Source organism: Escherichia sp. MOD1-EC5990 (assembly GCF_002965285.1).
In the GTDB taxonomy this organism is placed as follows: domain Bacteria; phylum Pseudomonadota; class Gammaproteobacteria; order Enterobacterales; family Enterobacteriaceae; genus Escherichia; species Escherichia coli_F.
Genome location: NZ_PTRV01000027.1, coordinates 1 through 53,320, shown reverse-complemented (window position 1 = coordinate 53,320; position 53,320 = coordinate 1). Strand labels below are relative to the sequence as shown.

The window sequence follows — 53,320 nt, the reverse complement described above, 5'->3', positions numbered from 1 at the left end:
AGAAATTCGCGCATTTGCAGAGAAAGCCCAGCGTGCAACGTTTATCTGCGCAAGCTTTGATGAAACGCTGGCGATGCTGCAGGTGGGGGATGTGGTGTATTGCGATCCGCCGTATGACGGTACGTTTTCCGGCTATCACACTGATGGTTTCACTGAAGATGACCAGTATCACCTGGCATCCGTTCTTGAACATCGGTCATCAGAAGGACATCCGGTCATTGTTTCTAACAGTGATACATCCCTGATCCGTTCGCTGTATCGCAATTTTACTCACCACTACATCAAGGCAAAACGCAGCATCGGTGTAGCAGCTGGTGAGAGTAAATCTGCAACAGAAATCATCGCTGTTTCCGGGCCGCGCTGCTGGGTGGGATTTGATCCTTCGCGTGGCGTGGATAGTTCTGCCGTGTACGGAGTGCGTGCATGAGCCATGCTGATATGAACAACTGCAGCGGCTTTAACAAGGTCGCCGCAGCATTCTCATGGAACAGCCCGAAAAAGGCCATTAACCCTTATCTGGACCCGGCGGAAGTTGCGCCGGTTTCTGCGCTTTCAAACCTGATCACTCTGTACGCTACCGATAACGAGCAGGAACAACTGCGCCGCGAGGCACTGAGTGATCAGGTCTGGGAGCGTTATTTCTTTAATGAATCCCGTGATCCTGTCCAACGCGAAATGGAGCAGGATAAGCTCATTAGCCGGGCAAAGATGGCGCATGAGCAGCAGCGTTTTAATCCAGACATGGTCATTCTGGCTGACGTCAACGCCCAGCCTTCCCATATCAGCAAGCCGCTGATGCAACGTATTGAATATTTCAGCAGCCTGGGCAGGCCAAAGGCTTATTCCCGCTATTTGCGTGAGACGATTAAGCCATGTCTGGAACGACTGGAGCATATACGCGACAGCCAGCTATCTGCATCTTTTCGTTTTATGGCAAGCCATGAAGGGCTGGACGGTCTGCTGATCCTGCCTGAAATGAGTCAGGATCAGGTGAAACGCCTGTCTACCCTTGTCGCTGCGCATATGAGCATGTGTCTTGATGCCGCTTGTGGTGATTTGTACGCCTCCGATGATGTTAAGCCAGAAGAAATCCGCAAGACATGGGAAAAGGTGGCTGCAGAAACCCTGCGACTGGATGTCATACCGCCTGCGTTTGAGCAACTCCGCCGGAAAAGAAACCGCCGCAAACCTGTGCCTTATGAACTCATTCCGGGTTCGCTGGCGCGTATGCTGTGCGCCGACTGGTGGTATCGGAAATTATGGAAGATGCGTTGCGAATGGCGGGAAGAGCAGTTGCGTGCTGTCTGCCTGGTCAGCAAAAAAGCATCTCCCTATGTCAGCTATGAAGCCGTGATGCATAAACGTGAGCAGCGCCGTAAGTCGCTGGAGTTTTTCCGTTCTCATGAACTGGTGAACGAAGACGGCGACACGCTGAACATGGAGGATGTGGTAAACGCCAGCAGCAGCAACCCGGCGCATCGCCGCAACGAGATGATGGCCTGTGTTAAAGGCCTGGAGCTTATCGCGGAAATGCGTGGTGACTGCGCCGTTTTCTACACCATCACCTGTCCGTCACGTTTCCATTCCACGCTAAATAACGGCAGGCCAAACCCGACCTGGACCAACGCGACAGTAAGACAAAGCAGCGATTATCTGGTCGGCATGTTTGCTGCATTTCGTAAGGCTATGCACAAAGCCGGGTTGCGCTGGTATGGCGTGCGGGTGGCTGAGCCGCATCATGACGGCACAGTTCACTGGCACCTGTTGTGTTTCATGCGCAAAAAAGACCGCCGCGCCATTACTGCATTGTTGCGTAAGTTTGCCATCCGAGAAGACCGCGAGGAGCTGGGCAATAACACGGGGCCACGCTTTAAGTCTGAGCTGATAAACCCGCGCAAAGGAACGCCGACAAGCTACATTGCGAAATATATCAGTAAGAATATTGACGGGCGTGGTCTGGCTGGCGAGATCAGTAAGGAAACGGGTAAATCCCTGCGTGATAACGCTGAATACGTTAATGCCTGGGCGTCTCTGCATCGTGTTCAGCAATTCCGCTTCTTTGGCATTCCGGGGCGTCAGGCTTACCGTGAACTGCGATTGCTGGCTGGTCAGGCGGCAAGGCAACAGGGTGACAAAAAAGCAGGTGCGCCGGTACTGGATAACCCGCGCCTTGATGCCATCCTGGCTGCTGCTGATGCTGGTTGTTTTGCCACCTACATCATGAAGCAGGGCGGCGTACTGGTTCCCCGCAAATATCACCTCATCAGAACCGCTTATGAAATCAACGAAGAGCCAACCGCCTATGGCGATCACGGTATTCGTATTTATGGCATCTGGTCACCCATTGCAGAGGGCAAGATCTGCACTCATGCAGTGAAGTGGAAAATGGTTCGTAAGGCCGTTGACGTTCAGGAGGCGGCTGCCGACCAGGGCGCTTGCGCCCCTTGGACTCGTGGCAATAACTGTCCCCTTGCTGAAAATTTGAACCAACAAGGGAAAGACAAATCAGCTGATGGGGATACCAGAACGGATATCACCCGCATGGATGACAAGGAGTTGCACGATTACCTGCACAGTATGAGCAAAAAAGAACGCCGGGAACTGGCAGCAAGGTTACACCTGGTTAAACCGAAACGGCGTAAAGACTACAAACAGCGAATTACAGACCATCAGCGACAGCAGCTCGTGTATGAGCTGAAGTCCAGAGGGTTTGATGGTAGCGAGAAAGAGGTCGATTTACTCCTTCGCGGCGGCAGTATTCCGTCAGGAGCAGGCCTGCGTATCTTCTATCGGAACCAGCGTTTGCAGGAAGATGATAAGTGGCGAAACCTGTATTAATTATGATGGTTAACCATTCGTGCTCTTAATAATACCAGGCATATCAGGCTGATAAACGTAAAAAAACGTTTTACATCAGTAAGATTATTATATACTGTAATTATAAACAGTGGTTATACATACAGTATTGCGTGTGGTGTCATAGGAGGAAAGATGCAGGACTATTTTTTGGAGTCTTTGAAGCTCCAGCGCATTGATTTTTTTCTTAAGCTTGTAGCGGCCAGTGAGTGTAGTGATGAAGAGAAGGGACTGGCTCTGCAGTGGGTTTCTGAATTGACTGATGAACTCATGGCAAAAATCAGAAGCCACGAATACAACCGCTCAATGGATGTCATCAGCTGAGGTGACTTTTATGCGCATTGAAATAATGATCGATAAAGAGCAGAAGATTAGCCAGTCTACCCTGGACGCCCTTGAATCCGAGCTTTACCGTAATCTGCGCCCCCTGTATCCCAAAACGGTAATTCGTATCCGCAAAGGTAGCTCTAACGGTGTGGAACTGACCGGACTGCAACTGGACGAAGAAAGGAAGCAAGTGATGAAAATTATGCAGAAGGTGTGGGAAGACGACAGCTGGCTGCATTAAGAAACGTTGCTGGCGTCTGAACTTGTTTCTGGCGTCAGCAAGGTTGAACAACGAGCCCTTGCGAGGCGTTAGCTCTGTAGTGCATGTCTATGCCGCATGAGATCGCATGATCGTTTGAGGATCGTTTTTGCTAAGGCCCGCCAGAACTGGTGGGCTTTTGCGTAGATCATGCAGGTGCATGAAAACCACTACATAAAGCGGGCAGGCGTGGCGGGGATACGAGCGCGCGCCGCGGGTTGAAATAGTAAAATTCACTTAGCCTCAGGCCCGCTGATGGTTTTCTTCTGAAAGGGAGGGCGCGTTTTTGTGCAATCTTGTTTGAAGGGATTTAAATAAATGTTGAATGTGTTCCGGAGTTGGCTGTAGATTTAGTGTTCTGTCACAAGTTGCAGTGATAGGTAGCAAACCTTTAAAAGGTTCTGCTATTGTTTCATTAAAGATTTATAGTCTTTGTCCGAAAATGACATTAAAGTAGTCGCCTTTAATGTCGTAAGCATGAAGGACAGAGAATTGAACTTAGAGCAGATTGCCAGTCAAAGTATAAGTAACCTTCAGTTTCTCCTCGATACTTTGAAGATGCCGTTGGCTGTTGGTCCAATCAGTGATGAAGACTATGTGATCCTGACCACAGGATATGCTCAGCTAGAATGGGATTATGGTTTTTCTCGGTTTGGCAATCGAAGTGATAAGTTTGAATTTTGTTTGAAGCTCCTTGCGGGGCCACTTAGGCATATCCCTTCTGGCGCAGCTATGTGCACCTTTGACGAGGACGCTGGAGTCATAGAGATCCATTTTGTGGAATCTTTTGTGAAAGATGATGACGTAGAGCACCCTCTTTACGGCAACATGTTCATGGTTACATTGTGGGCGGTATATCTTTTTGGTAGCGCGGTTGGGTGTCAAGAGATTCGGATCCCTGAAGCCCTGAATCAAAAAGTTGCTGACCACTATAAAAAATTTGGTTTTAAAGGTGATATAAGCTTGCTTTCGGCACCTTTTGCTACAATAACTGATGTAGTAAGACGCTACATTACTTCTAAGAAACAGTAGATAAATTTTTGCGCAGTGCTACAATGCTGCGCCAAACATCCACCACCGGATGATGAGGCTTGACCTCTAAGAGGAAATCATGACTATGACGCATAGTGACAAGAAAGCTCAGAAGCATTACTCAGTATCTGATGTTTTCAGCCGTATGGGCGTCGCGATGGAAGAACTACTTCAAGCGGCCCCACATATGATGCAGGACTGCAAATTTGAAGGAAATGAGCTGCATGGTAAGCTCAAAGAAAAGCAGAAAGCTGCTTAATTCCATGAAATGCGTTTTGCATGAAGCCCGGTAATACCGGGCTTTTTTATGCTTGCTAGTCAGTATTAAGCTCATATGGATTGAATCGGACTACCTCTTCACCAAGCCATTCATTTAGCTCCAGCAATCGCTTTTGTAACGGTACTATTTCGTTTCTTGTGAAGACGCGACTGGCCTTTTCCACATCCCCAAAACCGCCGGTATTGTTGGGAATGATACCCATCATTTGCGGCGGCACACGATGCGCCGCCATCATGTCGTCCCGGCTCACGTTCTTGATATTCAGGAACTCATCCTTCGCCGCCACTTCTGACAACGGGATAATCTGAAGCCCATCCTTTTTGCCGTTAGGCGAGTACATAAACAGGTTACGGAAGTTACCAGGACCTTTGGCACTTTTCATTGCGTTGCGGAGGTTGTTCACATCCTCCTGGTTCTGCGCGGCGTCGGTCATGTACATGATGAAGCCCGCATGGCTGCCGTTGATGTAATACTTCCGGCGGAACAGCGTGGCGGACTCGTTGAGCAGGGCTGACGGAATGGCAGAAAGATAACCGGGCAGGCCGTAGATCTCCTGGTTGATGTCCGGCTCCATCAGATGAAAAATGCTGCCTTTCGTGAACTGATACGGCTGGGTTGTCATACCGTATTGCACAAACCAGTAGGTATCCAGGTCTAACCCGCGTCGGGTGTATTTTGCCAGAGCAGGCTCAAGGGCTATAACTTCACCGAAGCGGTTCGTGCGTTTCTCCAGGTAGGCGTTACCAAAAACCAGATAGTCCTGTACAAAACGCGAAAAAGCCTGCTGGCTGAGCAGCGGGTGAGGGATGTAGGTGCTGGTCAGAATGTTGCACTTTACTGCAATCGGGGAACTATGATGAACGGCAGCGCGGAAGGTGCGCGCCAGTCCGTCAAAGCTGACGGGCGGCTCATACCAGCGGTCCATCTGTACGCATTCCACATAATCCAGCAGTTCTCGGCGGTCCAGAACAGGAACGGGATCGCCGAAGCTGAATGCTTCGGCTGTAGTTTGACTTTTAAGCTGGATCTGTTTCGTCGCCGCAGCGCGGTTCTTCTTACTCTTTCCCATCAAAAAATCTCCACAATATTGCTGGTATTGGCGGATTCGCCCTGCAGCGGTTCGTTAAACAGTGCGTGCATTGTTGCCCAGGCCAGATCGGCGTGGCTGGCTTCTTCGCTGCGGCTGGCTTCATAGGTTGGGCGGTTGCCACTGGCGGTGGTGGCGCGACGGATTGCCATGAATGACTGCGCAATGTCGGTGTGCCCGGCGTCAAACTCCAGGCGGCGGTGGCTAATAATGTCGTAGGCCTTGAGTACCAGGGCGTTTTTAACGTTGGGGTTGTAGACAAACTCCCGGACGGCAGGAAAAAACGCTTTCACGTTCTCGTAAACCCCGTGACCGACGCCGGTTGAGTCGATACCGATGTATGTCACGTTGTACTGTTCGGTCAGTTTTTTGATGGCGTCAGCCTGGGCGCGGAAGTCCATCCCGCGCCACTGGTGACGCTCAAGAATGCGGAACTTACCGCCCGGCACGGCTGGCGGTGACACCACCACGCACCCGGCGCTGTCGCCGTTTTGCGTACCTTTTGCCGGGTCATAACCGATCCACACTTCGCGCCAGCCAAACGGGCGCAGGGCCAGTGCATGAAAGTCGGTCCAGACTTCCCAACTGTCCACCATGCACGCCTGCAGCTCGCTGAGCGGGAACACGGACGCGAGATCGTCCACAAACTCGCACATCAGCAGGTTCTGGTATTCGTCCGGGCTGTACTCCATACGCAACTGATCGAGGTCGAACAGGTTACATCCGCCGCGCACTGCATCTTCCACGGTGACTATCTGGCGGTATTGCCCGTCTGCACACAGCAGGCCGGGAGCCAGATTGCTGTGGGACAGGTCGATGTCCACCTTATCGGCTTTGTTGCGCCCACGGTTGAACAGCGCACCGGACCAGAACGGATAAGCACTGTGGGTCAGGCTGGATGGCGTGGAAAAATAGGTCTGTCGCCATTTCTTGTGAATAGCCATACCGGAAGCCACTTTGCGCAGCTCCTGGAATTTCGGTATCCAGAAATATTCATCCAGATACAGGTTGCCGTGATAACTCTGGGCAGTGCGGGCATTGGTGCCGAGGAAATACAGTGTGGCCCCGTTGGGAAGCACCATCGGATCGCCTTTCAGCTCCACCTCCACTTCTTTGGCAAAGTCGATGATGTACTGTTTGAAGACGTGGGCCTGTGCCTTACTGGCAGAAAGGAAAATCTGGTTACGTCCGGTAAGCAGGGCGTCAATCAGGGCTTCACGGGCAAAATAGAAGGTCGCGCCGATCTGGCGTGACTTCAGCAGGTTGCGGATGCGGTTGGTTTTTCCGGCTTCCCACCAGTGGCGCTGGTAGTTGAACATGGAGGAATGGAAAATTTCTTCCAGCTTCTCAATCTGGTCATCGGTGAAAACATTCTTTTCAGGCTGACGGCGTGGGCCTTTGTTGCGGTTGGCGACGTTAGGGTTTAAGTCGGCTTCGTTGCCGCCATTGTTAAACTTGCCGATCCGCGCGTGGCGCTCAGACTGGCGCGCCAGCAGGTCAATCTCTTTGAAATCTTTCCCTTCTTTGTGCTCCTTCATGATGAGCTGGCAGTAGCGTGCGGCGGTGGTGAGCTGCATCTGATCCAGAGGCCCATAGTCACCCCACTTGTCGCGTTTTTTCCAGCTGTGAACGGTTGCAACTTTCTCGCCCAGCATTTCAGCAATGCGGGCTACGCGGTATCCCTGAAAGTACAGCAGCATGGCCTGCCGACGGGGATCGAGATCTGCGGGTGTCAGTGTGGTGTTCATGGCACAAACCTACAGCCTTGAATGAAGGCTTTCCCCGCCTGCGGTTTGTGTGGTTGTCGGTACAAATACCGCGCATTGTTTCACTGCCCCTATCACCGCAACCATAAGGCTCCAGTAAGTTTTTTCTAACGGAGCACGGCTCATGACAGTGAAAGCAAAGCGTTTTCGCATCGGGGTGGAAGGTGCCACCACCGACGGACGCGAAATCCAGCGTGAATGGCTGGAACAGATGGCAGCCAGCTATAACCCGGCGGTGTATACCGCGCTGATTAACCTTGAGCACATCAAGTCTTATCTGCCGGACAGCACCTTTAACCGCTACGGCAAGGTGACGGCGCTGTTTGCTGAAGAAATCACGGAAGGTCCGCTGGCAGGCAAGATGGCGCTGTATGCCGACGTTGAGCCAACGGAGTCCCTGGTGGAGCTGGTGAAAAAAGGCCAGAAATTATTCACCTCTATGGAAGTCAGCCCGAAGTTCGCTGATACGGGCAAAGCCTACCTGGTCGGCCTGGCTGCCACTGATGACCCTGCCAGTCTGGGCACTGAAATGCTGACATTCAGCGCCAGTGCAGCCCATAACCCGCTGGCAAACCGCAAGCAGAATCCCGCCAATCTCTTTACCGCCGCAGAGGAAACGGTGATCGAACTGGAAGAAGTCCAGGACGACAAACCGTCCCTGTTTGCCCGCGTCACGGCGCTGTTTACCAAAAAAGAGCAGTCCGATGACGCCCGGTTCTCTGATGTGCATAAGGCCGTGGAGCTGGTCGCCACTGAGCAGCAGAACCTGAGCGCACGCACCGAAAAATCCCTGTCTGAGCAGGAAGAACGTCTGTCTGAGCTGGAGACTGCCCTGCAGGCACAGCAGACCGCCTTTAACGAACTGGTGAATAAGCTGAGTCATGTAGACAGCCGCCAGGACTACCGCCAGCGTGCAACAGGCGGTAACGCCCCCGCTGACACTCTGACCAATTGCTGATGGAGCACAAAACCCGATGAAGAAGAATACCCGCTTTGCTTTTAACGCTTACCTGCAGCAGCTGGCGCGTCTGAACGGTGTGGCAGTTGAAGAACTGTCCAGCAAATTCACTGTGGAGCCGTCTGTGCAGCAGACGCTGGAGGACCAGATCCAGCAGTCCGCCGCTTTCCTGACGCTGATTAACGTCACGCCAGTGACTGAGCAGTCCGGTCAGCTGCTGGGGCTGGGTGTTGGCAGCACCATTGCCGGAACCACTGACACCACCGCGAAAGAGCGTGAACCCGTCGATCCGACCCTGATGGTCGATGTGGAATATAAATGCGAGCAGACCAACTTTGACACGGTGCTGACCTACGCGAAGCTGGATCTGTGGGCGAAGTTTCAGGATTTCCAGGTGCGCATCCGTGACGCCATCGTGAAACGTCAGGCACTGGACCGCATCATGATCGGCTTTAACGGCGTGAAGCGTGCGAAAACCTCCAACCGTAGCGAAAACCCGCTGCTGCAGGATGTGAACAAAGGCTGGCTGCAGAAAATCCGTGAGGATGCACCGGATCACGTCATGGGCAGCACCACCACGGGCGGTGAAACCACTCCGGGTGCGGTGAAAGTCGGGAAAGGTGGCGAATATGCCAACCTGGACGCTGTGGTGATGGATGCCGTCAATGAGCTTATCGACGTGGTTTACCAGGACGATGACGATCTGGTGGTGATTTGCGGTCGTGAACTGTTGTCTGACAAGTATTTCCCGCTGGTCAACAAAGAGCAGGAAAACAGTGAAAAACTGGCTGCCGATATGATCATCAGCCAGAAACGCATGGGTGGCCTGCAGGCCGTGCGTGCGCCGTTCTTCCCGCCGAATGCGCTGCTGATCACCCGTCTGGATAACCTGTCCATCTACTGGCAGGAAGACACCCGCCGCCGTTCAGTTATCGACAACCCGAAACGTGACCGGATTGAAAACTTTGAATCCGTTAATGAAGCCTATGTGGTTGAGGACTACCGCTGCGCCGCACTGGTGGAAAACATCCAGATTGGTGATTTCAGCGCCGCCGCAGCCGAAACCGGAGCGTAATCCATGAGCCTGAGTCCCGCACGGCAGCATCGCCTGCGCGTTCAGGCTGAACAGGCCGCCCGCGAGGGCGGCAGTGTTCGCCACGCATCGGGCTATGACCTGATGCTGCTGCAACTGGCGGAAGACCGCCGCCGTCTCAAGGGCGTTCAGTCCACGGTCAAAAAAGCGGAAATCAAGGTGGAGCTGCTGCCGAAGTACGCCGCCTGGGCAGAGGGTGTCCTGGCTGCCGGAGGCGCTCAACAGGATGACGTGCTGATGTACGTGATGCTGTGGCGCATTGATGCCGGAGATTATGCCGGGGCGCTGGAGATCGGGCGTCATGCCCTGCGTCATGGCTGGGTGATGCCGCTGGGTAACCGCAACGTGCAGACCGTGCTGGCAGAGGAAATGGCAGACGCCGCGCAGAGCGCAATGCTTGCCGCCACCGGCTTTGATGCCGATCTGTTGTTGCAGACGCTGGAGCTGACAGACGGTCTGGATATGCCGGACCAGTCACGGGCGCGTCTGCATAAAGCGATTGGCGCTGTCCTGAGTGAAAGCAATCCGGCTTCCGCCCTTAATCATCTCAACCATGCGTTACAGCTTGATCCCCGCTGTGGCGTGAAAAAAGACAAACAGCAGCTGGAGCGCAGACTGCGCAATGACAGCCGCTGACAGAACGTGCCCCCGCGCACGGGCGGCACGGGGTGGCGAAAGGCACTGCCACATCAAAACCCCGTCCACCGCCCTCTATTTCAGGAGAAAGCAGCATGAAGTTTGTTGCGCCAGAACAGGCACCGGAACAGGCGGAAATCATCAGAAATACGCCGTTCTGGCCTGATGTGGACCTGTCGGAGTTTCGCAGTGTCATGCGCACTGACGGCACGGTGACGCAGCCGCGTTTAAAGCAGGTTGCGCTGTCGGCAATTTCGGAGGTCAACGCAGAGCTGTATGAGTTTCGCAGACGTCAGCAGATGCTGGGGTATGTGTCGCTGGCTGAGGTTCCGGCGGAACAGCTGGACGGCAAAAGTGAGCGCATTCAGCACTATTTCAACGCGGTTTACTGCTGGGCACGCGCCATGCTCAACGAACGATACCAGGACTATGACGCCACGGCATCCGGTGTGAAGCGAGGCGAGGAACTGGCGGAATCCAGCGGTGATTTGTGGCGTGACGCCCGCTGGGCTATCAGCCGGGTGCAGGATGCGCCGCACTGCACAGTGGAGCTTATCTGATGAAAGTGCGTGCGCATCAGTATGACACGGTGGACGCGCTTTGCTGGCGTCATTACGGGCGCACGCAGGGTGTCACGGAGCAGGTACTGAAGGCAAATCCGGGGCTTGCCGAATATGGCCCCTTTTTACCTCACGGGCTGCAGGTGGAGCTGCCGGACATTCCGACCACCACCACCGTGCAGACCGTCCAGCTATGGGACTGAATTATGACGCTTGAGCGAATCAGCGCCTTTATCACGTACTGCATCGCCGTTGTGCTGGCCTGGCTGGGCGATTTGTCCATCAAGGATGCCTCAACGCTGGGCGGCCTGATGATTGGTGTGCTGATGCTGGCTATCAACTGGTACTACAAACACAAAGCCTACCAGCTTCTGCGCGACGGGCAGATCTCGCGGGAGGACTATGAATCCATCAATCGTTAAACGCTGCCTTGTCGGGGCCGTGCTGGCTATTGCTGCCACGCTGCCGGGGTTTCAGCAGCTTCACACCTCCGTGGAGGGGCTGAAACTGATTGCCGATTACGAAGGCTGTCGTCTGCAGCCGTATCAGTGCAGCGCGGGCGTCTGGACCGACGGCATTGGTAACACGTCAGGCGTCATTCCCGGCAAAACCATTACGGAACGACAGGCAGCAGAAGGACTGATTTCCAACGTGCTGCGTGTGGAGCGGGCGCTGGAAAGGTGTGTGAAACAACAGCCGCCGCAGAAGGTATATGACGCTGCGGTGTCGTTTGCCTTCAACGTGGGAACGGGCAATGCCTGCAGTTCCACGCTGGTGAAATTACTCAATCAGCGGCGCTGGGCGGATGCGTGCCGACAGTTGCCGCGCTGGGTTTATGTGAAAGGTGTGTTTAATCAGGGGCTGGATAACCGCCGTGCGCGGGAGATGGCCTGGTGTTTACAGGGAGCAAACTGAAATGAAAAAGAAATTAATCAGCGGGCTGTTTCTGATGTTATGGATGGCGCTGTTAATCGCAGCAATGGTGTATCCCCAGGGGATTTTTCCGGTACTGGCAGCGTCCGGCGTTTGGGTAGCCTGTTTACTGATATGGGCGGTAATTCCGGTAGCACTGGCTGCGTTAATTAAGAATGGCCCGCTCTGGCAGGAGTTGAGGGCATCTTTGCTGAAGACAATTACCCGAAAAGAAAACGTATTTATCAGCTGGGTGATGCGATTGCTGATTGTCGTAAGTCTCGCCTGGACGGGGTGGGCTATTACCCTGGTCTTTTATCTACTGACCGTTATTGCCTTCTGGATCACCCGTAATCAGATGGCGCAACAGGTATCAGCATGAACCGGTTGCTGCTGGTTGTGCTGGCGTTATTACTGGCGGCGCTGGGCTGGCAGACGTGGCGGCTGGCTGATGCCAGCCAGACCATCAGCACGCAGGCAGACGAGCTGCAGAGCAAAAGCCAGGCACTGGCAAAGAGCAATAGCCAGCTTATCAGCCTGTCCATTCTGACTGAAACCAATAACCGGGAGCAGGCGCGGCTCTATGCCGAAGCAGAACAGACCAGTGTACTGCTGAGACAACGACAACACCGGATTGAGGAACTGAAACGTGAGAACGAGGATTTACGCCGCTGGGCTGATACACCTTTGCCTGCTGACATTATCCGGCTGCGGGAACGCCCCACACTCACCGGAGGTGCAGCTTACCGTCAGTGGTTGTCCGCGAGTGACGCCGTGTCGGCTGGGACAGGCAGCGCCGCGCACTAACGGTGGCCTGAACGCGTTGCTGGATGAAACGGAGGCCGCCTGGGCGGTCTGTGCAGACAAAGTGGACATGATTATTGCGTGTCAGGAGCGAAACAGTGAACAAACCACAATCCCTGCGCCACGCCCTCAATAAAGCGGTGCCTTATGTCCGCAATAACCCGGACAAACTGCATCTGTTTGTGGATAACGGTTCGCTGGTTGCCACGGGGGCCAGCTCCATGTCGTGGGAGTACCGTTACACACTGAACGCGGTGATTGAGGATTTCAGCGGCGACCAGAATCTGCTGATGGCCCCGGTTTTGCTGTGGCTGAGGGATAACCAGCCCGATGCCATCAATAACCCGGCGTTACGGGAAAAGCTATTCACCTTTGAGGTGGATATTCTGCGCAACGATGTCTGTGATATCAGCCTGAACCTGCAACTGACGGAACGTGTGCTGGTCAGCACTGACGGCAGTGTGTCGAGCGTTGAAGCTATAGCGGAACCTGATGCACCTGAAGAAATGTGGACGGTGAAACGTGGCTGAACTGCAGAAGGTGGACGACTGGCTGAGTGCCTTGCTGGCGAATCTGGAACCAGCCACGAGAAGCCGCATGATGCGCCAGCTGGCGCAGGAACTGCGCCGGACACAGCAGCAGAATATCAGGATGCAGCGCAATCCAGATGGCAGCAGTTATGAACCGCGCAGGGTAACAGCACGCAGCAAGAAAGGCCGCATCAAACGTCAGATGTTTGCAAAGTTGCGCACCACAAAATACCTGAAAACTGCCGCCAGCGCCGACTCTGCCAGCGTACAGTTTGAAGGCAAGGTGCAGCGTATTGCCCGTGTTCACCATTACGGCCTGCGTGATCGCGTCAGTCGCAAAGGACCGGAGGTCCGTTACGCAGAGCGCCGCCTGCTGGGTGTAAATGATGATGTTGAGGCAATGACCCGCGACATGATTCTGCAATGGCTGGCGGGATGATCTTTGTATCAGCACTGATACAAGTTGCAGCACTGCCGCCTTTCTTCCCCTGATGGCAACCTTTCCCTATGAACGCACAATTAACCGAAATCATGCGCCTTATCACCAACCTGATCCGCACTGGTGTAGTCACCGAAGTGGACCGGGAAAACTGGCTTTGCCGGGTGAAAACGGGCGACCTTGAAACCAACTGGATTAACTGGCTGACGCTGCGCGCGGGTAATGCCCGCACATGGTGGAAACCATCGGAAGGTGAGCAGGTGGTGCTGCTGAGTCTGGGCGGCAATCTGGAGACGGCCTTTGCGCTGCCCGCTGTCTATTCGAATCAGTTCGCACCACCGTCGACGTCGGCGGACGCCTGCGTGACAGAACATCCTGACGGTGGCTGGTTTGAATACGAACCCGCCAGTGGGCGCTGGTATGTCAGGGGCATCAAATCAATGGTCATTGAGGCCGCTGACAACATCACCATGAAAACCAGTGAGTTTGTACTGGAGGCTGACCGCACGCGCATTAACAGCGAAGTGGTGATCAATGGTGGCGTTACCCAGGGCGGCGGAGCGATGAGTTCTAACGGGATCGTGGTTGATGCGCATCAGCATACTGGCGTCCTGAAAGGCGGCGATACCACCGGAGGTCCGGTATGACGCTTTATAGCGGGATGAACAATACCAGCGGTAAAGCTATTACTGATATTGACCATCTGCGCCAGTCGGTGCGGGACATTCTGCTGACACCGCAGGGTAGCCGCATTGCCCGCCGGGAATATGGTTCCCTGCTGTCGGCTTTAATAGATCAGCCACAAAATCCGGCGTTACGCCTGCAGGTCATGTCGGCTGTGTATGTGGCACTGAGTCGCTGGGAGCCACGGCTGACGCTGGATTCCATCACCATCAACAGCAATTTTGACGGTTCAATGGTGGTGGAGCTGACCGGGCGGCGGAATAACGGTGTGCCTGTGTCCCTTTCCGTATCAACAGGAGCAGAGAATGGCAGTGATTGACCTTTCGCAGTTGCCTGCGCCGCAGATTGTGGATGTGCCGGACTTTGAGACGCTGCTTGCCGAACGCAAGGCAGAATTTGTGGCGCTTCATCCGAAAGATGAGCAGGAGGCTGTGATCCGCACGCTGGAACTGGAATCTGAACCCGTCACCAAATTGCTGCAGGAGAACGCTTACCGTGAGTTGCTTCTGCGCCAGCGCATTAACGAAGCCGCGCAGGCGGTGATGGTGGCTTACGCGATGGGCGGCGATCTGGACCAGCTCGCTGCCAACTACAACGTGAAACGCCTGACGGTGACGCCTGCTGATGATGACGCTGTGCCGCCCGTTGCAGCTGTGATGGAAAGCGATGAAGCGTTACGCCTGCGTGTGCCTGCAGCCTTTGAGGGGCTTTCAGTTGCGGGGCCAACTGCAGCTTATGAATTTCATGCCCGAAGCGCCGACGGTCGGGTGGCGGATGCCAGTGCAACCAGTCCGGCACCTGCAGAGGTGGTGCTGACAGTCCTTAGCCGCGAAGGCGACGGAACAGCAGAAAAAGACCTGCTGGATGTGGTGGAAAAAGCCCTGAACAGTGAGAACGTCCGCCCGGTGGCTGACCGTCTGACGGTTCGCAGTGCAGAAATCATCCCGTACCGTGTGGAAGCCACCATTTTTCTCTATCCGGGACCGGAAGCGGAGCCGGTAATGGCAGCGGCAAAAGCCAGCCTGCAGAAGTACATCGCCAGTCAGACGCGGCTTGGTCGGGATATTCGCCGTAGTGCCATTTTTGCCGCGCTGCATGTTGAGGGGGTTCAACGTGTGGAGCTGGCTTCACCGCTGGCGGATGTGGTCCTGAACAAAACACAGGCCGCATCATGTACGCAGTGGAGCGTAACCAACGGAGGAACGGATGAATAGTCTGCTGCCACCGGGTTCAACTTCACTGGAGCGCCGACTGGCGCAAACCTGCAGCGGGATTTCTGATCTGCAGGTGCCGCTTCGTGACTTGTGGAATCCGGCAACCTGTCCGGTCAGTTTCCTGCCTTATCTCGCCTGGGCGTTCTCTGTGGATCGCTGGGACGAGGGCTGGACAGAAAGCGTCAAGCGCCAGGTGGTGAAGGATGCTTTTTATATTCATCAGCATAAAGGGACCACCAGTGCCGTGCGGCGGGTGGTGGAGCCGTTCGGCTTTCTGATCCGCATTATTGAGTGGTGGCAGACCGGAGAGGCACCGGGCACGTTTCGCCTGGATATCGGCGTGCAGGACCAGGGCATCACTGAAGATACCTATCTGGAACTTGAGCGACTGATAAGCGATGCCAAACCATGTAGCCGCCACATGATCGGCATGTCCATCAATCTGCAGACCAGCGGCCCGCATTGGGTGGGAGCCGCCAGCTATCTTGGCGAAGAAATCACGATCTATCCGTATATCAACGAAACGATTATTTCCGGTGGCACCGCGCATGAAGGCGGGGCGGTCCATGTTATTGACACAATGAGAGTGAATCCATGAGCACAAAATTTTATACCCTGCTGACGGATATTGGCGCGGCGAAACTTGCCAGCGCCGCCGCGCTCGGTGTGCCGCTAAAAATTACCCATATGGCGGTGGGCGATGGCAGTGGAGTATTGCCAACGCCGGACGCAAAGCAGACGGCACTGGTAAATGAGAAACGCCGGGCTGCGCTGAATATGCTTTATATCGACCCGCAGAACAGCAGCCAGATTATTGCCGAACAGGTGATCCCTGAAAACGAGGGCGGTTGGTGGATACGTGAAGTGGGCTTGTTTGATGAGTCCGGGGCATTGATTGCCGTGGGCAACTGCCCGGAAAGCTATAAGCCGCAACTGGCTGAAGGTAGCGGGCGCACTCAGACCGTGCGCATGGTGCTGATTACCAGCAGCACGGACAATATCACCCTGAAAATCGACCCTGCTGTAGTGCTGGCAACCCGCAAGTATGTGGATGACAAGGCACTGGAGCTGAAGGTGTACGCGGATGATCAGATGGCAAAACATCTTGCCGCACCGGACCCGCATTCACAGTACGCGCCAAAAGCCAGCCCGACATTTACCGGAACCCCCAAAGCGCCAACGCCAGCGGCGGGGAATAATACCACGCAGGTTGCGACCACTGCGTTTGTACAGGCGGCACTGACGGCCCTTATTAATGGTGCGCCAGCCACGCTGGACACGCTGAAAGAAATAGCCGCAGCCATTAACAATGATCCGAATTTCAGTACCACCATTAACAATGCGCTGGCACTAAAAGCACCGTTGTCGAGTCCGGCACTCACCGGAACGCCAACAGCCCCCACGGCGGCGCAGTCGGTCAACAATACACAGATTGCCACTACGGCTTTTGTGAAATCGGCGATTGCAGGAATGGTGGGTTCTGCACCTGCTGCACTGGATACACTGAACGAACTGGCGGCGGCACTGGGGAATGACCCGAACTTTGCCACGACAATGCTTAATGCGCTGGCAGGTAAACAACCGCTGGACAATACGCTTACCAATTTGAGTGGAAAGGATGTAGCTGGTCTTCTCACATACCTTGGTTTGGGAGAAGGTGCTCCAGCTATTGGCGTTCCGTTCTTCTGGCCGTCCGCTGCAATGCCAAATACTGTAATCGACAGCTGGTCCAGTATGGTGTTTTTGAAGTTCAACGGCGCGAAATTCTCTGCCACTGATTATCCTGTGCTGGCGAAAGTGTTTCCTTCGCTGGTATTACCTGAAGCCCGCGGTGATTTCATTCGTATCTGGGATGACGGGCGAGGTGCAGACGGTGGTCGCGAATTATTAAGCTGGCAGGAAGCTACAAACTTTTCTCAGTTTGCCGGGGATATAGGCGGAGGTGCGGGACACGCAATTAACTTTCATGATGGCATCGCCGGAAATCAGCCAGGATTTTCACGATTTAATTTCACCAGTAACTCTGTGGGTGATGGTGTGAATTTTGTTGCTGTCAGACCGCGAAATATTGCATTTAACTTTCTGGTGAGGGCTAAATAATGAAACCTGTTTTTGATGAAAATGGGCTGGCTACAGTGCCGGGCGATATGCGTTGTTTTTATTATGATGCTGAAACATCTGAGTATACGGGCTGGTCTGATGAATATATTAATACTGGCGTAAGTATGCCCGCCTGTTCCACTGGTATTGACCCGGGCGAAAACATTCCGGGGAAAGTGGCAGTATTTACGGGTAAGGGATGGAGCCATGAAGAAGACCATCGCAATGAGACTGTTTACTCAACAGAAAATGGCGCAGCTGTTACAGTGGATTATATCGGTGCCATCAAAAACGGTTATGTCACGCTTTCACCGTTAACGCCATATGATAAATGGGATGGTGAGAAATGGGTGACAGATACTGAGGCACAGCATAACGCCGCAGTAGAAGCAGCAGAAGCACAGCGCCAGTCACTGATTGATGCAGCAATGGCTTCCATTAGTCTGATTCAGCTGAAATTACAGGCCGGACGGAAACTGACTCAGGCAGAAACAACCCGACTTAACGCCGTGCTGGATTACATTGACGCGGTGACGGCAACAGATACCAGCACCGCGCCGGATGTCATCTGGCCTGAACTGCCGGAGGCGTAGGCCATTCAATATCGGGTGCTGTTGAAGTATCAACACGCATCAGCAGCACACGGTATTTCTTCCATTCGGTGAGAGTTGAAGTTTCTTCATCAGTTGCGATATCAGCATCAACAGCATCCTGACGCCAGGATATTTCACTGTCAGCTTTTTCCCGTAATTGGGATTTTTTAACTTCAGCAATAGCTATTAATTCCTTTTTGGTCGGCTGAGGAATATCTATCAGTGCTGGTTTTCCATTCAGTGTTCCAATCTGTTTTCCTGGTGGAATATCCATAAATAACTTTTTATGTTCTTCCTCACTGACTATTACACCATCATCAGGCCACAGACCTGATGCCTCAAATTTTTCTTTCTCCGATATGGGGAAAAAGCCATTTGCTTTAGCGCTCCATACGTACATATCAATACCCCACCGCTATAATGTCCACATTAAATCCCCCGGGACCTGCCTGCCAGATGCTGGCCCCTGTTAATGATTTTGTTTGATGAACAACCGCCACATTTGCTGGCGATTGTGTTTCAGTTGTTACAGTACCGATATCATTCCAGTTAATTGAGATGGAATAGTTCGTTGTTGTAAACGACCGGGGGAAAGTTATGTGTCTTACATTGGTGCCAACAGGAAATCCAAGATAAACACGCTGAATTATCATTCCTCCAGGTAACATAACCCAGTTAGCACCTTCTCCAAAACCAACGTTTAAGAAAATGCAGAGGTAACAGCTAACTGGCATCATCTCCGGTTTTTATTCAGGGGGATGATCATGCTTATTGGCTATGTACGCGTGTCAACAAATGACCAGAACACCGATTTGCAACGTAATGCACTGAACTGCGCGGGATGTGAGCAGATTTTTGAGGACAAAATCAGTGGCACTAAGTCCGACAGACCGGGGCTGAAAAAACTACTCAGGACACTATCGGCAGGAGACACGCTGGTTGTCTGGAAGCTGGACAGGTTGGGGCGCAGTATGCGGCATCTTGTTACGCTGATAGAAGAGTTGCGCCAGCGTGGTGTGAATTTCAGAAGCCTGACTGACAGTATTGATACCAGTACCCCAATGGGCCGTTTCTTTTTTCATGTCATGGGTGCCCTGGCTGAAATGGAACGCGAACTGATAGTTGAACGTACCAGGGCAGGGCTGGCTGCAGCTCGTGCCAAAGGCAGAGTAGGTGGACGCCGTCCTAAGTTGACCACCGAACAGTGGGCACAGATTGGGCGTTTACTCGAGGCCGGAGAATCAATACAGCGTATTGCACTGATTTTTGATGTAGGCGTTTCTACCATTTATAGAAAATTTCCGGCAAATAAGATCAATGAATCCCCCTGAATCAGCATTATGTTGATTATCCCTGCAAGCAGACAAATACCGTTATTTTGTGTGAATAACGACACAACTGCGCTTAGCTGTTTGTCAGGCACAATCACTTCAACATAGGGCGAAGCCTAATCCAATCAGGAGGTTCGCCACTATGGCTCAGGATTACCACCACGGGGTGCGCGTTGTTGAAGTCAACGAAGGCACCCGATCTATTACCACGGTGAGCACCGCCATCGTGGGTATGGTCTGCACGGGCGATGATGCCGATGCAAAAATGTTTCCTCTTAATAAACCCGTGCTGATCACTGATGTGCTGACTGCCAGCGGTAAAGCGGGTGAGTCAGGTACTCTGGCCCGTTCGCTGGATGCCATCGCTGACCAGGCAAAACCCGTGACCATTGTTGTGCGTGTGCCGCAGGGTGAAACGGAAGACGAAACCACGACCAATATCATCGGCGCAGTGACTGCTGAAGGTAAAAAAACAGGTATGAAAGCCCTGTTATCTGCCCAGTCACAGCTCGGCGTTAAACCGCGCATTCTCGGCGTGCCAGGCCACGACACCAAGGCGGTAGCTACTGAGTTGCTGAGCGTGGCGCAAAGCCTGCGTGGATTTGCTTACCTGTCAGCGTATGGCTGCAAGACAGTGCAGGAGGCGATCACTTACCGCGAAAACTTCAGCCAGCGCGAAGGGATGCTGATCTGGCCTGACTTTACTGGCTGGGACACGGTGCTGAATGCCGAAGCAACGGCATATGCCACCGCCCGTGCGCTTGGTCTGCGCGCCAAAATTGACGAGCAGACCGGATGGCACAAAAGCCTGTCCAACGTGGGCGTGAACGGTGTCACCGGAATTTCTGCAGATGTGTTCTGGGATCTGCAGAACCCGGCAACCGATGCAGGTCTGCTGAACCAGAACGACGTCACCACGCTTGTGCGTAAAGACGGTTTCCGCTTCTGGGGTTCCCGCTGCCTGAGTGATGACCCGCTCTTTGCCTTCGAAAACTACACCCGCACGGCGCAGGTGCTGATGGACACGATGGCAGAAGCACACATGTGGGCGGTGGATAAACCGCTTAACCCGTCGCTGGCCCGCGACATTATCGAAGGTATCCGCGCCAAAATGCGCAGCCTGGTCAGTCAGGGCTATCTCATTGGTGGTGATTGCTGGCTGGATGAGTCGGTGAACGACAAAGACACGCTGAAAGCCGGAAAACTCACCATCGACTACGACTACACGCCAGTGCCGCCACTTGAAAACCTGATGCTGCGTCAGCGCATCACCGATCAGTACCTGGTGAATTTCGCCAGCCAGGTCAGCGCGTAAGGGGACAACATGGCTTTACCACGCAAATTAAAACACCTGAACCTGTTTAACGACGGGAACAACTGGCAGGGGATCGTTGAGTCGCTGACGCTGCCGAAATTTACCCGCAAATATGAGAAGTATCGCGGCGGCGGAATGCCGGGTGCGGTGGATGTGGATCTGGGGCTTGATGACAGTGCGCTGGACACAGAATTTTCCATTGGTGGTACTGAATTGCTGCTGTTTAAACAGATGGGTAAAGCCACGGTGGATGGCATCCAGCTGCGCTTTACCGGCTCTATTCAGCGTGACGATACCGGGGAAGTGCAGGCCGTGGAGCTTGTCGTGCGTGGACGTCACAAAGAAGTGGATTCCGGCGAGTGGAAGACGGGCGAAAGCAACACCACCAAAGTGACCAGTACCAACAGCTACGCGAAGCTGACCATCAATGGTGAGGTGCTCTATGAAGTGGACCTTATCAACATGGTGGAAATTGTGGACGGTGTGGACCTGATGGAAGCGCACCGCAACGCCCTCGGCCTCTGATATATCTGAACGGCGCGGGATACCGCGCCAGAACCCAATTGACAGGACAGCAAAATGAGCGATAAGCAGACTGAAAAGACCATTCAACTGGATACCCCCATCAAGCGCGGTAAAACAGAAATCACCGAAATTGTGCTGCGTAAACCGCAGTCCGGTGCGCTGCGCGGTACACGCCTGCAGGCCATTATGGATATGGATGTAAACGCGATGATGACCGTGATCCCCCGCATCTCCAGTCCGGCACTGACTGCACAGGAAATTGCAGAGATGGACCCGGCAGATCTCACTGCCATGTCGGTTGAGGTTGTCACTTTTTTGTTGAAGAAGTCGGTGCTTGCCGGTTTACCGACAGCCTGACGGTTGACGATCTGGTGGCAGATATCGCCACCATTTTTCACTGGCCGCCATCCGTTACTGACGTTATGCCGCTGACCGAAGTGCTGGAATGGCGGTATAAAGCGATTCAGAGAAGCGGGGCCAACGATGAGTGATAACAACCTGCGTCTGCAGGTCATTCTTAATGCGGTTGACAAGCTCACCCGCCCATTTCGATCTGCGCAGGCCAGTTCAAGAGAACTGGCTGCTGCTGTCAAAAAATCCCGCGATGCAATAAAGCAGCTTGATCAGGCCGGGAGCAGTCTGGACAGCTTCCGAAAGCTGCAGGCAGAAAATCAGAAATTAGGCGACAGGCTGAACTATGCCCGCCAGCGTGCAAATTTGCTCAGTCAGGAACTGGGAGCGATGGGGCCGCCTTCGCAACGTCAGGTTGTTGCTCTGGGCCGTCAACGGCTGGCTGTTCAGCGCCTGGAAGAACGCCAGAAAAAGCTGCAGCAGCAGACGGCGCTTGTGCGTGCTGAACTGTACCGGGCGGGAATTTCTGCGAAAGACGATGCGGGAGCAACTGCCCGTTTAGCCCGTGAAACATCACGTTATAACCAGGAACTTTCGAAACAGGAGGCGCGGCTGAAGCGACTGGGGGAAGCTCAGCGCAGGATGAATGCAGCGCGTGCCAGTTATGCCCGTTCGCTGGAGGTGCGTGATCGTATTGCAGGTGCCGGAGCCACCACCACGGCTGCAGGGCTGGCAATGGGTGCGCCAGTGATGGCGGCAGTAAAAAGCTATACCAGCATGGAAGATGCCATGAAAGGTGTGGCAAAGCAGGTCAATGGTCTGCGTGACGATAATGGCAACCGCACTGCACGTTTTTATGAAATGCAGGATGCCATCAAGGCTGCCAGCGAACAGTTGCCGATGGAAAACGGTGCGGTGGACTTCGCTGCACTGGTTGAAGGTGGTGCGCGCATGAACGTCGCAAACCCTGACGACAGCTGGGAAGATCAGAAACGTGACCTGCTGGCCTTCGCCAGTACGGCAGCAAAGGCGGCAACAGCCTTTGAGCTGCCAGCGGATGAACTGTCAGAAAGTCTGGGGAAAATCGCCCAGCTCTACAAAATCCCCACCCGCAATATTGAACAGCTCGGTGATGCGCTGAACTATCTGGATGATAACGCCATGTCGAAAGGGGCAGACATCATTGATGTGATGCAACGTCTGGGCGGTGTGGCTGACCGTCTGGATTATCGTAAAGCGGCGGCGCTGGGTTCCACCTTCCTGACACTGGGCGCTGCGCCAGAGGTTGCAGCCAGTGCAGCAAACGCGATGGTGCGTGAATTGTCCATTGCCACCATGCAAAGCAAGAGTTTCTTTGAAGGGATGAATCTGCTGAAACTCAATCCTGAAGTGATTGAAAAGCAGATGACGAAGGATGCGATGGGAACCATCCAGCGCGTGCTGGAGAAGGTAAACGCGCTGCCGCAGGACAAGCGCCTGTCTGCCATGACTATGTTGTTTGGTAAAGAGTTTGGCGATGACGCGGCGAAACTGGCAAACAACCTGCCGGAACTGCAGCGTCAGTTAAAACTGACAGCGGGCAATGATGCGCTTGGCTCCATGCAGAAAGAATCCGACATTAACAAGGATTCACTTTCTGCGCAGTGGTTGCTGGTCAAAACCGGAGCGCAGAACACCTTCAGCAGCCTGGGCGAAACGCTGCGCCAGCCGCTGATGGATATTCTGTACACGGTGAAAAGCGTTACGGGGGCGTTGCGTCGCTGGGTGGAAGCTAACCCGGAACTGACAGGCACACTGATGAAAGCATCGGCTGTTGTGGCTGCGGTTACCGTCGGCCTCGGCACCTTAGCGGTGGCGCTGGCTGCAGTGCTGGGGCCGCTGGCAGTGATCCGTCTGGGATTCTCTGTGTTGGGTATCAAAACGTTATCTTCCGTTACGGCAGCAGTAACTCGAACCAGCAGCGCGTTGTCCTGGCTGGCTGGCGCACCACTGGCACTGCTGCGACGCGGGCTTGCTTCATCGGGCAACGCCGCAGGTTTACTTACTGCGCCGTTGTCGTCTTTGCGCCGCACGGCATCACTGACGGGAAATGTCCTGAAAACTGTAGCAGGTGCGCCGGTTGCACTTTTGCGGTCTGGATTATCCGGTTTACGTGCTGTTGCTGTGATGTTTATGAATCCTCTGGCGGTACTGCGCGGTGGACTGGCCGCCGCAGGCACGGTGCTGCGAGTACTGGCATCTGGTCCACTGGCGATGCTGCGCGTTGCCCTGTATGCCATATCTGGTCTGTTAGGTGCTCTGCTCAGTCCGATAGGTCTTGTGGTTACTGCACTGGCGGGCGTGGCGCTGGTTGTCTGGAAATACTGGCAACCCATCACCGCATTTCTCGGTGGCGTGGTGGAAGGATTCAAAGCGGCGGCAGGTCCCATCAGTGCAGCGTTCGAACCGCTTAAGCCCGTGTTCCAGTGGATTGGCGACAAAGTGCAGGCGCTGTGGGGCTGGTTTACTGATCTGCTGACGCCCGTTAAGTCGACCTCTGCCGAACTGCAGAGCGCAGCGGCAATGGGGCGGCGATTCGGGGAGGCACTGGCGGAAGGGCTGAATATGGTTATGCATCCGCTGGACTCCCTGAAATCCGGCGTTTCCTGGTTGCTGGAGAAGCTCGGCATTGTCAGTAAAGAGGCCGCAAAGGCAAAACTGCCGGAAAGCGTGACGCGTCAGCAACCTGCGACGGTGAATGCAGACGGTAAAGTGATGATGCCATCGGGTGGTTTTCCATCATGGGGATATGGCTTTGCGGGGATGTATGACAGCGGCGGGTATATCCCGCGCGGGCAGTTTGGCATCGTCGGTGAAAACGGGCCGGAAATTGTTAACGGCCCGGCAAATGTGACCAGCCGGAGAAATACAGCTGCACTGGCTGCCGTTGTTGCCGGAATGATGGGCGTTGCTGCCGCGCCAGCAGAGCTTCCACCGTTGCACCCCTTGGCACTTCCCGCGAAAGGTGGAGAAGCAATTGTGAGTCGCGCAGCCACTGTGCCGCTCGTTCAACGGATTGAGGCACCGACGCAGATCATCATTCAGACGCAGCCAGGACAAAGTGCGCAGGATATTGCGCGGGAGGTGGCACGCCAGCTTGATGAACGTGAACGCAGGCTGAAGGCAAAAGCCAGGAGTAACTACAGCGATCAGGGGGGATACGACGCATGATGATGGTGCTGGGATTGTACGTGTTTATGCTGCGCACCGTTCCGTATCAGGAACTGCAGTATCAACGCAGCTGGCGACATGCGGCAAACAGCCGGGTAAACCGACGTCCGTCCACGCAGTTTCTGGGACCGGACAACGACATGCTGACGCTTTCCGGTGTTCTTATGCCGGAAATAACAGGCGGCAGGCTGTCGTTGCTGGCACTGGAGCAGATGGCAGAACAGGGGAAAGCATGGCCCCTGATTGAAGGCAGCGGCACGATTTACGGCATGTATGTGATTGAGGGACTGAATCAGACTAAAACGGAGTTTTTCCGCGACGGTATGCCGCGCCGGATTGAGTTCACCCTGTCGCTCAAACGAGTGGATGAATCCCTGTCCGATATGTTCGGTGATCTCAGTGCGCAACTGAATAATCTGCAGGACACGGCAACGTCTGCCTTAAGCGATATCAGTAAAACGGTGGGAGGGCTGCTGTCGTGAATTTCAGCTCTGAACTGCTTAACAAAGGCAACAAAACTCCCGCATTCAGCATCAGTATTGAGGGCAGGGATATCACCACTGTGCTGGATAACCGCCTGATGAGTTTGACGCTGACGGATAACCGGGGCTTTGAAGCGGACCAGCTTGATCTGGAGCTGGATGACGCTGACGGAAAAATCGTGCTGCCGCGCCGTGGTGCGGTTATTACGCTGGCGCTGGGCTGGAAGGGGCAGCCGCTTTTCCCGAAAGGGGCATTCACAGTGGACGAGATTGAACACACTGGCGCACCGGACCGCCTGACTATCCGGGCGCGAAGTGCTGATTTTCGGGAAACGCTGAATACCCGCCGTGAAAAATCGTGGCATAAGACCACCGTCGGGGAAGTGGTGAAGGAAATAGCCGCGCGGCACAAGCTGAAGATGGCACTGGGTAAAGACCTGTCGGATAAGGCCGTGGAGCATATAGACCAGACTAATGAGAGTGACGGCAGTTTTCTGATGCGGCTGGCGCGACAGTACGGTGCCATCGCGTCGGTGAAAAATGGCAATCTGTTATTCATCCGGCAGGGGCAGGGCAAAAGCGCCACTGGTAAACCTCTGCCAGTGATCACTATCACACGCAAGGACGGCGACAGTCACCGATTTACCCTGGCAGATCGCGGAGCCTACACGGGCGTAATTGCCAGCTGGTTGCATACCCGCGAACCTGCGAAGAAAGAAAGCACCACGGTGAAGCGTAAGCGCAGAACTAAGAAGCAGAAGAAAGAGCCGGAAGCGAAGCAGGGCGATTACCTGGTGGGTACGGATGAAAACGTGCTGGTACTTAATCGCACTTATGCCAACCGGAGCAACGCTGAACGGGCAGCGAAAATGCAGTGGGAACGCCTGCAACGCGGCGTTGCGTCATTCTCGCTACAACTGGCGGAAGGGCGGGCAGATCTTTACACGGAAATGCCAGTGAAAGTTAGTGGCTTTAAACAACCGATAGATGATGCGGAATGGACCATTACGACTCTGACTCATACCGTCAGCCCGGATAATGGTTTTACGACCAGTATTGAACTCGAAGTGAAGATTGATGATCTTGAAATGGAATAAAGTGTTCTCAATATTGATATTTTGTGTATCATTACAATGATTCTGATAGCAAAGGTAGGGATCTGGATATGATGAATTGTCCAAAGTGTGGTCATGCGGCACACACAAGGAGCAGTTTTCAAGTAACTGAAAGCACCAAAGAGCGTTACTGCCAGTGCCAAAATATTAACTGCGGGAGCACTTTTGTTACCCATGAAACAGTGGTCCGGTTTATTGTGACACCCGCACTTATTGCTACTGCTCCTCCACATCCATTGCCAGGTGGTCAGGGGCATATGAATTTTTGAGAAAGAGAACCTGCTACGGCAGGTTTTTATTCATCTGGGATCTCACCCGTTTCAAGAAAATGTATAAAGCCAGGCTCATCTATGATGATTGTGCCTTTCATCCTGGCTGCCGATACTTTTGATGGGCCTGCATTGTAACCGCAACAGAGCATCTGAAGGCTTTGGGTTACAGAGGTTCTTACCGTTAATCCTTGTTCATTCGCCTTATCAACCAATCTTTCTTTATCTGCTTTCTTAAATCCGGTGAAACACACATCGAATGTATTTTTTTTCGGACCAGACTGCTTAGTGAGGTGTGAGTAGTTTTCGGGGAGGAATGACGCGCATTCCTGAATGGCTTGTTCTGGTGAATCGTACTGTTTAAGAATGCGGTCTTTTCGGAAGGTTTTTATTCGATCGGTGTTCTTACAAATGCCCTGTATATGATTTTCGCTATAACTGATGCTCTGTATTGAGTGAACTCCGATACGACCATTTGCATTGATGTAAACAAAGTGAAGTTCTTCCATGTGAAACCTCTTTGCATGATTTCAAGATGGCGACAGGCAAGATGGACGCAAAAGTCTGTCGCCATTTTGCCGCCACTACCAAAGAAAAAGGGGCTACGCTTTTACGTAACCCCTTGATTTATTTGGTGGAGCTGGCGGGAGTTGAACCCGCGTCCGAAATTCCTACATCCTCGGTACTACATGCTTAGTCAGTCTTTACATTCGCTTGCCAGCTGCGGACGGACACGCCACTAACAAACTAGCCTGATTAAGTTTTAACGCTTCAACCCCAGGCAGGGCTTCCACGCGATCTCTTTTGGGTTTGACCTCTCTTGATCCCCGTCCTAAGAGCGGAGGCTAGGGAGAGAGGGCTCTAAGCAGGTTATTAAGCTGCTAAAGCGTAGTTTTCGTCGTTTGCGACTATTTTTTGCGGCTTTTTACGAGGCCAACCGCCCCTCGGCATGCACCTTGGGTTTCGCAAATCCCGTCGAATCCAGAATCAGCCCCAATGTGTAACGGTAAGTATACCAGATTCATGAGTGCCATGACCAGCCTCAATGGCGTTATCGTTAAAGATTTAGCACCCGTGTAGCCTGATATTTATTCGATTAAGCAATGGGATGGCAACATTTGGGTCGGATGTGATAGCCAATAAGATGTTCATTCGCGCCGCCGGAGAGGGTGGCGCGGTGAGGAACTGGTCAATAATTGGAGTGCAGATTTAACGGTGGGCGTTTTTCATGATACGCGCTTTATCCACCTGCCATTCGCGTTCTTTGATGTCTGAACGTTTATCGTGCTGTTTCTTACCTTTAGCGACGCCGATTTTCACTTTGCACCAGGCATTTTTCCAGTACAGGGAGAGCGCCACTACGGTATAGCCTTCTCGATTGACGCGACCGTACAATGAGTCCAGTTCGCGCTGGTTGAGAAGTAACTTGCGGGTACGGGTAGGATCGCACACCACATGCGTGGATGCCACAGCCATTGGCGTGATGTTAGCGCCAAACAGAAATGCTTCTCCATCACGTAGAAGGACGTAGCTGTCGCTGATATTGGCTTTTCCTGCGCGCAGGGATTTAACCTCCCAGCCTTGCAGGGCAAGTCCCGCTTCGAACTCTTCTTCGATAAAGTATTCGTGACGGGCGCGCTTGTTAAGCGCGATGGTCGCTGAACCAGGTTTATGTGCTTTTTTCTTCGTCATAAGCGTCGTGAATCATCGGTAATCTGAAATCGAAAACACCCCATATCAATCCTGCGGGGGACAAGGCTCTATCTTAGCATGAACCCGATGTTACCCAGCGCCGGGATAGCGTTTTTTTTACAGCAGGATAAATGATATTATTTGTTGGATTTTTGTTGATGGAAATTGTTATGCCTCAGATTAGCCGGACCGCACTGGTACCCTACAGCGCGGAGCAAATGTATCAGTTAGTGAATGACGTTCAGTCTTATCCTCAGTTTTTGCCGGGTTGTACCGGAAGTCGGATTCTGGAGTCCACTCCTGGGCAGATGACCGCGGCGGTAGATGTCTCTAAGGCTGGGATCAGCAAAACGTTTACTACCCGCAACCAGTTGACCAGTAACCAAAGTATTCTTATGAATCTGGTGGATGGGCCGTTCAAGAAATTGATCGGTGGATGGAAGTTTACGCCGCTGAGCCAGGAGGCGTGTCGTATCGAGTTTCATCTCGACTTTGAGTTTACCAATAAGTTGATTGAACTCGCCTTTGGCCGCGTGTTTAAAGAGCTGGCGGCTAATATGGTCCAGGCTTTTACGGTTCGTGCGAAAGAGGTTTACAGTGCCAGGTAAAATTGCCGTTGAGGTGGCTTATGCTCTACCTGAGAAGCAGTACCTGCAGCGCGTGACGCTGCAGGAGGGCGCGACGGTTGAAGAAGCTATTCGCACCAGTGGCTTGCTGGAATTGCGTACCGATATCGATTTAACTAAAAACAAAGTCGGCATTTACAGCCGTCCGGCAAAACTGAGCGATACCGTGCATGATGGCGATCGGGTGGAGATTTATCGTCCTCTCATTGCCGATCCGAAAGAGCTTCGCAGGCAACGAGCAGAAAAATCAGCGAATAAATAACAGACAGAAAAAAGGTGCTCATTGAGCACCTTTTTTAACGTCTTTGAGAGCAACTTTATTATTAGTTACCACTCAGCGCAGGTTTGTTATCAATGTTGGTCAACACCCCGCTACTGTTAAAGGTCAGCGTCAGCGTTTGCTGCGTTACACCTTCATGACCTGGTTGCTGGCGGAAGACATAGAACCAGGTATTCGTACCAAATGGATCGGACATCAGCGGTGTACCCAATGCGTACGCAACTTGTTGTTGCGTCATGCCAACACGTATTTTGGATACGTCGTTAGCGGTCAGATAGTTCCCCTGGTTGATGTCAGGACGGTAAACCACTCGCTCCAGAGTGGAACAGCCTGCGGTCAACATCAATAGTACTGCTGCTGCAGCAGTCAGCGTTTTACAGCGCATAGTGATTTGATTCCTTTTCGGGCCCGAGCAGTACGTGGCTCATCTGTAATATGCCGATGATAATAGACCTTTCATCACTTTAAAACCTTTTGCTTTCCGGTCTTACGGCGTTTTGCTGTTTACTCTGACCGTGAAGCAGGAAAAAAGTTTACGCCGCAAGCAGTTCTTTCGCATTCGCCAGTGTGTTACGTGTGACTTCACTGCCACCAAGCAGGCGCGCCAGCTCTTGTAACCGCGCTTTTTTGTCCAGCGACTCCATATGCGTTTCTGTCATCGCACCATCGGTTTCTTTGCTGACAAAATAGTGTTGATGACCACATCCCGCGACTTGTGGCAGGTGGGTAACACACATCACCTGAGTTGATTCGCCGAGTTGACGCAGCAGTTTGCCGACAACTGCCGCTGTTGGACCGCTAATCCCTACATCCACTTCATCAAAAATCAGTGCCGGGGTTTCCATTTTACGCGCTGTGATGACCTGAATTGCCAATGCGATGCGGGACAATTCACCACCAGATGCGACTTTGGCAATAGGCTGCATTGGCTGACCTGGGTTGGTGGTTACCCGAAACTCAATACGATCAGCGCCGTCAGCGCCCAGGTGATGCTCGTCAAATTTAACATCAATCGTAAACTGCCCATGCGGCATAGAGAGTGCATGCATACTGTCGGTGATCAGCTGTGCCAACTCATTTGCATAATGCTGGCGTTGCTGGTGTAACGCGCGCGCCGTTTCCAGTGCCTGCTGATGATGTTTCGTTACCGCCAGCGCGAGCGTTTCTTGTGAGTCGGCCTGATCGTCCAGTTGCTGCTGTTCTTCCAGTAGCGACTGGTAATACTGTGGCAATACCTCAGGGCTGACGTGATGTTTACGTGCCAGCGAAATCTGTTTTGAGATGCGCTGTTCAAGTTCAAACAGTCGGTTGGGATCAAGATCCAGACGATCGCAGTAGTGGCGCAGTTCGTCGCTGGCTTCAGCAATCTGGATGGTAGCCTCTTCCAGCATATCAAGTACGCCGGACAGTTTGCTGTCCATGCCAATCAATTCGCTCACCAGTTGTTTAGCCGTGTAAAGCTGGCTTTGCAGGTTTGCGTCTTCGCCGTCGGCCATTAATGCCAATGCATTCTGGCTGGTGGTCAGCAATTGACCGCTGTTCGCCAGACGTTTGTACTCTTCGTCGATTTGCTCAAACTCTCCGGGCTGCGGATTAAATTCGTTCAGTTCTTTTAATTGGTATTGCAGCAGCTCCGCACGAGCGGCGCGTTCCTGACTTAACTGTTGATGATGCGCGAGGTCGCGGCAGCTTTGATGCCACAACTGATAACGTGCGGTCATTTCCTGAAGCAGAGAGGTTTCATTGGCATAGCCATCAAGCAGGAATTTTTGGTGCTCGGGTTTGGTGAGTAATTGATGGGCGTGCTGACCATGGATCTGAATGAGCAACTGGCCCAGTTCGCGCAGTTGTGACAGTGGAACAGCTGTACCGTTGATAAAACCACGAGAGCGACCATCGCTACTGATTACGCGACGAAGCAGGCATTCACGGCCATCTTCCAGTTGGTTTTCTTCCAGCCAGCGCAGTGCTGCGGGTGTATCTTTCAGAGAAAAACGGGCGCACAGATCTGCGCGAGCAGCGCCGGTACGCACCATGTCGGCTTCAGCGCGACCGCCGAGACAAAGGCCCAGGGCATCTATTGCAATAGATTTACCCGCGCCGGTCTCGCCGGTGATTACGGTCATGCCGCTGTGAAAATCAATCTCAAGCTCACGAACGATAGCAAAGTTGCTGATGGTCAGTTGTGCCAACATAGTTGTTTTCCTGTATGAAAAACCATTACTGTTATTGTGTACAGTATAAACTGGTTTTATATACAGTAAAGAGGCTGGCGTAAAATTAGAATAATTTTTTTGACCAGCCGAGCTTGGTGCTTAATGTATTGAAATAGCTGTAATCTTTCGGATGAATCAGATTCAGATGGTAATCACAGCGACGAATCAGGACATCTTCTCCTTCCTGAATCGGTAGTGCTATCTGGCTGTCGCAACTGATTTCCAGGTCGTTACGGCGATGCGAAAAACGTAGACGGATCGTGCTGCAGCTGTTTATGACCAGTGGTCGTGCTGACAACGTATGCGGGAACATTGGCACCAGGGTAATCGCATCCAGAGAGGGTGTTAGAATAGGACCCCCCGCAGAGAGGGAATATGCGGTGGAGCCTGTTGGTGTCGAAATAATCAGGCCATCGGAACGCTGCGAAAACGCAAAGATCTCGTCGATATACACTTCGAACTCAATCATATGCGCCACTTTGCCAGGGTGAAGTACCACTTCGTTAATCGCCGTGCTGATGCGTTTCTGGCAATCTTGCTGACAGACTTGCGCTTCCAGCAAAAAACGTTTCTCGCTGATGTAGTGGCCTTCCAGCACATCGGCTAATTGTTGCTGGGCGTTATCGGGATCAAGGTCGGTCAGGAAACCCAGGTTGCCACGGTTGATTCCAATAACTTTAATATCGTAACGGGCGAGTGTGCGCGCCGCGCCCAGCATATTACCGTCGCCACCAACGACTACCGCGAGATCAGCCAGTTGCCCAATCTCCGCGAGCGTGCCAGTTTTCACATTCTTCAGTTGCAGTTCGTGAGCGATTTGTTGCTCGACGATGACCTCGTAACCTTTTGTGCACAGCCAGCGGTAGAGCATTTCATGTGTTGTCAGTGCAGTAGGGTGCCGTGGGTGTCCCACAATGCCAATACACTTGAAATGATTATTCATTTTTCCGAGGTCCTTGTTGCGAAGATTGATGACAATGTGAGTGCTTCCCTTGAAACCCTGAAACTGATCCCCATAATAAGCGAAGTTAGCGAGATGAATGCGAAAAAAAACGCGGAGAAATTCATGAGTAGTAAAGAACAGAAAACGCCTGAGGGGCAAGCCCCGGAAGAAATTATCATGGATCAGCACGAAGAGATTGAGGCAGTTGAGCCAGAAGCTTCTGCTGAGCAGGTGGATCCGCGCGATGAAAAAATTGCGAATCTCGAAGCTCAGCTGGCTGAAGCCCAGACCCGTGAACGTGACGGCATTTTGCGCGTAAAAGCCGAAATGGAAAACCTGCGTCGCCGTACTGAACTGGATATCGAAAAAGCACATAAATTCGCGCTGGAGAAATTCATCAACGAATTGCTGCCGGTGATTGATAGCCTGGATCGTGCGCTGGAAGTGGCTGATAAAACTAACCCGGATATGTCCGCGATGGTTGAAGGTATTGAGCTGACGCTGAAGTCGATGCTGGATGTTGTGCGTAAGTTTGGCGTTGAAGTGATCGCCGAAACTAACGTGCCGCTGGACCCGAACGTGCATCAGGCCATCGCAATGGTGGAATCTGATGACGTTGCGCCAGGTAACGTACTGGGTATTATGCAGAAGGGTTATACGCTGAATGGTCGTACGATTCGTGCGGCGATGGTTACTGTAGCGAAGGCGAAGTAAATGTCTGATGGCCGACGTGAAGTCGGCCATTTTTTTAGCTTAAAAAATCCTGTACTTCCAGCCACGGCGTGTTGAAATCATCTATTTTTTTATAGTCGTTCATTGGCAGAACGACCACGTTATAGGTGTCAGAACCTTCATTCAGATCAAAAATCTGAAAGCCTCTCTTATTGAGTTCGGTCTGGATGCGTTCAAAGATCTCGTCAAGGTAGCGGTCTCCGGCTTCACAGACATCGGAGATTTCATCCTCTTGGGTTATTTCGACAAGAAGATTCCTTAATTCCTCAGAAGCTGTCAGGTTTTTTGTGAGTTCATAAAAGCGATCTGCAGCAAAATTAGCCAGCTCACCTTCTTCATCTTCACCTTTCCAGTCAACGAGTTGAATTAATCCTTCACTGCGTAGAACCTGTAAAAATGCCTGCGCCAGGTCATGATTTCCGAGATCGCCTCCACTGCAATCGAGAACGTCTTGCAATCCATATTCGTCTTCATCTTCGTCTTCAAAGATTTCAGGTTGCGTCGAAAGTTGAGAGAAAATAGTGGGCCATAAGGTTGGGGTGTGCTGTAAAAAAACGCTGGCGACGACGTTGAGGTCGTCGGAAAAATCCTTATCCCATTCAATTACATAATCTTCTGACATAACATCAATATCCTTTCCGAATGCTTGAAAAGACATTATTACATTGCTAAGTAAATGACAGGAATTGATGGAATCCTAAAAGATGGCGATAAAAAAGGCGAACCGGAGTTCGCCATTGTGTTACTCCGCCACACTCTCGCGCAGCGGTTTCACAGGAAAAACTTTTACCTGCTTAATCATATTGTCCTGTACATCGAGAATATCGATATCGTACTCGCCAATACGCACGCGAGTTCCTGCGACAGGAATCTCTTCCAGTGCCTCAAGAATGACGCCATTAACCGTTCGTGCATCATCTTCCGGTAGATGCCAGTTAAAGGCTTTGTTGATTTCCCGCACGTTGGCAGTGCCATCGATAATCACCGAACCGTCGTTTTGCGGCGTGACCTCTTCGGCGAGCGTTGGCGACATCGACGTGGTGAAATCACCAACAATCTCTTCGAGAATATCTTCGACCGTCACCAGACCCTGAATATCTCCATACTCGTTGACGACCAGGCCGACTTTCTTTTTGTTGCGCTGAAACTTCACCAGCTGCGTGCTGAGCGGCGTACCTTCCGGGACAAAATAGATTTCGTCCGCGGCGCGTAGCATGGTTTCTTTGGTGAACTCTTTTTTCTCCGACATCAACCGCCAGGCTTCACGCACACGCAGCATACTGATGGCGTCGTCCAGCGAGTCACGGTAGAGCACGATGCGTCCGTGAGGTGAGTGGGAGAGTTGGCGGAGAATCGATTTCCAGTCATCGTTGATATCAATACCGATAATTTCACTGCGCGGCACCATGATGTCATCGACAGTCATTTTTTCCAGATCGAGTACCGACAACAGCATATCCTGATTGCGACGGGAAATTTGTGACCTCGATTCGTGCACAATGGTGCGTAATTCTTCTTTGCTTAAAGAGCCACTGACCACAATATCGGTTTTGATGCCCATCATGCGCATTAACATGCGGGTAATAGCGTTCAGCAACCAGACCAGCGGCATCATCAAAATTTGCAGCGGCGCCAGCAGAAAACTACTTGGATAGGCGACTTTTTCCGGGTACAGCGCGGCAATGGTTTTCGGCAATACTTCAGCAAAAACCAGTACGACAAAAGTAAGCACACCAGTCGCAATTGCCACGCCCGCATCCCCGTACAAACGCATCCCCACAATAGTGCCGAGCGCGGAGGCAAGAATATTGACCAGGTTATTGCCGATTAACACCAGGCTTATCAGGCGGTCTGGCTTACGCAGCAATTTTTCGACACGTTTGGCCGAGCGATTACCCTGTTTCGCCATATGCCGCAGACGATAGCGGTTGAGGGTCATCATTCCGGTTTCGGACCCGGAAAAATAGGCTGAAATGACCACCATGATGATCAGAATAATGATCAACGTGGTAGTAGATATGTGTTCCAGGGGAAACTCCTTTTCTGGGGTTAGCTGATTAACTGCTGGACAATTCGGCTACCGAAGTAGGCCAGTGTCAGAATGACCGCACCCGCAACGTTAAACCAGACGACGCGGCGTCCACGCCATCCTTCATGATAATGTCCCCACAGCAGCACAATATAGACAAACCACGCCACGATAGAGAGCACGGCCTTGTCGATATTTTCCATGCTAAATAAGTTGTGCATGTAGAAGAGACCAGTGCAAAGAGTGAGCGTTAACAGCACCACGCCAATCTGCGTGATGTGGAACATTTTACGCTCGATACTCATCAACGGCGGCATTTCCTGGTTAAACGCCAGCTTCTTGTTCTTCAGTTGGTAATCAATCCACGCCAGTTGTAATGCATACAGAGCGGCGATAATCAGCGTGGCATAGGAAAAGAGCGATAAGCCAATGTGAACCAGCATCCCAGGCGTTGCTTCCAGATGGGTGATGTATTCATTGGGCATAAAGGTGGCCAGCGCCAGGTTGATAAGCGCAAAGGCATAGACAATGGGTAGCAGCAACCAGCCACGATTGCGAGAAGCCACGATGGTCATTACCGTACAGATCATCAAACTGACCAGCGAACCAACGTTCAGCAGGCTGAGGTTTTGTCCGCTATCACCGTCGGGCAAGATACGGGCTTCCAGAGCGATTGCGTGGCAGACCAGCGCGATGACCGCAGAAATAATAGCCATGCGCCGCCAGCCGCCGTTTTTTTGCAGCAGACCGGGAACAATCAGCGCAAGACTGACGGAGTAGGCGACAAGCGCGAGCAGAGCAAAAACGGGCATAGTAATGTCGACAGTTTGAGCAATAAGAAAGAGAAGCAGTATAGCGTCAGGTGAACGCTGCTCCAACCGTTGCATAACAACAAAGACGCCTTCATGTTATACTGCGGCAAAATACTGATGATGTGTCGCGATTGCGGCCAACCGTTTCCACCCCAGGCGAGAGACAATGTTTGATAATTTAACCGATCGTTTGTCGCGCACGCTGCGCAATATCAGTGGCCGTGGACGCCTCACTGAAGACAACGTAAAAGATACGCTGCGCGAAGTGCGCATGGCGCTGCTGGAGGCGGACGTCGCCCTGCCGGTAGTGCGTGAGTTTATCAATCGCGTAAAAGAGAAAGCGGTTGGTCATGAAGTTAATAAGAGCCTGACGCCGGGGCAGGAGTTCGTCAAAATCGTCCGTAACGAACTGGTTGCGGCGATGGGCGAAGAGAACCAGACCCTGAATCTGGCTGCGCAACCGCCAGCGGTGGTACTGATGGCGGGCCTGCAAGGTGCCGGTAAAACAACCAGCGTGGGCAAGCTCGGTAAGTTCCTGCGTGAGAAGCACAAGAAAAAAGTGCTGGTGGTTTCTGCCGACGTTTATCGTCCGGCGGCAATCAAACAGCTGGAGACGCTGGCAGAGCAGGTGGGTGTCGACTTCTTCCCTTCAGATGTTGGTCAGAAGCCGGTTGATATCGTTAACGCGGCGCTGAAAGAAGCCAAACTGAAATTCTACGACGTGTTGCTGGTGGATACCGCCGGTCGTTTGCACGTTGACGAAGCGATGATGGACGAGATCAAACAGGTCCATGCATCGATTAATCCGGTTGAAACCCTGTTTGTGGTTGATGCCATGACTGGTCAGGATGCGGCCAATACGGCAAAAGCATTCAATGAAGCGTTACCGCTGACCGGTGTGGTACTGACTAAAGTCGACGGCGATGCTCGTGGCGGTGCGGCGCTCTCGATTCGTCACATCACTGGCAAACCGATCAAATTCCTCGGCGTTGGCGAGAAAACCGAGGCGCTGGAGCCGTTCCATCCGGACCGTATCGCTTCCCGTATTCTCGGCATGGGCGACGTACTGTCGCTGATCGAAGATATCGAAAGCAAAGTTGACCGCGCGCAGGCAGAGAAATTAGCCAGCAAGCTGAAAAAAGGCGACGGCTTCGATCTCAACGACTTCCTTGAGCAACTGCGCCAGATGAAAAATATGGGCGGCATGGCTAGCCTGATGGGCAAACTGCCGGGTATGGGGCAGATCCCGGATAACGTCAAGTCGCAGATGGACGATAAAGTGCTGGTGCGTATGGAAGCCATCATCAACTCGATGACGATGAAAGAGCGCGCTAAGCCAGAAATCATCAAAGGTTCGCGTAAACGCCGTATCGCTGCCGGTTGCGGTATGCAGGTGCAGGACGTTAACCGTCTTCTGAAACAGTTCGACGACATGCAGCGCATGATGAAGAAAATGAAGAAGGGCGGAATGGCGAAGATGATGAGAAGCATGAAAGGGATGATGCCGCCGGGATTTCCTGGTCGCTAAATGACCTTATGCGACAGAGTTATTAACTGCTGATTGCATTTTCTCCAGAAATCAGTAAAATTTTCGGGCTTTTAATATGACACCGGACTCCGTTCCTCGATGGGGTCCGGTTGTTTTATTCACACAAGAGGATGTTATGGTAACTATTCGTTTAGCACGTCACGGCGCTAAAAAGCGTCCGTTCTACCAGGTTGTTGTCGCTGACAGCCGTAATGCACGCAACGGTCGCTTCATCGAGCGCGTTGGTTTCTTCAACCCAATCGCTAGCGAAAAAGAAGAAGGCACTCGCCTGGATCTGGATCGCATCGCTCACTGGGTTGGCCAGGGCGCAACTATTTCTGATCGCGTTGCTGCGCTGATCAAAGAAGTAAACAAAGCAGCTTAATCTGTCACGGTGGTCATGATGAGCAAACAACTCACCGCGCAAGCACCTGTTGATCCCATCGTTTTGGGAAAAATGGGTTCGTCTTACGGTATTCGTGGGTGGCTCAGAGTGTTTTCTTCCACCGAAGACGCCGAAAGCATTTTTGACTATCAGCCCTGGTTTATCCAGAAGGCGGGTCAGTGGCAGCAAGTCCAGCTGGAAAGCTGGAAGCACCACAATCAGGACATGATCATCAAGCTGAAAGGCGTTGACGATCGTGATGCGGCGAACCTGCTGACGAATTGTGAAATTGTCGTGGATTCATCGCAGTTGCCTCAGCTTGAAGAGGGTGACTACTACTGGAAAGACCTGATGGGCTGCCAGGTAGTAACCACTGAAGGCTACGATCTCGGTAAAGTCGTCGATATGATGGAAACCGGATCTAATGACGTTCTCGTCATTAAGGCAAACCTGAAAGATGCGTTTGGTATCAAGGAACGTCTCGTACCGTTCCTCGATGGGCAGGTTATCAAGAAAGTCGATCTCACTACTCGTTCAATCGAAGTAGATTGGGATCCTGGTTTTTAAACCACCGGATAAACGGTAAAAGACGGCGCTATGTGGATTGGCATAATTAGCCTGTTTCCTGAAATGTTCCGCGCAATTACCGATTACGGGGTAACTGGCCGGGCAGTTAAAAATGGCCTGCTGAGCATCCAGAGCTGGAGTCCTCGTGACTTCACGCATGACCGGCACCGTACCGTGGACGATCGTCCTTACGGCGGCGGACCGGGGATGTTAATGATGGTGCAACCTTTACGGGACGCCATTCATGCAGCAAAAGCCGCGGCGGGTGAAGGCGCAAAGGTGATTTATCTGTCACCGCAGGGGCGCAAGCTTGATCAAGCAGGCGTCAGCGAACTGGCAACGAATCAAAAATTGATTCTGGTGTGCGGTCGCTACGAAGGTATAGATGAGCGCGTGATCCAAACCGAAATTGACGAAGAATGGTCAATCGGCGATTACGTTCTCAGTGGTGGTGAGTTACCAGCAATGACGCTGATTGACTCCGTTTCCCGGTTTATTCCGGGAGTACTGGGACATGAAGCTTCGGCAACGGAAGATTCCTTTGCTGAAGGATTGCTGGATTGCCCGCACTATACGCGGCCTGAGGTGTTAGAAGGGATGGAAGTTCCGTCAGTGTTACTGTCGGGCAACCATGCTGAGATACGTCGCTGGCGTTTGAAACAGTCGCTGGGCCGTACCTGGCTTAGAAGACCTGAACTTCTGGAAAACCTGGCTCTGACTGAAGAGCAAGCAAGGTTGCTGGCGGAGTTCAAAACGGAACACGCACAACAGCAACATAAACATGATGGGATGGCGTAAGCCCCCGAGATATCAGTTTACCCAGGATAAGAGATTAAATTATGAGCAACATTATTAAGCAACTTGAACAAGAGCAGATGAAGCAGGACGTACCTTCCTTCCGTCCGGGTGATACCGTGGAAGTGAAAGTATGGGTTGTTGAAGGTTCCAAAAAACGTCTGCAGGCATTCGAGGGCGTGGTTATCGCTATTCGTAACCGCGGTCTGCACTCTGCATTCACTGTTCGTAAAATTTCCAACGGCGAAGGCGTTGAGCGTGTCTTCCAGACTCACTCTCCGGTAGTTGACAGCATTTCTGTCAAACGTCGTGGTGCTGTTCGTAAAGCTAAACTGTACTACCTGCGTGAGCGTACTGGTAAGGCTGCTCGTATCAAAGAGCGTCTTAACTAAGATTTCGCTTAAGCGACATCCTGTTAAGAAGGGCTGGCCAATTGGCTGGCCCTTTTTTTATCTGTTTGATCGTGTTTTAAGGTGTAGTAATCACCACTGCGACGCGGCGGTTCTCGGCTCTGCCCTGAGCGGTCTTGTTACTGGCGATGGGATATTTTTTTCCTAAACCCTGTGTGGTGAGGTTGCTGCGCGGAATTTGTCCACCTATAGCCCATGCATCGGCCACAACATTCGCCCGTTTCAATGATAAGGCTTCGTTGTAACTGTCTTCACCATAGTTGTCGGTGTGTCCATCCATACGGGCATGCGTTAGCCCTGTCGAGGCCAATTTGGCTGCCATGGTTTGGATCTGTTGCTGGCTTTCCGGGAGCAATTTGTAGTCATTTTTTGCGAACAGAATGGCATCTGATAATCCCAGCGACCAGTCGCCGGCGGATTCAGTAAATCCATAAGATTGCATAGCGGCAACTTGCTCAGGAGTAAACTTTCCCTGAGGGGACTGGCAGCCAGTCAGTACTAGCGAGGTGAAAATCAGGGGTGCTACCAAGTGCTTTATCATATCGATATATCCTTGTTATCTCACCAGCTTTTCGGCACGCTGGTGTTTGGCCTGATACATATTGTGATCGGCCAGCTCTTGTAATTTTTCCGCAGAGGCATGCTCAATGGTCATCGCGTAACCAATGCTTAATGTCATGGTGGTCTGATGACCATTATGAAGATCAAACGGGCGATTAAAGATTTGTGTCAGTGCTGAGCAAATCCGATGTACTTCGGATTCCGACTGTACACCAAAGAGGACCATCGCAAATTCATCGCCGCCTATGCGGTATGCTTTATGTTGCAGCCCGCCAAATTCAGCTAACCGTTTTGCTACCTCAATCAAGACACGATCGCCCGTCGCATGACCCCAGGTATCATTGATATATTTGAAATTATCGCCATCAAGAAATAGTAACGCCGACGTTTTTCGGGCGTCGGAACTGCTCATCAACGTGTTGATGCCGCTACGAAACGCAGCCCGGTTCGCCAGCCCGGTTAATGGGTCATGTAGCGCGGTACGTAGAAGCTGCGCATTTTTGGCCTGTAAACGAAGCTGCCACTCTTCCATTTCATCCAGCAGACTGTTGAAGTCGAGAGCGAAGCGGTGAAACTCAGCGATACGTTCTTCCGAAACTCGTCGGGAAAAATTGCGGTTGGAACGCACATCATGTACGACATCGGTGATATTTTTCAGCGCTTCCACCAGGCCATTGTGCAAATGGCGGGTGAGGGTAATTGCGATGCCTGATGCCAGCAGAATACAACCGGTCAGGACAGCGAGCGAAAACCAGATAAAATGGCTGATTGAACTGTCGCGAGCGGTTAAGCGTACTTCGCCAATGGTTTCACCATTGTGACGAATCGGCTGAGTGATGGGGGCAGGGAAGAGCCAGTGGCTTATGAAATTGCTGAAAGTATCGCCTGGATCCTTACGGGTGTAATGCCAGGATGCCAGAATATTTTGCTGCTTATCACGCACTTCTGCAGTTGAAAATTGCCCTTGCTTCCCCAGCGCTGCCAGTGTTTGAGTTGCTGCAGGGCCATCGGCAAAAACGACCGCTGCTTCCAGACTGTAAGTCATTGTTGCTGCTGTCAGTGCCAGGTTTTTTTGCGCGTACTGTTTCAGGGTCAGCACCGAGGTCACGGAAAGCAGCAACCAGATCAGCATCATAGTGATAAATATGCTGGTCATACTGATGTTGCGTAATGCTCTTTTAAACGTGGGGCGCTTATTAAGAGAATTATCGTTATCCATCATTTTTCTTCCGTGCGAGCATTAAGACATCTGGGTTCACCTTTACACCGCTACGCGATAAGGCATCCAGGTTTACGGCAAATCTGACGTCATTATTGTGGATGATCAGACAAAAGGCGCTGCCAATAATGCACTCGGCATTTTGTTCGGCAATTAATAATAACGCCTTTGACGGATATTGTTCGGTTAATTCCATCTGGAATGTTGGTGACTCGTTGCCAAAATAAAAACCATTGCAGCCTGATATCATCGCCTCTTGTTGAGAGTGAATGATGACAGGCAGATAAGGCAAAGATGTCGCGCCATTCTCTTGTAGGGCGGTACTAAAACGTGAAGATGAAAAGATACATAACTTTGGTAGGCCTGATAGCGCAGGCCAGCGAGTGTAACTGACAATACCGGAAACCATCGTACGCACGTTTTTCGCAACGTCTGAAGGTTCCTGAGCGAGTATTGGTGCTCCCGTCAGGAGGAGAATCAGCAGTAAGAACAGACGATGAGAAAAACGCATTCAGGGATCCTCACCATCTTCGCTTGCAATGCATCGATAATTTTTCAGAATGCTCATTAAAATATCATTCTTTCATGCGGTCGTCATCAATGTGAGAAATAAAACACAATGAGTAGAATCTCATGTTTAATTTATTTGTGGGGGGGTAATTAATTTAATCGTATTGTGCTGGCATTTTCATCAGCCCCTTTTTGCCATACTTCATGCAGTTGGCTGGCATTTTCAACATTGTTGCAGCTGGCAGGAAAGCTTTTACCGGAAAGTCCTCGGGCATAAGTAAAATCGGTCTGGCAAGTTTTCTTTTGTCCTTCGGCATATCCTTTAAGGTATAGACCGCGATCCGCCTGTGAATCGCTAAATGCATCGTCATCTTTTATGGCGTTGCCCGATATCGCATCTTCCATACCAACATCATACCAGTCGGTGCTGGTCAAGGTTGGCGCGTGAGTATAAGGATCAATCTGACATCCGCTAACCAGTAAAGCCAACAAGGGGGCGATAAACTTTTTCATCATTTCTTTCTCCTTTTTCAAAGCATAGCGGATTGTTTTCAAAGGAGGTGTAAATTTATTTATACATAAACAAGGGTTAAAAGCGCGAATAAATTGCCTGTGTAAAGAAAAATGTACGAAATATGGATTGAAAACTTTACTTTATGTGTTATCGTTACGTCATCCTCGCTGAGGATCAACTATCGCAAACGAGCATAAACAGGATCGCCATCATGCAAAAAGACGCGCTGAATAACGTACATATTACCGACGAACAAGTTTTAATGACTCCGGAACAACTGAAGGCCGCTTTTCCATTAAGCCTGCAACAGGAAGCCCAGATTGCTGACTCGCGTAAAACCATTTCAGATATTATCGCCGGGCGCGATCCTCGTCTGTTGGTAGTATGTGGTCCTTGTTCCATTCATGATCCGGAAACTGCTCTGGAATATGCTCGTCGATTTAAAGCCCTTGCCGCAGAGGTCAGCGATAGCCTCTATCTGGTAATGCGCGTCTATTTTGAAAAACCCCGTACCACTGTCGGCTGGAAAGGGTTAATTAACGATCCCCATATGGATGGCTCTTTTGATGTAGAAGCCGGGCTGCAGATCGCGCGTAAATTGCTGCTTGAGCTGGTGAATATGGGACTGCCACTGGCGACGGAAGCGTTAGATCCTAATAGCCCGCAATACCTGGGCGATCTGTTTAGCTGGTCAGCAATTGGTGCTCGTACAACGGAATCGCAAACACACCGTGAAATGGCCTCCGGGCTTTCCATGCCGGTTGGTTTTAAAAACGGCACCGATGGCAGTCTGGCAACGGCAATTAACGCTATGCGCGCCGCCGCCCAGCCGCACCGTTTTGTTGGCATTAACCAGGCAGGGCAGGTTGCGTTGCTACAAACTCAGGGGAATCCGGACGGGCATGTGATCCTGCGCGGTGGTAAAGCGCCAAACTATAGCCCTGCGGATGTTGCGCAATGTGAAAAAGAGATGGAACAGGCGGGACTGCGCCCGTCTCTGATGGTAGATTGCAGCCACGGTAATTCCAATAAAGATTATCGCCGTCAGCCTGCGGTGGCAGAATCCGTGGTTGCTCAAATCAAAGATGGAAATCGCTCAATTATTGGTCTGATGATCGAAAGTAATATCCACGAGGGCAATCAGTCTTCCGAGCAACCGCGCAGTGAAATGAAATACGGTGTATCCGTAACCGATGCCTGCATTAGCTGGGAAATGACCGATGCCTTGCTGCGTGAAATTCATCAGGATCTGAACGGGCAGCTGACGGCTCGCGTGGCTTAAGAGGTTTATTATGGTTGCTGAGTTGACCGCATTACGCGATCAAATTGATGAAGTCGATAAAGCGCTGCTGAATTTATTAGCGAAGCGTCTGGAACTGGTTGCTGAAGTTGGCGAGGTGAAAAGCCGCTTTGGACTGCCTATTTATGTTCCGGAGCGCGAGGCATCTATGTTGGCCTCGCGTCGTGCAGAGGCGGAAGCTCTGGGTGTACCGCCAGATCTGATTGAGGATGTTTTGCGTCGGGTGATGCGTGAATCTTACTCCAGTGAAAACGACAAAGGATTTAAAACACTTTGTCCGTCACTGCGTCCGGTGGTTATCGTCGGCGGTGGCGGTCAGATGGGACGCCTGTTCGAGAAGATGCTGACGCTCTCGGGTTATCAGGTGCGGATTCTGGAGCAACATGACTGGGATCGAGCGGCTGATATTGTTGCCGATGCCGGAATGGTGATTGTTAGTGTGCCCATCCACGTTACTGAGCAAGTTATCGGCAAATTACCGCCTTTACCGAAAGATTGTATTCTGGTTGATCTGGCATCAGTGAAAAATGGACCATTACAGGCCATGCTGGCGGCGCACGATGGCCCGGTGCTGGGGTTACACCCGATGTTCGGCCCGGACGGCGGTAGCCTGGCAAAGCAAGTTGTGGTCTGGTGTGATGGACGTAAGCCCGAAGCATACCAATGGTTTCTGGAGCAAATTCAGGTCTGGGGCGCTCGGTTGCATCGTATTAGCGCTGTCGAGCACGATCAGAATATGGCGTTTATTCAGGCACTGCGCCACTTTGCTACTTTTGCTTATGGGCTGCACCTGGCAGAAGAAAATGTTCAGCTTGAGCAACTTCTGGCGCTTTCTTCGCCGATTTACCGCCTTGAGCTGGCGATGGTTGGGCGACTGTTTGCCCAGGATCCGCAACTGTATGCCGACATTATTATGTCGTCAGAGCGTAATCTGGCGTTAATCAAACGTTACTATAAGCGTTTCGGCGAGGCGATTGAGTTGCTGGAGCAGGGCGATAAGCAGGCGTTTATTGATAGTTTCCGCAAGGTGGAGCACTGGTTCGGCGATTACGCACAGCGTTTTCAGCATGAAAGCCGTGTGTTATTGCGTCAGGCGAATGACAGTCGCCAGTAATCATCTTGTGCCGGGTGGAATATTTCACCCGGCTCGATTTCATTATGCCGGATCGACAGGCACTACATTCTCACTTGGGTAACAACCTAATACCTTCATCGAACGGGTGATTTCCCCTAACTCTTTCAATGCTTTTTGCATTTCCGCTGATTCAAGATTGGCCTGAATATCCAGATAAAACATCTCTTCCCACGGATTACCGTGAATCGGGCGTGATTCCAGACGGGTCATAATCAGATTGTGGTTGCGCAGTACCAACAACGCTTCAACCAGTGCACCAGCTTGTTGTCCGGTCGCCATTAACAACGTCGTTTTCGCCGGAACCTGGTCAGACACGTTAATGGCTTTACGTGCCAGCACCACAAATCGGGTGAAGTTTTGGCGCTGATTCGCTTCAATACGCTCGAGCACCTGCAAACCGTACAATGTGCCGCCTGCTTCGCTTCCCAGCGCAGCAACATGCGGTGATTTTGCCTGTGCAACCTTTTCCATTGCCGCAGACGTACTTTCGGTATATTCAATCTTCCAGTGCGGATAACGATTAAGGAATTTACTGCATTGCTGGAATGGCTGCGGATGGCTGTAGACCGTGTTGATGTTGGATAAATCAGTAGTGCCGGAAACCAGCAGGCAGTGGTCGATGGTCAGCGTCATTTCGCCAACAATCGACAAACTGGTATGTTGCAGTAAATCGTAAACGTCGTTTATGGCCCCGGAGCTGGTGTTTTCGATCGGTACTACTGCATAGTCGGCCTGGCCGGTTTCCACTTGATTAAAAATATCCGCAAATTTCGCACAACCACTTTCAATAAATTGTTCGAAGTGGCGAGCCGCGTACTGACGAGCGGCAAGATGTGAATAGGAGCCTTTGGGGCCGAGAAAAGCAATGCGAGCAGAGTGAGGATTAATTTTATTGAGATGTTGCTGGAGCAGTGCCTGCTGAGTTAATACGGAATCTTCAATGATGAGCTGGAACAGGCGAGTAATGTAATGGGCGTCCAGATGGTGCGCTTTACCGAGCGTAATTAATCTTTCCAGCAAATCGCGTTCACGATCAATATCACGTACCGGGCGATGCGAGAGCAGTTTGGCTTTTCCCACCTCGACGGCCAGTTCGCGTCGCTCTGCCAGTAATGCTAATAATTTTTCATCCAGCGCGCTGATTTTCTCTCGCAGCGCCAGTAACGGGTTTTCCGATGTCATAGTGTTGCCTTTTTGTTATCAATAAAAAAGGCCCCCCGATTTGGGAGGCCTTATTGTTCGTCTTCGCATTCTGTTTCACACGACGAAACGCCTCCCATTCAGGGGAAGGTAAAAAAGAATGCGAAGAAAAACGGTGTGTGTTTCATGTTTGTTTCCTTAAGTGACTTTAGTACAGTACCCGTACTGTTTTCACGCTGTCAACAAAAAACGCGCCCGAAGGCGCGTTGGCGATACACTCAATATAAAGGACTACTCTTCTTCAACTTCTTCGACGAAGTTGGCGTCTTTCACCGATGTTGCGGCACGACGTGCTTCGCCTTTGTGCTGCAGTTTATTGAGCTGCCGTTCCAGCTTGTTGATCAATTCGTTAATTGCGGTGTACATATCTTCATGTTTACCACTGGCAACCAGAACGCCGTTAGGTGTATTGATTGTGGCGTCAGCAACAAAACCTTGTGGCTCTTTAGACAGAATGATATGTGGATTAATCAGATGTGTTTGCCATTTTTCCAGTTTGGCGAGACGGTCTGCGACATGTTGGCGGATGGCCGGAGTAATTTCCATTTGTTTGCTGGTAATGTTCATTGTCATAAATTTTACCTCTTGTCTTCCCGTCTTGGTGAATTCAGCATACCGTTCCTGATGTCAAAATGTGTGATGGAAATCTCATAATTTTGTCACTTTTTGTCAACGAATCTTTTTTGTGAGAAATCGCAGGAAGAGGTGTTTTTTTACTTGAGGAATATCTCAAAGCGAGCCATATTTGATGAGATCGATAGTGACTAAATCGCTTCAGTTTCACAACTAACAGAATAAAAAAACGGCAGCTCAAGGCTGTAATGCCAGTCAGTTAAGCAACTGACTGGCTCTTTTTCGGGGCTGTGGGGTATTTCCAGGGCCTCTCCTTTACCACTCTCGGGAAGGCCCTTTCCCTTCTTGTCGGTAATTTCACTGGTTGTCCCATACTTGCAAGATCGCGCATCAGCTCCGGTATACGTCCCGGTGAAGCGCATGGCGTCCGTCATCGACGTCAGCAGATGGCTGGTCAGTTCCATCTGGCAGACCATTTTGACCTGCGGGTAGAGCGCCGGGTTCTCGGCATGTGTCTGGCGGGGGAAGGCTGCATCGTTCTCTGGTGTATCCGGTGTGCGCCAGAACACACCATCGATGGCCAGCAGGGTCAGGCCGCACCAGTGCGGATGCAGCGTGGCGTTATGCCAGAGCTGCGCTGTTTTCGTGAACACGCGTCGGACAGCCTCACTTCCCAGGCGCTGGCGGGCCTGAATAACGGCACTGGGGGCAACGAAGGGGCGATTGCCCGGCAGCATGATGTCCAGGCGATTCACAATCTGGTGAAGAGGTTCTTTACGCTCAAGCGCCATGCCAACAATACACCAGACCATCATTTCGAGGGGAAGACGGCGCTTGCGTAGCGTTACAGTACCTGATTCGGCAAGGCAACGAGAGATGAGTTCGGGGTCGAGGTAATCCCCCAGAGAAGTCAGTGGGTTACGCAGAGAATCGTAACGGGATACCAAATCAAGGGCCTGTCCAATGAGCATAAAAAAATCCGGAAACGAGTGAGCGTTTCCGGATTCTTACACAGGCACTGGATCGGTCAACTGATCCTTAACTGATCGGCATTACAGCTCAAGGCTGCCGTTTTGTGTTTCAGGTTTCTGTTATGTATTGCTGCTGTTTGCGGCGATGATTTTCGCTACTTTTTCAGCTTGCGCATTCATCTGCATCTGACGGTATGCATTTTCCATCAGCGGCAGCGCATCACGCGTAGCCTGGGTATCCGGGTAGTCGCGCAACATGCCTTCTACGCGGTTAACGACGGCAACCCATGCGCCACGTTCTGTATAGTACTCGGCAACGGAGTATTCATATTTCGCCAGACGATCTTTCAGGAATACCAGACGTTTGGTGGCATCGGTGGTGTACTGACTGTTCGGATAGCCGCGCACCAGTTTGGAAAAGTCACTAAACGCAGCTCGTGCATGTTGAGGATCGCGATCGCTACGATCGACGCCAAAGAACCCTTGCAGTGCACTGTCATCGAGCGCCATATTGGTCAGGCCACGCATGTACATGACATAATCGATATTCGGATGGGTCGGGTTAAGGCGAATAAAACGATCGATGGCAGCCTGTGCTAACGGCAAATCGGCGTTTTTATAGTAGGCGTAGATGAGATCCAGCTGCACCTGCTGCGAATACGGACCAAACGGATAGCGATTATCTAACGCTTCCAGTTGCGTTATTGCCTGTCTCCAGTTACCGTCCTGCAGCTTTTGTTGTGCAGTCGCGTAAATTTCATTTGGCGGATTATCAGGTACTTCTTCCTTTGACCCCGAGCAACCCGCCAAAAACAGGCTTAGTGTGGCGGCTGCCACCAGATATTTCATGCGCGTCATGACGTTTTGACTTTCCTCAAAATGTAATACGGGAGATTCTCTGTTCCTGCTCCCGGTTAAGACCAGCTACAATAGCACACTATATTAAACGGCAAAGCCGTAAAACCCCAACGATAAACGAAGAAGCAGTATATATGGCACAACGAGTACAGCTCACTGCAACGGTGTCCGAAAACCAACTCGGTCAACGCTTAGATCAGGCTTTGGCCGAAATGTTCCCGGATTATTCACGTTCGCGAATAAAAGAATGGATCCTCGACCAGCGCGTGCTGGTTAACGGCAAAGTTTGCGATAAGCCGAAAGAAAAAGTATTGGGTGGCGAGCAGGTGGCCATCAACGCTGAGATTGAAGAAGAAGCGCGTTTTGAACCGCAGGATATCCCGCTGGATATCGTCTATGAAGATGAAGATATCATCGTCATTAATAAACCACGCGACCTGGTGGTACATCCTGGCGCGGGTAACCCGGATGGCACGGTACTGAATGCGTTGCTTCATTATTATCCGCCCATTGCCGATGTACCGCGTGCGGGCATCGTCCATCGTCTGGATAAAGACACCACCGGCCTGATGGTTGTGGCAAAAACCGTTCCGGCTCAGACGCGTTTAGTCGAATCTTTGCAACGGCGTGAAATTACTCGTGAGTATGAAGCGGTGGCAATTGGTCATATGACCGCTGGCGGTACAGTAGATGAACCAATCAGCCGCCACCCGACCAAACGTACTCACATGGCGGTGCATCCGATGGGTAAACCGGCGGTCACTCACTATCGCATCATGGAACACTTCCGTGTGCACACGCGTCTGCGGTTGCGTCTGGAAACCGGACGTACGCACCAGATCCGCGTGCATATGGCCCATATCACTCATCCGCTGGTGGGCGATCCGGTTTATGGCGGCCGTCCGCGTCCGCCAAAAGGTGCTTCGGAAGCGTTTATCTCCACGCTGCGTAAGTTTGACCGCCAGGCGCTTCATGCAACCATGCTGCGTCTTTATCACCCGATCTCCGGCATCGAAATGGAATGGCATGCGCCTATTCCACAAGATATGGTGGAGCTGATTGAGGTGATGCGCGCCGATTTCGAAGAGCATAAGGATGAAGTGGACTGGTTATGAGTAAGCTGATTGTCCCGCAGTGGCCGCTGCCAAAAGGTGTTGCGGCCTGTAGCTCTACCCGTATCGGCGGCGTGAGCTTGCCGCCGTATGACTCGCTCAACCTCGGTGCCCATTGTGGCGATAACCCGGATCACGTCGAGGAAAATCGTAAGCGACTTTTTGCTGCGGGCAATTTGCCTTCAAAACCGGTCTGGCTTGAGCAGGTACACGGCAAAGATGTGCTTAAGCTTACTGGCGAACCTTATGCCTCAAAACGAGCGGATGCCTCTTATAGCAATACGCCCGGCACGGTTTGCGCCGTGATGACGGCTGACTGCCTCCCTGTGCTGTTTTGCAATCGAGCGGGAACGGAAGTCGCCGCCGCTCATGCTGGCTGGCGTGGACTGTGCGCAGGCGTGCTGGAAGAGACGGTTTCCTGTTTTGCTGATAATCCCGAAAACATTCTCGCCTGGTTAGGGCCGGCAATTGGTCCACGCGCGTTTGAAGTGGGAGCGGAGGTTCGCGAGGCGTTTATGGCAGTAGACGCCAAAGCGAGTGCAGCTTTCATTCAGCATGGAGATAAATATCTGGCGGATATTTATCAGCTTGCCCGGCAGCGTCTGGCGAACGTTGGTGTTGAGCAAATTTTCGGCGGCGACCGTTGTACATATACGGAAAATGAGACATTCTTCTCTTATCGTCGCGACAAGACCACCGGTCGTATGGCAAGTTTCATTTGGCTGATATAACCTAAAGAATCAAGACGATCCGGTACGCGTGATTTTCTTTTCACATTAATCTGGTCAATAACCTTGAATAATTGAGGGATGACCTCATTTAATCTCCAGTAGCAACTTTGATCCGTTATGGGAGGAGTTATGCGTCTGGATCGTCTTACTAATAAATTCCAGCTTGCTCTTGCCGATGCCCAATCACTTGCACTCGGGCACGACAACCAATTCATCGAACCACTTCATTTAATGAGCGCCCTGCTGAATCAGGAAGGGGGTTCGGTTAGTCCTTTATTAACATCCGCCGGCATCAATGCTGGTCAGTTGCGCACAGATATCAATCAGGCATTAAATCGTTTACCGCAGGTTGAAGGCACTGGTGGCGATGTCCAGCCCTCACAGGATCTGGTGCGCGTTCTTAATCTTTGCGACAAGCTGGCGCAAAAACGTGGTGATAATTTTATCTCGTCAGAACTGTTCGTTCTGGCGGCACTTGAGTCTCGCGGCACGCTGGCCGACATCCTGAAAGCAGCAGGGGCGACCACCGCCAACATTACTCAAGCGATTGAACAAATGCGTGGAGGTGAAAGCGTGAACGATCAAGGAGCTGAAGACCAACGTCAGGCTTTGAAAAAATACACTATCGACCTCACCGAACGAGCCGAACAAGGCAAACTCGATCCGGTGATTGGCCGTGATGAAGAAATTCGCCGTACCATTCAGGTACTGCAACGTCGTACTAAAAATAACCCGGTGCTGATTGGTGAACCAGGCGTTGGTAAAACAGCCATCGTTGAAGGTCTGGCTCAGCGTATTATCAATGGCGAAGTGCCGGAAGGGTTGAAAGGCCGCCGCGTACTGGCGCTGGATATGGGCGCGCTGGTGGCTGGGGCGAAATATCGCGGTGAGTTTGAAGAGCGTTTAAAAGGCGTACTTAACGATCTTGCCAAACAGGAAGGCAACGTCATCCTGTTTATCGACGAATTACATACCATGGTCGGCGCGGGTAAAGCCGATGGCGCAATGGATGCCGGCAACATGCTGAAACCGGCGCTGGCGCGTGGTGAATTGCACTGCGTAGGTGCCACGACACTGGACGAATATCGCCAGTACATCGAAAAAGATGCTGCGCTGGAACGTCGTTTCCAGAAAGTGTTTGTTGCCGAGCCAACCGTGGAAGACACCATTGCTATTCTGCGTGGCCTGAAAGAACGTTATGAACTGCACCACCATGTGCAAATTACTGACCCGGCAATTGTTGCAGCGGCGACGTTGTCTCATCGCTACATTGCTGACCGTCAGCTGCCGGATAAAGCCATCGACCTAATCGATGAAGCAGCATCCAGCATTCGTATGCAGATTGACTCAAAACCAGAGGAACTCGACCGACTCGATCGTCGTATCATCCAGCTCAAACTGGAACAACAGGCGCTAATGAAAGAGTCTGATGAAGCCAGTAAAAAACGCCTGGATATGCTCAACGAAGAACTGAGCGACAAAGAACGTCAGTATTCCGAGTTAGAAGAAGAGTGGAAAGCTGAGAAAGCATCGCTCTCTGGTACGCAGACCATTAAAGCGGAACTGGAGCAGGCGAAAATCGCCATTGAACAGGCTCGCCGTGTTGGGGATCTGGCGCGGATGTCTGAACTGCAATACGGCAAAATTCCAGAACTGGAAAAGCAACTGGAAGCCGCTACGCAGCTCGAAGGCAAAACTATGCGTCTCTTGCGTAATAAAGTGACCGACGCCGAAATTGCTGAAGTGCTGGCGCGTTGGACGGGGATTCCGGTTTCTCGCATGATGGAAAGCGAGCGCGAAAAACTGCTGCGTATGGAGCAAGAACTGCACCATCGCGTTATTGGTCAGAACGAAGCGGTTGATGCGGTATCTAACGCTATTCGTCGTAGCCGTGCGGGGCTTGCGGATCCAAATCGCCCGATTGGTTCATTTCTGTTCCTTGGGCCAACTGGTGTGGGTAAAACTGAACTTTGTAAGGCGCTGGCGAACTTTATGTTCGATAGCGACGAGGCGATGGTTCGTATCGATATGTCCGAATTTATGGAGAAACACTCGGTGTCTCGTCTGGTTGGTGCGCCTCCGGGATATGTCGGTTATGAAGAAGGTGGCTACCTGACCGAAGCGGTGCGTCGTCGTCCGTATTCCGTCATCCTGCTGGATGAAGTGGAAAAAGCGCATCCGGATGTCTTCAACATTCTGTTGCAGGTACTGGATGATGGGCGTCTGACTGACGGGCAGGGGAGAACGGTCGACTTCCGTAATACGGTTGTCATTATGACCTCTAACCTCGGTTCCGATTTGATTCAGGAACGCTTCGGTGAACTGGATTATGCGCACATGAAAGAGCTGGTACTCGGTGTGGTAAGCCATAACTTCCGTCCGGAATTCATTAACCGTATCGATGAAGTGGTGGTCTTCCATCCGCTGGGTGAACAGCACATTGCGTCGATTGCGCAGATTCAGTTGAAACGTCTGTACAAACGTCTGGAAGAACGTGGTTATGAAATCCACATTTCTGACGAGGCGCTGAAACTGCTGAGCGAGAACGGTTACGATCCGGTCTATGGTGCACGTCCTCTGAAACGTGCTATCCAGCAGCAGATCGAAAACCCGCTGGCACAGCAAATACTGTCTGGTGAATTGGTTCCGGGTAAAGTTATTCGCCTGGAAGTTAATGAAGACAGGATTGTCGCCGTCCAGTAATGATAAAACGAGCCCTTTGGGGCTCGTTTTTGTCTATAAATTAGACGGAAAAGACTATATTCAAGATGTTTTGCCTGAAAAATGAGCGAACGATAAAGTTTTTATATTTTTCGCTTGTCAGGCCGGAATAACTCCCTATAATGCGCCACCACTGACACGGAACAACGGCAAACACGCCGCCGGGTCAGCG

Annotated in this window: 65 protein-coding genes, 1 other RNA gene, 3 pseudogenes and 1 other annotated feature (1 of these 70 cut by a window edge); of the genes and pseudogenes, 47 read left to right on the top strand and 22 right to left on the bottom strand. The window is 51.9% G+C overall.

Annotated elements, in window-relative coordinates; all coding sequences use genetic code 11:
* From BEB42_RS22630 to BEB42_RS22605, 6 genes are all read left to right on the top strand, one after another.
* On the top strand, positions 1 to 427 hold the final stretch of the coding sequence (locus tag BEB42_RS22630) for a DNA adenine methylase (protein WP_043856316.1). 431 nt of this gene lie to the left of the window's left edge; the window shows 427 of its 858 coding nt (coding positions 432-858); its start codon lies beyond the left edge, outside the window; the stop codon is at positions 425 to 427.
* Positions 424 to 2,838: a replication endonuclease gene (locus BEB42_RS22625; protein WP_105267568.1), complete on the top strand. Its 2,415-nt coding sequence runs from the start codon at positions 424 to 426 to the stop codon at positions 2,836 to 2,838. Before BEB42_RS22630 ends, BEB42_RS22625 begins: the two co-directional genes overlap by 4 nt.
* A 153-nt stretch (positions 2,839 to 2,991) precedes the next feature.
* On the top strand, positions 2,992 to 3,180 hold the full coding sequence (locus BEB42_RS22620) for a hypothetical protein (RefSeq protein ID WP_001154431.1): 189 nt from the start codon (positions 2,992 to 2,994) through the stop codon (positions 3,178 to 3,180).
* Positions 3,181 to 3,190: 10 nt separating this feature from the next.
* Positions 3,191 to 3,424: a DinI-like family protein gene (locus tag BEB42_RS22615; protein ID WP_001217575.1), complete on the top strand. Its 234-nt coding sequence runs from the start codon at positions 3,191 to 3,193 to the stop codon at positions 3,422 to 3,424.
* A 495-nt stretch (positions 3,425 to 3,919) separates the two neighbouring features.
* Positions 3,920 to 4,474, top strand: coding sequence for a hypothetical protein (locus tag BEB42_RS26855; RefSeq protein WP_223417136.1), 555 nt, complete (start codon positions 3,920 to 3,922; stop codon positions 4,472 to 4,474).
* Between the two features lie 85 nt (positions 4,475 to 4,559).
* The gene (locus BEB42_RS22605) at positions 4,560 to 4,733 is read left to right on the top strand and encodes a hypothetical protein (protein WP_000149723.1); all 174 of its coding nucleotides are present in this window, start codon (positions 4,560 to 4,562) and stop codon (positions 4,731 to 4,733) included.
* A 55-nt stretch (positions 4,734 to 4,788) separates the two neighbouring features.
* Here BEB42_RS22605 and BEB42_RS22600 read toward each other — a convergent pair whose 3' ends face one another.
* Positions 4,789 to 5,823: a phage portal protein gene (locus tag BEB42_RS22600; protein WP_095092148.1), complete on the bottom strand. Its 1,035-nt coding sequence runs from the start codon at positions 5,821 to 5,823 to the stop codon at positions 4,789 to 4,791.
* Complete coding sequence (locus tag BEB42_RS22595) at positions 5,823 to 7,589, bottom strand: terminase ATPase subunit family protein (RefSeq protein ID WP_105267567.1); 1,767 nt, start codon at positions 7,587 to 7,589, stop codon at positions 5,823 to 5,825. The genes BEB42_RS22600 and BEB42_RS22595 overlap by 1 nt, the downstream gene beginning before the upstream one ends.
* Positions 7,590 to 7,731: 142 nt before the next feature.
* Here BEB42_RS22595 and BEB42_RS22590 point away from each other — a divergent pair, with 142 nt between their 5' ends.
* From BEB42_RS22590 to BEB42_RS22505, 19 genes and pseudogenes are all read left to right on the top strand, one after another.
* Positions 7,732 to 8,565 (top strand): GPO family capsid scaffolding protein, encoded by an 834-nt coding sequence (locus BEB42_RS22590; RefSeq protein WP_016242313.1) that lies wholly within the window; start codon positions 7,732 to 7,734, stop codon positions 8,563 to 8,565.
* Between the two features lie 16 nt (positions 8,566 to 8,581).
* Complete coding sequence (locus BEB42_RS22585; RefSeq protein WP_000742511.1) at positions 8,582 to 9,640, top strand: phage major capsid protein, P2 family; 1,059 nt, start codon at positions 8,582 to 8,584, stop codon at positions 9,638 to 9,640.
* 3 nt (positions 9,641 to 9,643) lie between these two features.
* Positions 9,644 to 10,294, top strand: coding sequence for a phage terminase small subunit (locus BEB42_RS22580; protein ID WP_000059191.1), 651 nt, complete (start codon positions 9,644 to 9,646; stop codon positions 10,292 to 10,294).
* Positions 10,295 to 10,389: 95 nt separating this feature from the next.
* Positions 10,390 to 10,854 (top strand): head completion/stabilization protein, encoded by a 465-nt coding sequence (locus BEB42_RS22575; protein ID WP_000673530.1) that lies wholly within the window; start codon positions 10,390 to 10,392, stop codon positions 10,852 to 10,854.
* On the top strand, positions 10,854 to 11,057 hold the full coding sequence (locus BEB42_RS22570) for a tail protein X (RefSeq protein ID WP_000868175.1): 204 nt from the start codon (positions 10,854 to 10,856) through the stop codon (positions 11,055 to 11,057). The genes BEB42_RS22575 and BEB42_RS22570 overlap by 1 nt, the downstream gene beginning before the upstream one ends.
* A gap of 3 nt (positions 11,058 to 11,060) precedes the next feature.
* Positions 11,061 to 11,276, top strand: a complete 216-nt coding sequence (locus BEB42_RS22565) for an HP1 family phage holin (RefSeq protein ID WP_000171568.1) — start codon at positions 11,061 to 11,063, stop codon at positions 11,274 to 11,276.
* Positions 11,257 to 11,769 carry a lysozyme gene (locus BEB42_RS22560; protein WP_001069905.1) on the top strand — a complete coding sequence of 171 codons (513 nt, stop codon included), beginning with the start codon at positions 11,257 to 11,259 and terminating at the stop codon, positions 11,767 to 11,769. Before BEB42_RS22565 ends, BEB42_RS22560 begins: the two co-directional genes overlap by 20 nt.
* A gap of 1 nt (position 11,770) precedes the next feature.
* On the top strand, positions 11,771 to 12,148 hold the full coding sequence (locus BEB42_RS22555) for a DNZ54_00345 family protein (protein WP_000727847.1): 378 nt from the start codon (positions 11,771 to 11,773) through the stop codon (positions 12,146 to 12,148).
* On the top strand, positions 12,145 to 12,573 hold the full coding sequence (gene lysB, locus BEB42_RS22550; RefSeq protein WP_001556510.1) for an Rz-like lysis system protein LysB: 429 nt from the start codon (positions 12,145 to 12,147) through the stop codon (positions 12,571 to 12,573). Before BEB42_RS22555 ends, lysB begins: the two co-directional genes overlap by 4 nt.
* Positions 12,458 to 12,706 carry an Rz1-like lysis system protein LysC gene (gene lysC, locus BEB42_RS26850; RefSeq protein ID WP_230894735.1) on the top strand — a complete coding sequence of 83 codons (249 nt, stop codon included), beginning with the start codon at positions 12,458 to 12,460 and terminating at the stop codon, positions 12,704 to 12,706. Before lysB ends, lysC begins: the two co-directional genes overlap by 116 nt.
* Positions 12,669 to 13,100 (top strand): phage tail protein, encoded by a 432-nt coding sequence (locus BEB42_RS22540; protein WP_001039935.1) that lies wholly within the window; start codon positions 12,669 to 12,671, stop codon positions 13,098 to 13,100. Before lysC ends, BEB42_RS22540 begins: the two co-directional genes overlap by 38 nt.
* The gene (locus tag BEB42_RS22535; protein WP_000829146.1) at positions 13,093 to 13,539 is read left to right on the top strand and encodes a phage virion morphogenesis protein; all 447 of its coding nucleotides are present in this window, start codon (positions 13,093 to 13,095) and stop codon (positions 13,537 to 13,539) included. The genes BEB42_RS22540 and BEB42_RS22535 overlap by 8 nt, the downstream gene beginning before the upstream one ends.
* 68 nt (positions 13,540 to 13,607) lie before the next feature.
* A complete protein-coding gene (locus BEB42_RS22530; RefSeq protein ID WP_072644162.1) occupies positions 13,608 to 14,186 on the top strand; it encodes a phage baseplate assembly protein V in 579 nt (192 codons plus the stop codon).
* Positions 14,183 to 14,542 (top strand): GPW/gp25 family protein, encoded by a 360-nt coding sequence (locus BEB42_RS22525; protein ID WP_000177580.1) that lies wholly within the window; start codon positions 14,183 to 14,185, stop codon positions 14,540 to 14,542. The genes BEB42_RS22530 and BEB42_RS22525 overlap by 4 nt, the downstream gene beginning before the upstream one ends.
* Positions 14,529 to 15,437: a baseplate assembly protein gene (locus tag BEB42_RS22520; RefSeq protein ID WP_000268290.1), complete on the top strand. Its 909-nt coding sequence runs from the start codon at positions 14,529 to 14,531 to the stop codon at positions 15,435 to 15,437. Before BEB42_RS22525 ends, BEB42_RS22520 begins: the two co-directional genes overlap by 14 nt.
* Entirely contained in the window at positions 15,430 to 16,035 is a 606-nt protein-coding gene (locus tag BEB42_RS22515; RefSeq protein ID WP_001086833.1) for a phage tail protein I, read from the top strand. Before BEB42_RS22520 ends, BEB42_RS22515 begins: the two co-directional genes overlap by 8 nt.
* Positions 16,032 to 16,421, top strand: a pseudogene (locus tag BEB42_RS27240) (phage tail protein); the annotation flags it as partial. The gene BEB42_RS22515 and the pseudogene BEB42_RS27240, both read left to right, overlap by 4 nt.
* A 648-nt stretch (positions 16,422 to 17,069) precedes the next feature.
* Positions 17,070 to 17,537 (top strand): annotated as a pseudogene (locus BEB42_RS27235) (phage tail protein); the annotation flags it as partial.
* Positions 17,537 to 18,130, top strand: a complete 594-nt coding sequence (locus tag BEB42_RS22505) for a tail fiber assembly protein (protein ID WP_053895507.1) — start codon at positions 17,537 to 17,539, stop codon at positions 18,128 to 18,130. The pseudogene BEB42_RS27235 and the gene BEB42_RS22505, both read left to right, overlap by 1 nt.
* Here the strand turns inward: BEB42_RS22505 and BEB42_RS22500 are convergent.
* Positions 18,102 to 18,530, bottom strand: coding sequence for a tail fiber assembly protein (locus BEB42_RS22500; RefSeq protein ID WP_000289820.1), 429 nt, complete (start codon positions 18,528 to 18,530; stop codon positions 18,102 to 18,104). The genes BEB42_RS22505 and BEB42_RS22500 overlap by 29 nt on opposite strands.
* 1 nt (position 18,531) lies before the next feature.
* The gene (locus tag BEB42_RS22495) at positions 18,532 to 18,867 is read right to left on the bottom strand and encodes a gp53-like domain-containing protein (protein ID WP_096953003.1); all 336 of its coding nucleotides are present in this window, start codon (positions 18,865 to 18,867) and stop codon (positions 18,532 to 18,534) included.
* Between the two features lie 27 nt (positions 18,868 to 18,894).
* Between BEB42_RS22495 and BEB42_RS22490 the strand changes: the two genes are divergently transcribed.
* The 9 genes from BEB42_RS22490 to BEB42_RS22450 all read left to right on the top strand — a co-directional run bounded on the left by BEB42_RS22490 (position 18,895) and on the right by BEB42_RS22450 (position 26,728).
* The gene (locus tag BEB42_RS22490) at positions 18,895 to 19,461 is read left to right on the top strand and encodes a recombinase family protein (protein WP_000905009.1); all 567 of its coding nucleotides are present in this window, start codon (positions 18,895 to 18,897) and stop codon (positions 19,459 to 19,461) included.
* 142 nt (positions 19,462 to 19,603) lie between these two features.
* Entirely contained in the window at positions 19,604 to 20,776 is a 1,173-nt protein-coding gene (locus BEB42_RS22485) for a phage tail sheath protein (RefSeq protein WP_000046122.1), read from the top strand.
* 9 nt (positions 20,777 to 20,785) lie between these two features.
* Entirely contained in the window at positions 20,786 to 21,301 is a 516-nt protein-coding gene (locus BEB42_RS22480; RefSeq protein WP_001207660.1) for a phage major tail tube protein, read from the top strand.
* A 54-nt stretch (positions 21,302 to 21,355) separates the two neighbouring features.
* Positions 21,356 to 21,658: a phage tail assembly protein gene (locus tag BEB42_RS22475; protein WP_001281009.1), complete on the top strand. Its 303-nt coding sequence runs from the start codon at positions 21,356 to 21,358 to the stop codon at positions 21,656 to 21,658.
* A gap of 14 nt (positions 21,659 to 21,672) precedes the next feature.
* Entirely contained in the window at positions 21,673 to 21,792 is a 120-nt protein-coding gene (locus tag BEB42_RS22470) for a GpE family phage tail protein (protein WP_000763311.1), read from the top strand.
* Positions 21,785 to 24,862, top strand: coding sequence for a phage tail tape measure protein (locus BEB42_RS22465; protein ID WP_001282787.1), 3,078 nt, complete (start codon positions 21,785 to 21,787; stop codon positions 24,860 to 24,862). Before BEB42_RS22470 ends, BEB42_RS22465 begins: the two co-directional genes overlap by 8 nt.
* The gene (locus BEB42_RS22460; RefSeq protein WP_000980391.1) at positions 24,859 to 25,344 is read left to right on the top strand and encodes a phage tail protein; all 486 of its coding nucleotides are present in this window, start codon (positions 24,859 to 24,861) and stop codon (positions 25,342 to 25,344) included. Before BEB42_RS22465 ends, BEB42_RS22460 begins: the two co-directional genes overlap by 4 nt.
* Positions 25,341 to 26,441, top strand: coding sequence for a phage late control D family protein (locus BEB42_RS22455; protein WP_105267565.1), 1,101 nt, complete (start codon positions 25,341 to 25,343; stop codon positions 26,439 to 26,441). Before BEB42_RS22460 ends, BEB42_RS22455 begins: the two co-directional genes overlap by 4 nt.
* Before the next feature lie 68 nt (positions 26,442 to 26,509).
* The gene (locus BEB42_RS22450) at positions 26,510 to 26,728 is read left to right on the top strand and encodes an ogr/Delta-like zinc finger family protein (RefSeq protein ID WP_000980501.1); all 219 of its coding nucleotides are present in this window, start codon (positions 26,510 to 26,512) and stop codon (positions 26,726 to 26,728) included.
* Between the two features lie 26 nt (positions 26,729 to 26,754).
* Here the strand turns inward: BEB42_RS22450 and BEB42_RS22445 are convergent, their stop codons facing one another.
* The 3 genes from BEB42_RS22445 to smpB all read right to left on the bottom strand — a co-directional run bounded on the left by BEB42_RS22445 (position 26,755) and on the right by smpB (position 28,420).
* Positions 26,755 to 27,237, bottom strand: a complete 483-nt coding sequence (locus BEB42_RS22445) for a hypothetical protein (protein WP_000391794.1) — start codon at positions 27,235 to 27,237, stop codon at positions 26,755 to 26,757.
* A gap of 123 nt (positions 27,238 to 27,360) precedes the next feature.
* Positions 27,361 to 27,723, bottom strand: a transfer-messenger RNA (tmRNA) gene (gene ssrA, locus BEB42_RS22440).
* 214 nt (positions 27,724 to 27,937) lie between these two features.
* Positions 27,938 to 28,420 carry an SsrA-binding protein SmpB gene (gene smpB / locus BEB42_RS22435; RefSeq protein WP_000162574.1) on the bottom strand — a complete coding sequence of 161 codons (483 nt, stop codon included), beginning with the start codon at positions 28,418 to 28,420 and terminating at the stop codon, positions 27,938 to 27,940.
* 170 nt (positions 28,421 to 28,590) lie between these two features.
* Between smpB and ratA the strand changes: the two genes are divergently transcribed.
* The gene (ratA, locus tag BEB42_RS22430) at positions 28,591 to 29,028 is read left to right on the top strand and encodes a type II toxin-antitoxin system toxin RatA (protein WP_001300750.1); all 438 of its coding nucleotides are present in this window, start codon (positions 28,591 to 28,593) and stop codon (positions 29,026 to 29,028) included.
* Positions 29,018 to 29,308 (top strand): RnfH family protein, encoded by a 291-nt coding sequence (locus tag BEB42_RS22425; RefSeq protein ID WP_001117842.1) that lies wholly within the window; start codon positions 29,018 to 29,020, stop codon positions 29,306 to 29,308. Before ratA ends, BEB42_RS22425 begins: the two co-directional genes overlap by 11 nt.
* 61 nt (positions 29,309 to 29,369) lie before the next feature.
* Here BEB42_RS22425 and bamE read toward each other — a convergent pair whose 3' ends face one another.
* The 3 genes from bamE to nadK form a co-directional block, all read right to left on the bottom strand.
* Positions 29,370 to 29,711 (bottom strand): outer membrane protein assembly factor BamE, encoded by a 342-nt coding sequence (bamE, locus tag BEB42_RS22420; protein WP_001203437.1) that lies wholly within the window; start codon positions 29,709 to 29,711, stop codon positions 29,370 to 29,372.
* 148 nt (positions 29,712 to 29,859) lie between these two features.
* The gene (gene recN / locus BEB42_RS22415) at positions 29,860 to 31,521 is read right to left on the bottom strand and encodes a DNA repair protein RecN (protein ID WP_000880948.1); all 1,662 of its coding nucleotides are present in this window, start codon (positions 31,519 to 31,521) and stop codon (positions 29,860 to 29,862) included.
* Between the two features lie 85 nt (positions 31,522 to 31,606).
* On the bottom strand, positions 31,607 to 32,485 hold the full coding sequence (gene nadK, locus BEB42_RS22410; RefSeq protein ID WP_001059167.1) for an NAD(+) kinase: 879 nt from the start codon (positions 32,483 to 32,485) through the stop codon (positions 31,607 to 31,609).
* Positions 32,486 to 32,608: 123 nt separating this feature from the next.
* On the opposite strand from nadK, the gene grpE reads away from it, so the two are divergent.
* Positions 32,609 to 33,199, top strand: coding sequence for a nucleotide exchange factor GrpE (gene grpE / locus BEB42_RS22400; RefSeq protein ID WP_024218624.1), 591 nt, complete (start codon positions 32,609 to 32,611; stop codon positions 33,197 to 33,199).
* A 34-nt stretch (positions 33,200 to 33,233) separates the two neighbouring features.
* Here grpE and BEB42_RS22395 read toward each other — a convergent pair whose 3' ends face one another.
* From BEB42_RS22395 to BEB42_RS22385, 3 genes are all read right to left on the bottom strand, one after another.
* Positions 33,234 to 33,839, bottom strand: coding sequence for a DUF6630 family protein (locus tag BEB42_RS22395; protein ID WP_001287921.1), 606 nt, complete (start codon positions 33,837 to 33,839; stop codon positions 33,234 to 33,236).
* Positions 33,840 to 33,959: 120 nt separating this feature from the next.
* A complete protein-coding gene (locus BEB42_RS22390; RefSeq protein WP_010723175.1) occupies positions 33,960 to 35,246 on the bottom strand; it encodes an HlyC/CorC family transporter in 1,287 nt (428 codons plus the stop codon).
* 20 nt (positions 35,247 to 35,266) lie between these two features.
* On the bottom strand, positions 35,267 to 36,058 hold the full coding sequence (locus BEB42_RS22385; protein WP_001338897.1) for a cytochrome C assembly family protein: 792 nt from the start codon (positions 36,056 to 36,058) through the stop codon (positions 35,267 to 35,269).
* 166 nt (positions 36,059 to 36,224) lie between these two features.
* Here BEB42_RS22385 and ffh point away from each other — a divergent pair, with 166 nt between their 5' ends.
* From ffh to rplS, 5 genes are all read left to right on the top strand, one after another.
* Positions 36,225 to 37,586 carry a signal recognition particle protein gene (ffh, locus tag BEB42_RS22380; RefSeq protein ID WP_000460035.1) on the top strand — a complete coding sequence of 454 codons (1,362 nt, stop codon included), beginning with the start codon at positions 36,225 to 36,227 and terminating at the stop codon, positions 37,584 to 37,586.
* 136 nt (positions 37,587 to 37,722) lie between these two features.
* The gene (gene rpsP, locus BEB42_RS22375; RefSeq protein WP_000256450.1) at positions 37,723 to 37,971 is read left to right on the top strand and encodes a 30S ribosomal protein S16; all 249 of its coding nucleotides are present in this window, start codon (positions 37,723 to 37,725) and stop codon (positions 37,969 to 37,971) included.
* Between the two features lie 18 nt (positions 37,972 to 37,989).
* A complete protein-coding gene (gene rimM, locus BEB42_RS22370; protein ID WP_000043335.1) occupies positions 37,990 to 38,538 on the top strand; it encodes a ribosome maturation factor RimM in 549 nt (182 codons plus the stop codon).
* 30 nt (positions 38,539 to 38,568) lie between these two features.
* Entirely contained in the window at positions 38,569 to 39,336 is a 768-nt protein-coding gene (trmD, locus tag BEB42_RS22365) for a tRNA (guanosine(37)-N1)-methyltransferase TrmD (protein WP_000264781.1), read from the top strand.
* Between the two features lie 41 nt (positions 39,337 to 39,377).
* Positions 39,378 to 39,725, top strand: a complete 348-nt coding sequence (gene rplS / locus BEB42_RS22360; protein WP_000065253.1) for a 50S ribosomal protein L19 — start codon at positions 39,378 to 39,380, stop codon at positions 39,723 to 39,725.
* A 76-nt stretch (positions 39,726 to 39,801) separates the two neighbouring features.
* On the opposite strand, the gene BEB42_RS22355 is transcribed toward rplS, so the two are convergent.
* From BEB42_RS22355 to BEB42_RS22340, 4 genes are all read right to left on the bottom strand, one after another.
* The gene (locus BEB42_RS22355) at positions 39,802 to 40,284 is read right to left on the bottom strand and encodes an OmpA family protein (RefSeq protein ID WP_039021299.1); all 483 of its coding nucleotides are present in this window, start codon (positions 40,282 to 40,284) and stop codon (positions 39,802 to 39,804) included.
* A 15-nt stretch (positions 40,285 to 40,299) separates the two neighbouring features.
* The gene (dgcN, locus tag BEB42_RS22350; protein WP_000969054.1) at positions 40,300 to 41,526 is read right to left on the bottom strand and encodes a diguanylate cyclase DgcN; all 1,227 of its coding nucleotides are present in this window, start codon (positions 41,524 to 41,526) and stop codon (positions 40,300 to 40,302) included.
* On the bottom strand, positions 41,516 to 42,034 hold the full coding sequence (locus BEB42_RS22345; RefSeq protein ID WP_001212405.1) for a YfiR family protein: 519 nt from the start codon (positions 42,032 to 42,034) through the stop codon (positions 41,516 to 41,518). Before BEB42_RS22345 ends, dgcN begins: the two co-directional genes overlap by 11 nt.
* Before the next feature lie 149 nt (positions 42,035 to 42,183).
* On the bottom strand, positions 42,184 to 42,549 hold the full coding sequence (locus tag BEB42_RS22340) for a DUF2799 domain-containing protein (protein ID WP_001353010.1): 366 nt from the start codon (positions 42,547 to 42,549) through the stop codon (positions 42,184 to 42,186).
* A gap of 209 nt (positions 42,550 to 42,758) precedes the next feature.
* Between BEB42_RS22340 and aroF the strand changes: the two genes are divergently transcribed.
* Together aroF and tyrA are read left to right on the top strand one after the other, a co-directional pair.
* On the top strand, positions 42,759 to 43,829 hold the full coding sequence (aroF, locus tag BEB42_RS22335; protein WP_001168045.1) for a 3-deoxy-7-phosphoheptulonate synthase AroF: 1,071 nt from the start codon (positions 42,759 to 42,761) through the stop codon (positions 43,827 to 43,829).
* A 10-nt stretch (positions 43,830 to 43,839) separates the two neighbouring features.
* Positions 43,840 to 44,961 (top strand): bifunctional chorismate mutase/prephenate dehydrogenase, encoded by a 1,122-nt coding sequence (gene tyrA / locus BEB42_RS22330; protein WP_000225216.1) that lies wholly within the window; start codon positions 43,840 to 43,842, stop codon positions 44,959 to 44,961.
* Positions 44,962 to 45,003: 42 nt separating this feature from the next.
* Here the strand turns inward: tyrA and pheA are convergent, their stop codons facing one another.
* From pheA to bamD, 5 genes and pseudogenes are all read right to left on the bottom strand, one after another.
* Positions 45,004 to 46,164: a bifunctional chorismate mutase/prephenate dehydratase gene (gene pheA, locus BEB42_RS22325; protein ID WP_000200109.1), complete on the bottom strand. Its 1,161-nt coding sequence runs from the start codon at positions 46,162 to 46,164 to the stop codon at positions 45,004 to 45,006.
* A gap of 21 nt (positions 46,165 to 46,185) precedes the next feature.
* Positions 46,186 to 46,311 (bottom strand) — a sequence feature (Phe leader region).
* Complete coding sequence (pheL, locus tag BEB42_RS22320) at positions 46,263 to 46,310, bottom strand: pheA operon leader peptide PheL (RefSeq protein ID WP_001386991.1); 48 nt, start codon at positions 46,308 to 46,310, stop codon at positions 46,263 to 46,265. Its footprint overlaps the feature before it by 48 nt.
* A gap of 102 nt (positions 46,312 to 46,413) precedes the next feature.
* Positions 46,414 to 46,755, bottom strand: coding sequence for a ribosome-associated translation inhibitor RaiA (gene raiA / locus BEB42_RS22315; RefSeq protein WP_000178456.1), 342 nt, complete (start codon positions 46,753 to 46,755; stop codon positions 46,414 to 46,416).
* Positions 46,756 to 47,014: 259 nt separating this feature from the next.
* Positions 47,015 to 47,726 (bottom strand): annotated as a pseudogene (locus BEB42_RS22305) (IS4 family transposase).
* 120 nt (positions 47,727 to 47,846) lie between these two features.
* Entirely contained in the window at positions 47,847 to 48,584 is a 738-nt protein-coding gene (gene bamD / locus BEB42_RS22300) for an outer membrane protein assembly factor BamD (protein ID WP_000197686.1), read from the bottom strand.
* A gap of 134 nt (positions 48,585 to 48,718) precedes the next feature.
* Between bamD and rluD the strand changes: the two genes are divergently transcribed.
* From rluD to clpB, 3 genes are all read left to right on the top strand, one after another.
* Positions 48,719 to 49,699: a 23S rRNA pseudouridine(1911/1915/1917) synthase RluD gene (gene rluD, locus BEB42_RS22295; protein ID WP_000079112.1), complete on the top strand. Its 981-nt coding sequence runs from the start codon at positions 48,719 to 48,721 to the stop codon at positions 49,697 to 49,699.
* Positions 49,696 to 50,427: a purine nucleoside phosphorylase YfiH gene (gene yfiH, locus BEB42_RS22290; protein WP_000040132.1), complete on the top strand. Its 732-nt coding sequence runs from the start codon at positions 49,696 to 49,698 to the stop codon at positions 50,425 to 50,427. Before rluD ends, yfiH begins: the two co-directional genes overlap by 4 nt.
* A gap of 129 nt (positions 50,428 to 50,556) precedes the next feature.
* The gene (gene clpB / locus BEB42_RS22285; RefSeq protein ID WP_002431841.1) at positions 50,557 to 53,130 is read left to right on the top strand and encodes an ATP-dependent chaperone ClpB; all 2,574 of its coding nucleotides are present in this window, start codon (positions 50,557 to 50,559) and stop codon (positions 53,128 to 53,130) included.
* The last annotated feature ends 190 nt before the right edge of the window (positions 53,131 to 53,320 follow it).

What these genes read in the sequence shown, in the direction of transcription:
- BEB42_RS22625 (WP_105267568.1), top strand. Translation starts at nt 424, where the DNA reads ATGAGCCATGCTGATATGAACAACTGCAGCGGCTTTAACAAGGTCGCC.
- BEB42_RS22620 (WP_001154431.1), top strand. Translation starts at nt 2,992, where the DNA reads ATGCAGGACTATTTTTTGGAGTCTTTGAAGCTCCAGCGCATTGATTTT.
- BEB42_RS22615 (WP_001217575.1), top strand. Translation starts at nt 3,191, where the DNA reads ATGCGCATTGAAATAATGATCGATAAAGAGCAGAAGATTAGCCAGTCT.
- BEB42_RS26855 (WP_223417136.1), top strand. Translation starts at nt 3,920, where the DNA reads ATGAAGGACAGAGAATTGAACTTAGAGCAGATTGCCAGTCAAAGTATA.
- BEB42_RS22605 (WP_000149723.1), top strand. Translation starts at nt 4,560, where the DNA reads ATGACGCATAGTGACAAGAAAGCTCAGAAGCATTACTCAGTATCTGAT.
- BEB42_RS22600 (WP_095092148.1), bottom strand. Translation starts at nt 5,823, where the DNA reads ATGGGAAAGAGTAAGAAGAACCGCGCTGCGGCGACGAAACAGATCCAG.
- BEB42_RS22595 (WP_105267567.1), bottom strand. Translation starts at nt 7,589, where the DNA reads ATGAACACCACACTGACACCCGCAGATCTCGATCCCCGTCGGCAGGCC.
- BEB42_RS22590 (WP_016242313.1), top strand. Translation starts at nt 7,732, where the DNA reads ATGACAGTGAAAGCAAAGCGTTTTCGCATCGGGGTGGAAGGTGCCACC.
- BEB42_RS22585 (WP_000742511.1), top strand. Translation starts at nt 8,582, where the DNA reads ATGAAGAAGAATACCCGCTTTGCTTTTAACGCTTACCTGCAGCAGCTG.
- BEB42_RS22580 (WP_000059191.1), top strand. Translation starts at nt 9,644, where the DNA reads ATGAGCCTGAGTCCCGCACGGCAGCATCGCCTGCGCGTTCAGGCTGAA.
- BEB42_RS22575 (WP_000673530.1), top strand. Translation starts at nt 10,390, where the DNA reads ATGAAGTTTGTTGCGCCAGAACAGGCACCGGAACAGGCGGAAATCATC.
- BEB42_RS22570 (WP_000868175.1), top strand. Translation starts at nt 10,854, where the DNA reads ATGAAAGTGCGTGCGCATCAGTATGACACGGTGGACGCGCTTTGCTGG.
- BEB42_RS22565 (WP_000171568.1), top strand. Translation starts at nt 11,061, where the DNA reads ATGACGCTTGAGCGAATCAGCGCCTTTATCACGTACTGCATCGCCGTT.
- BEB42_RS22560 (WP_001069905.1), top strand. Translation starts at nt 11,257, where the DNA reads ATGAATCCATCAATCGTTAAACGCTGCCTTGTCGGGGCCGTGCTGGCT.
- BEB42_RS22555 (WP_000727847.1), top strand. Translation starts at nt 11,771, where the DNA reads ATGAAAAAGAAATTAATCAGCGGGCTGTTTCTGATGTTATGGATGGCG.
- lysB (WP_001556510.1), top strand. Translation starts at nt 12,145, where the DNA reads ATGAACCGGTTGCTGCTGGTTGTGCTGGCGTTATTACTGGCGGCGCTG.
- BEB42_RS22530 (WP_072644162.1), top strand. Translation starts at nt 13,608, where the DNA reads ATGAACGCACAATTAACCGAAATCATGCGCCTTATCACCAACCTGATC.
- BEB42_RS22525 (WP_000177580.1), top strand. Translation starts at nt 14,183, where the DNA reads ATGACGCTTTATAGCGGGATGAACAATACCAGCGGTAAAGCTATTACT.
- BEB42_RS22520 (WP_000268290.1), top strand. Translation starts at nt 14,529, where the DNA reads ATGGCAGTGATTGACCTTTCGCAGTTGCCTGCGCCGCAGATTGTGGAT.
- BEB42_RS22515 (WP_001086833.1), top strand. Translation starts at nt 15,430, where the DNA reads ATGAATAGTCTGCTGCCACCGGGTTCAACTTCACTGGAGCGCCGACTG.
- BEB42_RS22505 (WP_053895507.1), top strand. Translation starts at nt 17,537, where the DNA reads ATGAAACCTGTTTTTGATGAAAATGGGCTGGCTACAGTGCCGGGCGAT.
- BEB42_RS22500 (WP_000289820.1), bottom strand. Translation starts at nt 18,530, where the DNA reads ATGTACGTATGGAGCGCTAAAGCAAATGGCTTTTTCCCCATATCGGAG.
- BEB42_RS22495 (WP_096953003.1), bottom strand. Translation starts at nt 18,867, where the DNA reads ATGATGCCAGTTAGCTGTTACCTCTGCATTTTCTTAAACGTTGGTTTT.
- BEB42_RS22490 (WP_000905009.1), top strand. Translation starts at nt 18,895, where the DNA reads ATGCTTATTGGCTATGTACGCGTGTCAACAAATGACCAGAACACCGAT.
- BEB42_RS22485 (WP_000046122.1), top strand. Translation starts at nt 19,604, where the DNA reads ATGGCTCAGGATTACCACCACGGGGTGCGCGTTGTTGAAGTCAACGAA.
- BEB42_RS22480 (WP_001207660.1), top strand. Translation starts at nt 20,786, where the DNA reads ATGGCTTTACCACGCAAATTAAAACACCTGAACCTGTTTAACGACGGG.
- BEB42_RS22475 (WP_001281009.1), top strand. Translation starts at nt 21,356, where the DNA reads ATGAGCGATAAGCAGACTGAAAAGACCATTCAACTGGATACCCCCATC.
- BEB42_RS22465 (WP_001282787.1), top strand. Translation starts at nt 21,785, where the DNA reads ATGAGTGATAACAACCTGCGTCTGCAGGTCATTCTTAATGCGGTTGAC.
- BEB42_RS22460 (WP_000980391.1), top strand. Translation starts at nt 24,859, where the DNA reads ATGATGATGGTGCTGGGATTGTACGTGTTTATGCTGCGCACCGTTCCG.
- BEB42_RS22450 (WP_000980501.1), top strand. Translation starts at nt 26,510, where the DNA reads ATGATGAATTGTCCAAAGTGTGGTCATGCGGCACACACAAGGAGCAGT.
- BEB42_RS22445 (WP_000391794.1), bottom strand. Translation starts at nt 27,237, where the DNA reads ATGGAAGAACTTCACTTTGTTTACATCAATGCAAATGGTCGTATCGGA.
- smpB (WP_000162574.1), bottom strand. Translation starts at nt 28,420, where the DNA reads ATGACGAAGAAAAAAGCACATAAACCTGGTTCAGCGACCATCGCGCTT.
- ratA (WP_001300750.1), top strand. Translation starts at nt 28,591, where the DNA reads ATGCCTCAGATTAGCCGGACCGCACTGGTACCCTACAGCGCGGAGCAA.
- bamE (WP_001203437.1), bottom strand. Translation starts at nt 29,711, where the DNA reads ATGCGCTGTAAAACGCTGACTGCTGCAGCAGCAGTACTATTGATGTTG.
- recN (WP_000880948.1), bottom strand. Translation starts at nt 31,521, where the DNA reads ATGTTGGCACAACTGACCATCAGCAACTTTGCTATCGTTCGTGAGCTT.
- nadK (WP_001059167.1), bottom strand. Translation starts at nt 32,485, where the DNA reads ATGAATAATCATTTCAAGTGTATTGGCATTGTGGGACACCCACGGCAC.
- grpE (WP_024218624.1), top strand. Translation starts at nt 32,609, where the DNA reads ATGAGTAGTAAAGAACAGAAAACGCCTGAGGGGCAAGCCCCGGAAGAA.
- BEB42_RS22395 (WP_001287921.1), bottom strand. Translation starts at nt 33,839, where the DNA reads ATGTCAGAAGATTATGTAATTGAATGGGATAAGGATTTTTCCGACGAC.
- BEB42_RS22385 (WP_001338897.1), bottom strand. Translation starts at nt 36,058, where the DNA reads ATGCCCGTTTTTGCTCTGCTCGCGCTTGTCGCCTACTCCGTCAGTCTT.
- ffh (WP_000460035.1), top strand. Translation starts at nt 36,225, where the DNA reads ATGTTTGATAATTTAACCGATCGTTTGTCGCGCACGCTGCGCAATATC.
- rpsP (WP_000256450.1), top strand. Translation starts at nt 37,723, where the DNA reads ATGGTAACTATTCGTTTAGCACGTCACGGCGCTAAAAAGCGTCCGTTC.
- rimM (WP_000043335.1), top strand. Translation starts at nt 37,990, where the DNA reads ATGAGCAAACAACTCACCGCGCAAGCACCTGTTGATCCCATCGTTTTG.
- trmD (WP_000264781.1), top strand. Translation starts at nt 38,569, where the DNA reads ATGTGGATTGGCATAATTAGCCTGTTTCCTGAAATGTTCCGCGCAATT.
- rplS (WP_000065253.1), top strand. Translation starts at nt 39,378, where the DNA reads ATGAGCAACATTATTAAGCAACTTGAACAAGAGCAGATGAAGCAGGAC.
- BEB42_RS22355 (WP_039021299.1), bottom strand. Translation starts at nt 40,284, where the DNA reads ATGATAAAGCACTTGGTAGCACCCCTGATTTTCACCTCGCTAGTACTG.
- dgcN (WP_000969054.1), bottom strand. Translation starts at nt 41,526, where the DNA reads ATGATGGATAACGATAATTCTCTTAATAAGCGCCCCACGTTTAAAAGA.
- BEB42_RS22345 (WP_001212405.1), bottom strand. Translation starts at nt 42,034, where the DNA reads ATGCGTTTTTCTCATCGTCTGTTCTTACTGCTGATTCTCCTCCTGACG.
- BEB42_RS22340 (WP_001353010.1), bottom strand. Translation starts at nt 42,549, where the DNA reads ATGATGAAAAAGTTTATCGCCCCCTTGTTGGCTTTACTGGTTAGCGGA.
- aroF (WP_001168045.1), top strand. Translation starts at nt 42,759, where the DNA reads ATGCAAAAAGACGCGCTGAATAACGTACATATTACCGACGAACAAGTT.
- tyrA (WP_000225216.1), top strand. Translation starts at nt 43,840, where the DNA reads ATGGTTGCTGAGTTGACCGCATTACGCGATCAAATTGATGAAGTCGAT.
- pheA (WP_000200109.1), bottom strand. Translation starts at nt 46,164, where the DNA reads ATGACATCGGAAAACCCGTTACTGGCGCTGCGAGAGAAAATCAGCGCG.
- raiA (WP_000178456.1), bottom strand. Translation starts at nt 46,755, where the DNA reads ATGACAATGAACATTACCAGCAAACAAATGGAAATTACTCCGGCCATC.
- bamD (WP_000197686.1), bottom strand. Translation starts at nt 48,584, where the DNA reads ATGACGCGCATGAAATATCTGGTGGCAGCCGCCACACTAAGCCTGTTT.
- rluD (WP_000079112.1), top strand. Translation starts at nt 48,719, where the DNA reads ATGGCACAACGAGTACAGCTCACTGCAACGGTGTCCGAAAACCAACTC.
- yfiH (WP_000040132.1), top strand. Translation starts at nt 49,696, where the DNA reads ATGAGTAAGCTGATTGTCCCGCAGTGGCCGCTGCCAAAAGGTGTTGCG.
- clpB (WP_002431841.1), top strand. Translation starts at nt 50,557, where the DNA reads ATGCGTCTGGATCGTCTTACTAATAAATTCCAGCTTGCTCTTGCCGAT.